Annotated in this window: 58 protein-coding genes and 10 pseudogenes (1 of these 68 only partly in view); 43 read left to right on the top strand and 25 right to left on the bottom strand. The window is 69.1% G+C overall.

Annotated features, from left to right (window positions below):
• The 3 genes and pseudogenes from ACGFZK_RS01620 to ACGFZK_RS01610 all read left to right on the top strand — a co-directional run.
• A protein-coding gene (locus ACGFZK_RS01620) for a barstar family protein (RefSeq protein WP_393846801.1) crosses the window boundary here: on the top strand, positions 1 to 686 show its 3' portion. 406 nt of this gene lie to the left of the window's left edge; 686 of the gene's 1092 nt are visible here — the last part of the coding sequence; its start codon lies off the left edge, out of view; its stop codon occupies positions 684 to 686.
• 369 nt (positions 687 to 1055) lie between these two features.
• A complete protein-coding gene (locus ACGFZK_RS01615; protein WP_393846800.1) occupies positions 1056 to 1367 on the top strand; it encodes a hypothetical protein in 312 nt (103 codons plus the stop codon).
• 102 nt (positions 1368 to 1469) lie between these two features.
• Positions 1470 to 2449 (top strand): annotated as a pseudogene (locus tag ACGFZK_RS01610) (IS5 family transposase).
• A 103-nt stretch (positions 2450 to 2552) separates the two neighbouring features.
• Here the strand turns inward: ACGFZK_RS01610 and ACGFZK_RS01605 are convergent.
• From ACGFZK_RS01605 to ACGFZK_RS01585, 5 genes are all read right to left on the bottom strand, one after another.
• Positions 2553 to 3083 carry an alkaline shock response membrane anchor protein AmaP gene (locus ACGFZK_RS01605; protein ID WP_393846799.1) on the bottom strand — a complete coding sequence of 177 codons (531 nt, stop codon included), beginning with the start codon at positions 3081 to 3083 and terminating at the stop codon, positions 2553 to 2555.
• A 119-nt stretch (positions 3084 to 3202) separates the two neighbouring features.
• Positions 3203 to 3850: a DUF6286 domain-containing protein gene (locus tag ACGFZK_RS01600; RefSeq protein WP_393846798.1), complete on the bottom strand. Its 648-nt coding sequence runs from the start codon at positions 3848 to 3850 to the stop codon at positions 3203 to 3205.
• Positions 3851 to 3885: 35 nt separating this feature from the next.
• Positions 3886 to 4203, bottom strand: a complete 318-nt coding sequence (locus tag ACGFZK_RS01595) for a hypothetical protein (RefSeq protein WP_393846797.1) — start codon at positions 4201 to 4203, stop codon at positions 3886 to 3888.
• Positions 4204 to 4286: 83 nt separating this feature from the next.
• On the bottom strand, positions 4287 to 4466 hold the full coding sequence (locus ACGFZK_RS01590) for a DUF2273 domain-containing protein (RefSeq protein WP_030239695.1): 180 nt from the start codon (positions 4464 to 4466) through the stop codon (positions 4287 to 4289).
• Positions 4467 to 4529: 63 nt separating this feature from the next.
• Positions 4530 to 5009 carry an Asp23/Gls24 family envelope stress response protein gene (locus ACGFZK_RS01585; RefSeq protein ID WP_393846796.1) on the bottom strand — a complete coding sequence of 160 codons (480 nt, stop codon included), beginning with the start codon at positions 5007 to 5009 and terminating at the stop codon, positions 4530 to 4532.
• Between the two features lie 196 nt (positions 5010 to 5205).
• Between ACGFZK_RS01585 and ACGFZK_RS01580 the strand changes: the two genes are divergently transcribed.
• From ACGFZK_RS01580 to ACGFZK_RS01550, 7 genes and pseudogenes are all read left to right on the top strand, one after another.
• Positions 5206 to 5850, top strand: coding sequence for an RNA polymerase sigma factor (locus ACGFZK_RS01580; RefSeq protein ID WP_393846795.1), 645 nt, complete (start codon positions 5206 to 5208; stop codon positions 5848 to 5850).
• Positions 5841 to 6530 (top strand): hypothetical protein, encoded by a 690-nt coding sequence (locus tag ACGFZK_RS01575; protein WP_393846794.1) that lies wholly within the window; start codon positions 5841 to 5843, stop codon positions 6528 to 6530. The genes ACGFZK_RS01580 and ACGFZK_RS01575 overlap by 10 nt, the downstream gene beginning before the upstream one ends.
• On the top strand, positions 6527 to 6898 hold the full coding sequence (locus ACGFZK_RS01570) for a hypothetical protein (RefSeq protein WP_393846793.1): 372 nt from the start codon (positions 6527 to 6529) through the stop codon (positions 6896 to 6898). Before ACGFZK_RS01575 ends, ACGFZK_RS01570 begins: the two co-directional genes overlap by 4 nt.
• 3 nt (positions 6899 to 6901) lie before the next feature.
• Positions 6902 to 7054 (top strand): annotated as a pseudogene (locus ACGFZK_RS01565) (transposase); the annotation flags it as partial.
• A gap of 271 nt (positions 7055 to 7325) precedes the next feature.
• Positions 7326 to 7859 carry a hypothetical protein gene (locus ACGFZK_RS01560; protein ID WP_393846792.1) on the top strand — a complete coding sequence of 178 codons (534 nt, stop codon included), beginning with the start codon at positions 7326 to 7328 and terminating at the stop codon, positions 7857 to 7859.
• Positions 7860 to 7958: 99 nt separating this feature from the next.
• A pseudogene (locus tag ACGFZK_RS01555) lies at positions 7959 to 8230 on the top strand (ectoine synthase); the annotation flags it as partial.
• A complete protein-coding gene (locus ACGFZK_RS01550; protein WP_393846791.1) occupies positions 8227 to 8391 on the top strand; it encodes a hypothetical protein in 165 nt (54 codons plus the stop codon). The pseudogene ACGFZK_RS01555 and the gene ACGFZK_RS01550, both read left to right, overlap by 4 nt.
• A gap of 290 nt (positions 8392 to 8681) precedes the next feature.
• Here the strand turns inward: ACGFZK_RS01550 and ACGFZK_RS01545 are convergent, their stop codons facing one another.
• Positions 8682 to 9140, bottom strand: a complete 459-nt coding sequence (locus ACGFZK_RS01545; RefSeq protein WP_393846790.1) for a phospholipase — start codon at positions 9138 to 9140, stop codon at positions 8682 to 8684.
• A 394-nt stretch (positions 9141 to 9534) separates the two neighbouring features.
• On the opposite strand from ACGFZK_RS01545, the gene ACGFZK_RS01540 reads away from it, so the two are divergent.
• A complete protein-coding gene (locus ACGFZK_RS01540) occupies positions 9535 to 10194 on the top strand; it encodes a hypothetical protein (protein WP_393846789.1) in 660 nt (219 codons plus the stop codon).
• 335 nt (positions 10195 to 10529) lie between these two features.
• Positions 10530 to 11681: a PucR family transcriptional regulator gene (locus ACGFZK_RS01535; protein ID WP_393846788.1), complete on the top strand. Its 1152-nt coding sequence runs from the start codon at positions 10530 to 10532 to the stop codon at positions 11679 to 11681.
• A gap of 9 nt (positions 11682 to 11690) precedes the next feature.
• On the opposite strand, the pseudogene ACGFZK_RS01530 reads toward ACGFZK_RS01535, so the two are convergent.
• A pseudogene (locus ACGFZK_RS01530) lies at positions 11691 to 12488 on the bottom strand (IS5 family transposase).
• A 582-nt stretch (positions 12489 to 13070) separates the two neighbouring features.
• Here ACGFZK_RS01530 and ACGFZK_RS01525 point away from each other — a divergent pair.
• The 4 genes from ACGFZK_RS01525 to ACGFZK_RS01510 all read left to right on the top strand — a co-directional run bounded on the left by ACGFZK_RS01525 (position 13071) and on the right by ACGFZK_RS01510 (position 16016).
• Positions 13071 to 13625: a DUF6531 domain-containing protein gene (locus tag ACGFZK_RS01525; protein ID WP_393846787.1), complete on the top strand. Its 555-nt coding sequence runs from the start codon at positions 13071 to 13073 to the stop codon at positions 13623 to 13625.
• 13 nt (positions 13626 to 13638) lie between these two features.
• On the top strand, positions 13639 to 13917 hold the full coding sequence (locus ACGFZK_RS01520; protein WP_393846786.1) for a hypothetical protein: 279 nt from the start codon (positions 13639 to 13641) through the stop codon (positions 13915 to 13917).
• Between the two features lie 309 nt (positions 13918 to 14226).
• Positions 14227 to 15021 carry an SDR family NAD(P)-dependent oxidoreductase gene (locus tag ACGFZK_RS01515; RefSeq protein ID WP_393846785.1) on the top strand — a complete coding sequence of 265 codons (795 nt, stop codon included), beginning with the start codon at positions 14227 to 14229 and terminating at the stop codon, positions 15019 to 15021.
• 107 nt (positions 15022 to 15128) lie between these two features.
• Positions 15129 to 16016, top strand: coding sequence for a helix-turn-helix transcriptional regulator (locus tag ACGFZK_RS01510; RefSeq protein WP_393846784.1), 888 nt, complete (start codon positions 15129 to 15131; stop codon positions 16014 to 16016).
• A gap of 160 nt (positions 16017 to 16176) precedes the next feature.
• Here the strand turns inward: ACGFZK_RS01510 and ACGFZK_RS01505 are convergent.
• Positions 16177 to 16314, bottom strand: a pseudogene (locus ACGFZK_RS01505) (M23 family metallopeptidase); the annotation flags it as partial.
• Between the two features lie 145 nt (positions 16315 to 16459).
• On the opposite strand from ACGFZK_RS01505, the gene ACGFZK_RS01500 reads away from it, so the two are divergent.
• Positions 16460 to 16693, top strand: a complete 234-nt coding sequence (locus tag ACGFZK_RS01500; RefSeq protein ID WP_393846783.1) for a hypothetical protein — start codon at positions 16460 to 16462, stop codon at positions 16691 to 16693.
• A gap of 851 nt (positions 16694 to 17544) precedes the next feature.
• Here the strand turns inward: ACGFZK_RS01500 and ACGFZK_RS01495 are convergent.
• From ACGFZK_RS01495 to ACGFZK_RS01480, 4 genes are all read right to left on the bottom strand, one after another.
• Positions 17545 to 17694, bottom strand: coding sequence for a hypothetical protein (locus tag ACGFZK_RS01495; protein ID WP_393846782.1), 150 nt, complete (start codon positions 17692 to 17694; stop codon positions 17545 to 17547).
• An 8-nt stretch (positions 17695 to 17702) separates the two neighbouring features.
• The gene (locus tag ACGFZK_RS01490) at positions 17703 to 17861 is read right to left on the bottom strand and encodes a hypothetical protein (RefSeq protein ID WP_393846781.1); all 159 of its coding nucleotides are present in this window, start codon (positions 17859 to 17861) and stop codon (positions 17703 to 17705) included.
• A gap of 11 nt (positions 17862 to 17872) precedes the next feature.
• Positions 17873 to 18313, bottom strand: a complete 441-nt coding sequence (locus ACGFZK_RS01485; protein WP_393846780.1) for a hypothetical protein — start codon at positions 18311 to 18313, stop codon at positions 17873 to 17875.
• A gap of 94 nt (positions 18314 to 18407) precedes the next feature.
• Complete coding sequence (locus ACGFZK_RS01480; protein ID WP_393846779.1) at positions 18408 to 19010, bottom strand: hypothetical protein; 603 nt, start codon at positions 19008 to 19010, stop codon at positions 18408 to 18410.
• A 67-nt stretch (positions 19011 to 19077) separates the two neighbouring features.
• Between ACGFZK_RS01480 and ACGFZK_RS01475 the strand changes: the two genes are divergently transcribed.
• On the top strand, positions 19078 to 19845 hold the full coding sequence (locus ACGFZK_RS01475; RefSeq protein WP_393846778.1) for a transposase: 768 nt from the start codon (positions 19078 to 19080) through the stop codon (positions 19843 to 19845).
• 148 nt (positions 19846 to 19993) lie between these two features.
• Positions 19994 to 20482: a hypothetical protein gene (locus ACGFZK_RS01470; RefSeq protein ID WP_393846777.1), complete on the top strand. Its 489-nt coding sequence runs from the start codon at positions 19994 to 19996 to the stop codon at positions 20480 to 20482.
• An 808-nt stretch (positions 20483 to 21290) separates the two neighbouring features.
• Here the strand turns inward: ACGFZK_RS01470 and ACGFZK_RS01465 are convergent.
• Positions 21291 to 22277, bottom strand: a pseudogene (locus tag ACGFZK_RS01465) (IS701 family transposase); the annotation flags it as partial.
• 17 nt (positions 22278 to 22294) lie between these two features.
• On the opposite strand from ACGFZK_RS01465, the pseudogene ACGFZK_RS01460 reads away from it, so the two are divergent.
• Positions 22295 to 22576: pseudogene (locus ACGFZK_RS01460) on the top strand (transposase); the annotation flags it as partial.
• 93 nt (positions 22577 to 22669) lie between these two features.
• Here the strand turns inward: ACGFZK_RS01460 and ACGFZK_RS01455 are convergent.
• The gene (locus ACGFZK_RS01455; protein ID WP_393846776.1) at positions 22670 to 23194 is read right to left on the bottom strand and encodes a peptidylprolyl isomerase; all 525 of its coding nucleotides are present in this window, start codon (positions 23192 to 23194) and stop codon (positions 22670 to 22672) included.
• Positions 23195 to 23883: 689 nt separating this feature from the next.
• Here ACGFZK_RS01455 and ACGFZK_RS01450 point away from each other — a divergent pair.
• Entirely contained in the window at positions 23884 to 24318 is a 435-nt protein-coding gene (locus ACGFZK_RS01450; RefSeq protein ID WP_393846775.1) for a hypothetical protein, read from the top strand.
• On the opposite strand, the gene ACGFZK_RS01445 is transcribed toward ACGFZK_RS01450, so the two are convergent.
• Complete coding sequence (locus ACGFZK_RS01445; protein WP_393846774.1) at positions 24246 to 24617, bottom strand: DEAD/DEAH box helicase family protein; 372 nt, start codon at positions 24615 to 24617, stop codon at positions 24246 to 24248. The genes ACGFZK_RS01450 and ACGFZK_RS01445 overlap by 73 nt on opposite strands.
• A gap of 76 nt (positions 24618 to 24693) precedes the next feature.
• Here ACGFZK_RS01445 and ACGFZK_RS01440 point away from each other — a divergent pair, with 76 nt between their 5' ends.
• The 4 genes from ACGFZK_RS01440 (at position 24694) to ACGFZK_RS01425 (ending at position 26607) form a co-directional block, all read left to right on the top strand.
• Complete coding sequence (locus ACGFZK_RS01440; protein ID WP_393846773.1) at positions 24694 to 25128, top strand: hypothetical protein; 435 nt, start codon at positions 24694 to 24696, stop codon at positions 25126 to 25128.
• Between the two features lie 77 nt (positions 25129 to 25205).
• A complete protein-coding gene (locus ACGFZK_RS01435) occupies positions 25206 to 26006 on the top strand; it encodes a hypothetical protein (RefSeq protein WP_393846772.1) in 801 nt (266 codons plus the stop codon).
• Positions 25957 to 26268, top strand: coding sequence for a tyrosine-type recombinase/integrase (locus ACGFZK_RS01430; RefSeq protein WP_393847258.1), 312 nt, complete (start codon positions 25957 to 25959; stop codon positions 26266 to 26268). Before ACGFZK_RS01435 ends, ACGFZK_RS01430 begins: the two co-directional genes overlap by 50 nt.
• 18 nt (positions 26269 to 26286) lie before the next feature.
• Positions 26287 to 26607 carry a helix-turn-helix domain-containing protein gene (locus tag ACGFZK_RS01425; RefSeq protein ID WP_393846771.1) on the top strand — a complete coding sequence of 107 codons (321 nt, stop codon included), beginning with the start codon at positions 26287 to 26289 and terminating at the stop codon, positions 26605 to 26607.
• 967 nt (positions 26608 to 27574) lie between these two features.
• On the opposite strand, the gene ACGFZK_RS01420 is transcribed toward ACGFZK_RS01425, so the two are convergent.
• Positions 27575 to 28033 (bottom strand): winged helix-turn-helix transcriptional regulator, encoded by a 459-nt coding sequence (locus tag ACGFZK_RS01420; RefSeq protein ID WP_393846770.1) that lies wholly within the window; start codon positions 28031 to 28033, stop codon positions 27575 to 27577.
• A gap of 92 nt (positions 28034 to 28125) precedes the next feature.
• Here ACGFZK_RS01420 and ACGFZK_RS01415 point away from each other — a divergent pair, with 92 nt between their 5' ends.
• Together ACGFZK_RS01415 and ACGFZK_RS01410 are read left to right on the top strand one after the other, a co-directional pair.
• Complete coding sequence (locus tag ACGFZK_RS01415; RefSeq protein ID WP_393846769.1) at positions 28126 to 28965, top strand: SDR family oxidoreductase; 840 nt, start codon at positions 28126 to 28128, stop codon at positions 28963 to 28965.
• A gap of 1911 nt (positions 28966 to 30876) precedes the next feature.
• Positions 30877 to 31608, top strand: a complete 732-nt coding sequence (locus tag ACGFZK_RS01410; RefSeq protein WP_393846768.1) for a hypothetical protein — start codon at positions 30877 to 30879, stop codon at positions 31606 to 31608.
• Between the two features lie 344 nt (positions 31609 to 31952).
• Here ACGFZK_RS01410 and ACGFZK_RS01405 read toward each other — a convergent pair whose 3' ends face one another.
• On the bottom strand, positions 31953 to 32408 hold the full coding sequence (locus ACGFZK_RS01405) for a hypothetical protein (protein ID WP_393846767.1): 456 nt from the start codon (positions 32406 to 32408) through the stop codon (positions 31953 to 31955).
• A 741-nt stretch (positions 32409 to 33149) separates the two neighbouring features.
• On the opposite strand from ACGFZK_RS01405, the gene ACGFZK_RS01400 reads away from it, so the two are divergent.
• The 5 genes and pseudogenes from ACGFZK_RS01400 to ACGFZK_RS01380 all read left to right on the top strand — a co-directional run bounded on the left by ACGFZK_RS01400 (position 33150) and on the right by ACGFZK_RS01380 (position 37144).
• Complete coding sequence (locus ACGFZK_RS01400) at positions 33150 to 33977, top strand: alpha/beta fold hydrolase (RefSeq protein ID WP_393846766.1); 828 nt, start codon at positions 33150 to 33152, stop codon at positions 33975 to 33977.
• Positions 33978 to 34183: 206 nt separating this feature from the next.
• A complete protein-coding gene (locus ACGFZK_RS01395) occupies positions 34184 to 34675 on the top strand; it encodes a cupin domain-containing protein (protein ID WP_393846765.1) in 492 nt (163 codons plus the stop codon).
• A gap of 488 nt (positions 34676 to 35163) precedes the next feature.
• Complete coding sequence (locus ACGFZK_RS01390; RefSeq protein ID WP_393847257.1) at positions 35164 to 35805, top strand: HAD family hydrolase; 642 nt, start codon at positions 35164 to 35166, stop codon at positions 35803 to 35805.
• A gap of 724 nt (positions 35806 to 36529) precedes the next feature.
• Positions 36530 to 36676 (top strand): annotated as a pseudogene (locus ACGFZK_RS01385) (MerR family transcriptional regulator); the annotation flags it as partial.
• A 90-nt stretch (positions 36677 to 36766) separates the two neighbouring features.
• On the top strand, positions 36767 to 37144 hold the full coding sequence (locus ACGFZK_RS01380) for an STAS domain-containing protein (RefSeq protein WP_393846764.1): 378 nt from the start codon (positions 36767 to 36769) through the stop codon (positions 37142 to 37144).
• 456 nt (positions 37145 to 37600) lie between these two features.
• Here the strand turns inward: ACGFZK_RS01380 and ACGFZK_RS01375 are convergent, their stop codons facing one another.
• Together ACGFZK_RS01375 and ACGFZK_RS01370 are read right to left on the bottom strand one after the other, a co-directional pair.
• A complete protein-coding gene (locus ACGFZK_RS01375; protein WP_393846763.1) occupies positions 37601 to 38719 on the bottom strand; it encodes a fatty acid desaturase family protein in 1119 nt (372 codons plus the stop codon).
• A gap of 7 nt (positions 38720 to 38726) precedes the next feature.
• Positions 38727 to 39803, bottom strand: coding sequence for a ferredoxin reductase (locus ACGFZK_RS01370; RefSeq protein WP_393846762.1), 1077 nt, complete (start codon positions 39801 to 39803; stop codon positions 38727 to 38729).
• A gap of 87 nt (positions 39804 to 39890) precedes the next feature.
• Between ACGFZK_RS01370 and ACGFZK_RS01365 the strand changes: the two genes are divergently transcribed.
• The 3 genes from ACGFZK_RS01365 (at position 39891) to ACGFZK_RS01355 (ending at position 42491) form a co-directional block, all read left to right on the top strand.
• Positions 39891 to 41030 carry a PucR family transcriptional regulator gene (locus ACGFZK_RS01365; RefSeq protein WP_393846761.1) on the top strand — a complete coding sequence of 380 codons (1140 nt, stop codon included), beginning with the start codon at positions 39891 to 39893 and terminating at the stop codon, positions 41028 to 41030.
• Positions 41031 to 41200: 170 nt separating this feature from the next.
• Positions 41201 to 41425: a hypothetical protein gene (locus ACGFZK_RS01360; RefSeq protein WP_393846760.1), complete on the top strand. Its 225-nt coding sequence runs from the start codon at positions 41201 to 41203 to the stop codon at positions 41423 to 41425.
• Between the two features lie 634 nt (positions 41426 to 42059).
• Positions 42060 to 42491, top strand: coding sequence for a helix-turn-helix domain-containing protein (locus ACGFZK_RS01355; RefSeq protein WP_393846759.1), 432 nt, complete (start codon positions 42060 to 42062; stop codon positions 42489 to 42491).
• Between the two features lie 90 nt (positions 42492 to 42581).
• Here the strand turns inward: ACGFZK_RS01355 and ACGFZK_RS01350 are convergent, their stop codons facing one another.
• From ACGFZK_RS01350 to ACGFZK_RS01340, 3 genes are all read right to left on the bottom strand, one after another.
• Entirely contained in the window at positions 42582 to 43184 is a 603-nt protein-coding gene (locus ACGFZK_RS01350; RefSeq protein ID WP_393846758.1) for a ClpP family protease, read from the bottom strand.
• 1 nt (position 43185) lies between these two features.
• Complete coding sequence (locus ACGFZK_RS01345; RefSeq protein WP_393846757.1) at positions 43186 to 43824, bottom strand: ClpP family protease; 639 nt, start codon at positions 43822 to 43824, stop codon at positions 43186 to 43188.
• A 426-nt stretch (positions 43825 to 44250) separates the two neighbouring features.
• A complete protein-coding gene (locus ACGFZK_RS01340) occupies positions 44251 to 44571 on the bottom strand; it encodes a hypothetical protein (protein ID WP_393846756.1) in 321 nt (106 codons plus the stop codon).
• A gap of 287 nt (positions 44572 to 44858) precedes the next feature.
• Here ACGFZK_RS01340 and ACGFZK_RS01335 point away from each other — a divergent pair, with 287 nt between their 5' ends.
• From ACGFZK_RS01335 to ACGFZK_RS01310, 6 genes and pseudogenes are all read left to right on the top strand, one after another.
• Entirely contained in the window at positions 44859 to 45134 is a 276-nt protein-coding gene (locus ACGFZK_RS01335; RefSeq protein ID WP_393846755.1) for a hypothetical protein, read from the top strand.
• Between the two features lie 111 nt (positions 45135 to 45245).
• On the top strand, positions 45246 to 45854 hold the full coding sequence (locus tag ACGFZK_RS01330) for a hypothetical protein (RefSeq protein ID WP_393846754.1): 609 nt from the start codon (positions 45246 to 45248) through the stop codon (positions 45852 to 45854).
• A gap of 357 nt (positions 45855 to 46211) precedes the next feature.
• Positions 46212 to 46381, top strand: a pseudogene (locus ACGFZK_RS01325) (YnfA family protein); the annotation flags it as partial.
• Positions 46382 to 46653: 272 nt separating this feature from the next.
• Positions 46654 to 47295, top strand: coding sequence for a response regulator (locus ACGFZK_RS01320; protein ID WP_393846753.1), 642 nt, complete (start codon positions 46654 to 46656; stop codon positions 47293 to 47295).
• Positions 47296 to 47866: 571 nt separating this feature from the next.
• On the top strand, positions 47867 to 48976 hold the full coding sequence (locus ACGFZK_RS01315; RefSeq protein WP_393847256.1) for an ISL3 family transposase: 1110 nt from the start codon (positions 47867 to 47869) through the stop codon (positions 48974 to 48976).
• A 41-nt stretch (positions 48977 to 49017) separates the two neighbouring features.
• The gene (locus ACGFZK_RS01310) at positions 49018 to 49206 is read left to right on the top strand and encodes a hypothetical protein (protein WP_078624200.1); all 189 of its coding nucleotides are present in this window, start codon (positions 49018 to 49020) and stop codon (positions 49204 to 49206) included.
• A gap of 261 nt (positions 49207 to 49467) precedes the next feature.
• Here ACGFZK_RS01310 and ACGFZK_RS01305 read toward each other — a convergent pair whose 3' ends face one another.
• Positions 49468 to 50115, bottom strand: coding sequence for a TetR/AcrR family transcriptional regulator (locus ACGFZK_RS01305; RefSeq protein WP_393846752.1), 648 nt, complete (start codon positions 50113 to 50115; stop codon positions 49468 to 49470).
• Positions 50116 to 50253: 138 nt separating this feature from the next.
• Between ACGFZK_RS01305 and ACGFZK_RS01300 the strand changes: the two genes are divergently transcribed.
• Positions 50254 to 51204, top strand: a complete 951-nt coding sequence (locus tag ACGFZK_RS01300; protein ID WP_393846751.1) for an alpha/beta fold hydrolase — start codon at positions 50254 to 50256, stop codon at positions 51202 to 51204.
• Positions 51205 to 51813: 609 nt separating this feature from the next.
• On the opposite strand, the gene ACGFZK_RS01295 is transcribed toward ACGFZK_RS01300, so the two are convergent.
• Positions 51814 to 52884 carry a HEAT repeat domain-containing protein gene (locus ACGFZK_RS01295; RefSeq protein WP_393846750.1) on the bottom strand — a complete coding sequence of 357 codons (1071 nt, stop codon included), beginning with the start codon at positions 52882 to 52884 and terminating at the stop codon, positions 51814 to 51816.
• A gap of 287 nt (positions 52885 to 53171) precedes the next feature.
• A pseudogene (locus ACGFZK_RS01290) lies at positions 53172 to 53533 on the bottom strand (prolyl aminopeptidase); the annotation flags it as partial.
• Between the two features lie 132 nt (positions 53534 to 53665).
• On the opposite strand from ACGFZK_RS01290, the gene ACGFZK_RS01285 reads away from it, so the two are divergent.
• A complete protein-coding gene (locus ACGFZK_RS01285) occupies positions 53666 to 54559 on the top strand; it encodes a hypothetical protein (RefSeq protein WP_393846749.1) in 894 nt (297 codons plus the stop codon).
• The last annotated feature ends 13 nt before the right edge of the window (positions 54560 to 54572 follow it).

The raw sequence follows: 54572 nt of genomic DNA, 5'->3' as shown, positions 1-54572 counted from the left end.
AGCCGGCACCCCCGCTCGTCCTGCGTGGGCTCGCCGAGGGTCATCAGCTGCGGGCGGCACTGGCGAAGGGCACGCGGCGGGCGCTGGACCTGGAGCAGGCCGCCCTGGAGATACGAGACGATCAAGGTGAGCCACTCACCGAACGCCTGCTCTGGGCCAGAGTCAGTGCTTGGCGCCCATCTTCACACGGGACGGATCTGATCGATCTGGAGCTCGAAGGGCTCTTCACGCCCGTTCCCGAACACGCCCGGCCCATCTGGGAGCGATGGCTCGTCGGGCCGCCTGCCACGGCGGCTGCCTGGGCCGGCCTTGATACCCGGCGCCGCTGGGCCTGGCACGATCTCGTCCGAGAACGGGCCGCCTACCGTGTCCCCCGTGACCGGCCGGCCGGTCACGCCTACGAACTCGATGGTCGGCATGTCACCGACGAACCGGGCCTCTACCTGGCGCTCGGCGAGGCGGTGAACGGGCCGGGTGGCTACTTCGGCGGCTGCCTCGGCGCCCTCAACGACTGCCTGGGTGGCACCTTCGGCTACACCGCCCCCGCAACTCTGCTCTGGCGGGACGCTGCGACCGCTCGCGAGTACTTGTCCCAAGCCCTGTCAGCGGATGGCCAGCCCTACGACCTGTTCGGTGTGGTCCTCGATCTCCTGGCCGAGTGCGGCATGCACGTCACCCTGGCGTGATCTACGGTCCGTCCGCCGGGCATCGAGCATGTCCTTCAACCAAGGACACCCTGATCGCCCGCAACGCCAAGCTACGGCGCCACAACTGCGGACTCACCGCTGCCCTTGCTCTCGCCACTGCCCAGATCCCGAGAAGGAGTCACTCGGCTGAGCCGCCGATCACGAGCCCGCTGACGCCCCCTCCTGCCCGGGCCAGACAACGGCTCAGGGCGGTCAACGGTCAATCGCAAACCCTGTCCACAACCTTGACCTGGCTCGCTACATGCGACATACCGCCCATTCTTGGGGGAGAAGTCTCCGTCCCGGCACGCTGCGACGGCCGCGGAAGAGCCGCTGCCGGACCCGGCGCACCGCTGGAAGACTTCGGGGATGACCACGCAGCGGCTGCCGTTCCCGGTCCCCGACGAACGCGCCCACTGCTTCGTCGGCCAGTACGCCGACATGCACGACCTCGTGGAGGACCTGGTCGTGCCCGACGGCGTCCCCGAGGCCGCGGCGACCGTCCTGCGCACAGCCCGCGAGCTGCTGCGCCAGTCGTACTACTGCTACGAGTTCTCCACCGTGGCGGTCATGCACTCCCTGATCGCGGTGGAGATCGTGCTGCGCGACCGCATCCCGGACGCGCGGGCAAGAAGCCGCTGCAGCAGCTCATCAAGCAGGGCGCCGACACCGGCTTCCTGACCGCCCGGCAGGCGGAGTACCTCGACTACGGCCTGTGTGATGTCGTGATCAGTTCCTGGCTTCTGTCCTCTTCGCGGGGTGTAACCCGGTAGGACTGTGGTCGTGACACGCAGGCAACTCACCAATGCCCAGTGGAAGTTCATCGAGCCGTACCTGCCGATCGGTAGGTACGGCCCGTACCCGGAGCGGTTGCGGGAGCAGTTCGAGGGTGTGATCTGGCGGTTCCGGTCCAGTGCCCCGTGGCGGGAGATGCCTGCCGAATTCGGCCCCTGGGCCACCGTCTATGGACGCTTCCGCGTCTGGCGGGACACTGGTGTCTTCACCGCCCTGCTGGAAGGCCTGATCGCCGAGGGTGCCCGCGGGGGAAGAACAGACTTGTCGCTGGTCAGCGTGGACTCCACAACGGTCCGTGCCCACCACGACGCCGCAGGGATGCGCGTCAGCAAGCACCTCATGGAGGCCTTGGAAGAAGCCGCGCAGGAGCAGGAAGCGGCCCGACAAAAGGGGGCGGACCGGAGGAACAGAACGGACAGGCCGAGCGCCGGCGCGTCCGACGCAGACGCAAGCTCCGCCGGAAGGAAGCCCTGCTCGGCAGGTCCCGGGGCGGACTGACCAGCAAGATTCATCTCGCCGCGGACCGCAGGTGCCGTCCGCTCGCGTTGGTCCTGACCGCCGGGCAGGCCGGGGGCAGCCCGCAGTTCATCCCCGTGCTCGCGAGGGTGAGAGTCCGTCTGCCTGTCGGCCGGCCCCGCACGACGTCCGGCGCGGTCGCCGCGGATAAGGCCTACTCATCCCGCGGCAACCGCTCCTACCTGCGCAGACGCGGTATCAAGGCAGTCATCCCGGAAAAGCGGGATCAGGCCGCCAACCGCAAGAAGAAGGGCGCACAAGGCGGCCGACCCGTCAGCCACGACGCCAACCTCTACAAGGAACGGAACACGGTCGAACGCCTGATCAACAAGCTGAAGGCCTGGCGAGGCATCGCCACCCGATACGACAAGACCCCGGACAGCTACCTCGCCGGACTCCACCTCCGCGCCGCAATGATCTGGATCGACGACCTACTCAAGACCGCCGAATGATCACGACATCACACAGGCCCTGGGCGCGCCGGTTCCTCTGATGTCCGGTGAGAGCCCAACGCACCCGCTGTCAGCTCGCACTCCCGACCGGCGGGCAGGGTCCCTATTCGGCACGGTGGGGTTTGTGCGGGGTCAACCGCAGGTGCGCCCTTGCAGGCAGGGTCCGGTCCGTGGACTGGCGGGCGCGTTCCAGCGGCCCGTCGCGCAGCGCCTGCAGGACGGGGCCGGGCTCGGCGTCGGGCGTGAGGGTGATGGCGATATGGGCTTCGGGACGGCTCGACGAGCCGTCCATCCGTGCGCGGGCCTGGTGAACACCGGGCAGGTGCCGGGCGTCGGCGGCCAGAGCGTCGCCGAGGGCACCCTCGCGCAGTTCCACTCCGTCAACGGCGTGGGCTCCGCCCACGGACAGGGCGCCGGGGTGGGTGCGGCGCATCTGTGCCAGCAGCCACCACACGGCGAGCAGGGTGACGATGGCCAAGACGGCGATGGCTGCGGGCCACCACCATCCTTCGTCTGCCCAGCGGGTGCGGTCGGCGTCGGCGAGCAGGACATCGTGGGGAGTGGTCAGGGGCCAGCCGTCGGGTGGTGTCAGTGACCGGCGGCCGTACAGGTCGAAGCCGCCCGCCAGGATCATGAGGCCTGTGCCGAGTAGGACAATGCCTGCCAGGGCCAGCAGAACTCGGTTGATTGCGGATTTTCTTTTCATCGGATCCCCTTCTGCCTTCTGCTCGGCGGCGGACATCACAGGCGTAACTATTTGTGACGTGGGCGTACCCGGACGTCGAGCGACGGAGGGCGTACGAGGGCGAGCCGGTCGAGTGCCTCCTGCAGAGCGGCCCGGAGATCGGCCTTGACGTCGGCGGTGGCGCGGAATCGCACATCCGCGCGCGCCTTGATGCGATGCTGGAAGACGCGGACCTTGGCAGCGCTGACCCCGGGGACGCGCATCGCGGCATCCCGCAGCTTCAGTTCCGCGGCCTCGCGGTCCAGTACGGCGCGCATCTCCGCGTCGGGGGTCTCAAGGGGCAGCTGGTGGCGAAGGCCCGGGCTCAGGGCCAGGATGATCAGCCAGAGGCCGATAACGGCGATGATGGCGGCCCCGATCTGTAGCGCCGGGTCATCCAGCGGGCGGGTGGCCAGTTCGTCGGCCAGGCGTATGCGCCAGCCTGCGGCGGCCTGGCCTGCGCGGACCCTGATGACGTCGAACAGGAGGGTGCCGGCCGCGACCGCGATGATCAGGGCTGTGAGCGCGGCGGGTATGCGGCGCGCGGACCATGGGCGCCGAGCAGCCGAGTGTGGTCCGGCCGGAGGCCGCTCGTCCAGCAGCTCCACCGTGCGGGAGGCGGCCTCGTCCGTCTCGGTGGGCTCCTTCTCGGCCAGGGAATCTTGCTCGCGTTCCATGCCGGCTCTCCTTCCCGGAGGGAATGCGGTCCGGTTCACTGCACGCGGCGGTGCTCCAGGCCGTCGGCGGGAATCAGGTGCTCGATGGCAAGGGTGACTTCTGTGACGCGCATACCGGTCAAATGAGCCACCCGCTCACTGACGTAGTCCTGTACCCGGCGGGAGACGCCGGCGAGGTCCGCCGGGTAGGGCAGGTCCAGAGTCAGTCCCAACCGGGCCGTGCCGCTGCCGACGGTGGCCGAGGCGCGCGGACCGGCCAGTTTCGCGTGAGCGCCCGAGGTGTCCGTGTGCGTGGCCAGTGCCTCTTTTGCGGCGCGGGCCGCGATGCGGGCGACCACCTTGTCCGGGATCACCGTGGCCCCCCGTTCGGCCGCCGGTAGCACCGGCGGGGTGGGGGCTGCCGCACCCCCGTGCGGCGCAGCCTCAGGTTGCGGGGTCACTGCCGGTTCCGGGAACGCGTGAAGTCGGACAGCTCCAGGTCACCCTGCAACATGCGGCCGATGATCAGGCCCACCAGGCCCAGGAACGCCACGAGCAGGAACGCCCAGAAGCCGCCGAAGAATGCGGCGAAGCCCAGGGCCATGCCGGCAAGCAGGCCCACGGTTGCTGCGCTCATTTCACTCACCTGAATTTCGCGTCGGTTGTTTCGCGGCCCGCGGAATCCGAGGGCTGCGAGGAGTCACTGCACGCGTCCCTCGCCTTCCTGGTCGTCCTCCTCGTCGGGCAGGTGGACATCGTCGACGGCGATGTTCACCTCGACGACCTCAAGGCCGGTCATGCGTTCGACCGCCGTGATGACGCTGGTACGGACGTCGGCGGCGATGTCCACGATGGCGACGCCGTACTCCACGACGACGTCGAGATCGATGGCAGCCTGCCGTTCGCCCACCTCGACCTTCACGCCGCGGCTCACGCTGGGACGGCCGCCGGGGACCTTGTCGGTCACCGCCCCGAGCGTGCGGGCCATGCCGGAGCCGAGGCTGTGGATGCCCGGCACCTCGCGGGTGGCCATTCCTGCGATCTTCTCGACCACGCTGTCGGCGATGGTCGTCCTGCCCCGCGACTCTGGTGCGGTTCCGGCGCCGGTGGAGCCCGTGAGGGTCTTGCCCGCAGGACGTGACTCGCCTCCGCCTGAGGTGGGGTTGATGGTGTCCGACATGAGGACCTCCCCAGGGTGGATGTCCGGGCGCCGGTGCGGCGCCCTCATGCTTAGGACACCTCGCGTGGACATTCCTCACGTGCTTAGGACACCTCGCGTGGACATTCCTCACGCGGCTCGTGCGGGGCAGCCCGCCTACCATCGAGGAGTACGTACGCAGGCCGCAATAGCGTCTTCGGCAGGAAGCGAGCGGCGGATGTGCAACCGGACCGGCCCCTCCCCCCAGCCGGGCGCAGACCTCCCCCTGCGACCGGCAGCGCTGCCGATCGGCGGCGTCATCACGGAGCAGGACGCTGTCGGCACACTGGACGACAGCGTGCTGGCGATACGAGCCTCGGAAGGGGACGAAGACGCCTTCGCCGTCCTGGTCCGCCGGCACAGCAGCCGCCTGCTCGCCCTCGCCCAGCATCTGCTCGGCAACCGGGCGGACGCAGAGGACGCGGTCCAAGACGCCTTCATCAGCGCTTGGCGGCGGCTGCCGGAATTCCGGCACAGCGCCTCGTTCAGCACCTGGATGTATCGCATCGTGACGAACCGCTGTCTCAACACTCTGCGCCGCCGGCCCCATCCGTTGCCCCTGGACACCGTCCCCGAACCGGCTGCCGTGGATGCGAACAGCTCACCACCCAAAGTGGCCGAGACGGACGCGGCAGCAGCAGCCCTGACCCAAGCGCTTCTGGCACTGGGCCCCGAGCTCCGGGTGTGCTGGGTGCTGCGGGAACTGCACGGCCTGCACTACGAAGAGATCGCCCACGTGGTGGGCAGCAGTGAACAAACGGTGCGCGGCAGACTCTTTCGCGCACGACGCGCTCTGATGGAGGCGATGCGCCCATGGCGCTAGACGACCCACACCCGACCTCCGGCGACGAGCCCGCAGGCGTGCACGCCGTAGGGGCCGAAGCGTCGCTACATCCCGACGCGGAACTGCTGGCGGGTGCGGAACTCCTGCCCTGCGGACGCCCCCTCGGCCGTGCCTGGCAACAGGCCCGCAGCGCGGCCGGCGCAGCAGACCCGCACAGCAGCCGCTGTCCCCACTGCCGCGAGGCCATCGAAGGGCTGACAGCCCTGGACCGGGCAACCCGTGCTCTGCGCGCCCAGGAACAACCCGACGGTCACAGCCTCGCCAGCCGGGTCATCAACGCGGTCCGCAGCGAGGTGCGGCTCGGCACCAAACTGCTGCTCGACGACCCCGATCACGACCTGCGCATCGCCGAGAGCGCGGCCGCGAAAGTGCTGCGCCGGGCCGCCGACACCGTCCCCGGCATCCGCGCCGCCAGCTGCCGCGTGGCCGCGGCGAAGGACGACCACGCCGTCCATGTCCTCCATGTCGTCGTCATCACGGTGGCAGCCACGCTCGACCAGCCGCTGCGAGGGCGGGCCGAGGCAGTACGCCAAGCCGTCCTCCACGCGGCCGAACACGTCCTCGGCCTCGCCGTCACCACCGTCGACGTGGAAGTCAACGCCGTCCTGGGAGCCTCCCGCGTGCATGGTGACGAGCGGTGCGAACTGAGCGAACGATGAACGCCTCCCACCGCGAGAACATCCACCGAGCGGCAGCCCGGGCCGCCCTCGACGTGCCCGGCGTACTCGCTCTCCAGCCCGCGCTCGCCGACCGGCTGGCACTCGCAGCCTCCCGCGTGCACGAAGCCGTGGCCGCAGGTGCCACCGGGCACCACGAGGCGGCCGGCGTCCGCTGCGAGCTCACCCCGGTCGGCGCTTGGCACGTGGAGGTGCGCTGCATCCTGGACAAGGACCACCGCGTCGTCGACGTCGCCCGACGGGTCCGCGAAAGCGTGCGGACGGTCGTCACCTCCTACCTGGCCCAACAGGGCAGGGCGGCACCCGTCACCGTCGTGGTCACCGTCACCCGCCGTGTCTGCAGCCCGTAGGGACTGTGCGTCGATGATCGCGGCCGTCGGTTCAGCCTGACGGCCGCGATCGTCGACTCACAGTCCCTGCAGGCTGCAGACACGGTCGGCGCCGGATCACGTGGCTGGGACGCAGGCAAGAAGGTAGGCGGACGCAAACGCCACCTGGCGATCGACGGCGGTGGCCACCGCCCCGACCGGCCGCCGTTCTCCGCTCGCGCCCTCACCCCGGTCGTTGCGGGCGAGGACTGGGTGCTGCTGGCGGAGGTGGGGCGAACCGCCGGGGTGGGCCGGGCCGCGGCGGCGAACTGGCGCCGCCGGCACGACGACTTCCCGGCGCCGGTGGGCGGAACGGAGACGAGCCCGGAGTTCGACCGCGCCAAGGTTGTCTCCTGGCTCCTCGCACACGCAAGATCGCCGTCCCCACAGAGGCACCGCGTCCGCCGCCATGGTCGTCGCCGGAGCAGGCGGCGGTACACGCCGGCTCCGGCTCGAGGACCCCCACCTGCTCCTGGCCGACAACACCGAAGACGAGGGCCGCATGTCCGGCTGGTCCACCGACGAAGACGCTGACGCTCTCGCCGCCCTGTCTGCCGGCACGTTCGGCCTGACCGTCAAGCACCTGGCCGTGCCCGGGACGCCGCCCCCGGCCGTCCTCGGCGAGGCACCCGTGAACGACCGGTTCCGATCGGGTACGGGCCGCCTCGGCTTGACGCTGGTTTGGCCGGCCGGCCTGCGCGGCACCGCCGCCTCAGGGGCGGCTGGCGGGCTGGTGCGCCACGGTGTCGCTTATGCCGGGCCGGGCGAGGGCTGCGTGTGCAAGCGCCATGACTGCGGCGGCGTGGCCCCTGTCTCCTGGTGCGCCGAGCACGGCGACGCCGTGGGGCCGGTGCTGGAGTGGCACCCCGAAGGCGGGATCCGCTGCAGTGGCCTCGCCTCCCACTCCGAGCGCATCGCCCGGGACGGTGCTGCACCGGCCTGAGCTATCGGGGTGCAGGATCCATTCGACTGCGTTCGGCGTGACCCTGCTCCGTCGGGCATGGCGTGGAGATGGAGCAGCTGCCGTTCGGGATGCGGACTCGCCGGGACGGAGACCTCGATGTGGTACGCCAGCCATGTCGAAGCGGTCGTCTGCCTGGAGGGGGAGGCCGAGCTCACCGACGAGGAGACCGGTGAGCAGTGCTGGATCCGGCCCGGAACCATGTACCTCCTGAGGGGGCACGTGAAGCACACCGTGCGTCCCAAGAGCGACTTTCGCTGCTTGTGCGTGTTCACCCGCCCGTGGTGGGCCCGGAGGACCACGACGCGGACGGCGTCTACCCACTGATGGCGCTGGAGGAGGAGCCGGCATGACGACGATCACCGACCTCTACCCCAGCCGCGGCACTTGCGAGACGCTCACCGAACGCTGCGACCCCGTCAGCGGTGGCTTTGATCGCGGCCAGCACGGCCGCCATCCCCGGGTCGACGTCCTTGTGGTGCTCCATGGTGGATGCTCGCGGTCAGGACGGTGACGGCGAACCTGGCACAGCACGTCCACGGCCACGCGCCTCTTGTGGCCCGGCGTCCCGGCCGGTCGGCCGTCACCCCCAGACGGCGGGCTGCCATGTCCCCGGACCGGCGACTGCTGACTCATCCGGCCTGTTCCTGAAGTCGGGCACAGACGTGGGGCGCCGTTCATGGCGCGCCCTTTCAGGGTGAGTGAGGAGCGCGCGGCGCGCCGCGGGGCGCATCGGCCGCTCTCTGCTCACTTTGCCGACCCGCTGATTACGGCTCCTGGTGTAACGCGGGTCGGCCCGGCGGGTCAGCCGAACTGCTTGACCGTCTTGTAGTACGTCCAGGCAAGGCTGTTACAGGTCGCCTTCTTCGAGGTGCTGTAGCCGTGCGAACCGCACACCCGCTGGAGGTCCTCGTGGAACATGCTGTCCAAGCGGGGCTTGTTGGCGCTGAACTGTCCGGCGGCTTTGTAGTTGCGGTAGCCGAAGTCGTGCCGGGCGCAGGAAAGGTTGAACGGGAAGCCCAGCGGGTTGTCGGGCGACGAGGAGCAGTAGTCCGTGGACCAGTTGAAGTCGTAGGTCGACCAGGAGCCCTGGTTGTTGCGCGCCGAGATGAAGGTGTTGTAACTGGAGGCGCTGGTCTGGGTCCAGCTGGACAGAACATGCGATTTGTCGGCGGGAGCTGCCGAAGCCGGTGCTGCGGCCCCGGCCCAGACGAGCAGGGTTGCGGCCGAAATGGCCAGGATTGCGGACATGCGACGTATCACGCGCTACCTCCGGGAGTTGGCGGCCCCGCGATTCGGCGGCCACATATCGGCAGGAGTGCATCACGTGCAGCGGCGTTGGCCTATGCGCAAGCAGGAAAACCTGACCGTCCGGCAATTTCCCGTTTGTGCAGAACACTTTCTCGTTCCCTGTAGCCCTTGCTTGTCGCGACCGGTGTGATGAATGCTTGCCTCGCCTGTCAGGTGTACGGCGCGTGTCGTGGTGGAAGAGGGCGCACCGCCTCTTGCTTCTTCCTCGGCAGGAGGAATGTGCACCCGGTCGCTGCGGGCGTTGGCAGGATTGACGCCTCTATTGCTTCGCCGTGATTCCGGCATGCGCAACCGTGCTCTCGGGCCGTCACCAGGTATCCACTTCATGCCAAGGAAGGGCATTTCCATGTCGAAACGAGTTCGTGCGTCGCTCGTCGGGTTGTCGTTGGCGGCAGCGGCGGGTGTGGCTGCGCCCCTGCTGGTGCAGGGGCCCGCCGCCGAGGCCGCGGTCCGTAAGCATGTGTCGGCGGATTACACGCTGTTGCGGCGAGCTCCGCACTCGTACGTTTTGGGCACGGCGTACCGTAATTGGACGGTCGACGTGCAGGGCGAGCAGAGCGGCGGGTACCGGTGGGGCCGGGTGTACGGGGACCTCAACGTGTGCCTGTGGACCTTCTCGGGAGCGGTCGCCGGCAGTGCGTCCGCCGCCGACGGTTGTGGCGCTGCGGCCACGTTGCCGACCTCCGTGTTCACCAACGGTCAGATCGGGGGCTCGGCCGATGACGGAGCTACCGTGGCCACGGTCGCCCGGGCCGGGTGTAGCACCTGGGACGGATCGCACATCAGGGGTTACGGCAACGTGCAGCCCTGGAAGGTTCCCGCGGTGGCCAGTTCGCCGCTGAACGGACGGATAGCCGTCGGTCAGACCGTCCTGTGGCGCTACGTCTCGCGCGATGGCAAGTGGGTGATGATCCGCGACCCGCGGGCCGACAGCACCGATGGCGTCGGACAGCAGGGGTGGTACTTCATTCCCCGCAACTGCCTTCCCGCCACCCTTCCCGGATAGGCCGTCAGGCGGCTAACATCGCCGTCGAAATGACGCGGAACCACGGTTCGTAGTACCTGCATGTCCGGGGCCTTCCGGGAGCGGTGTGGACCGTCACGTCCGCGCCAAGGCCGGAAGGTCCTTGCGCTTCTCCCGCCAAGCCGGCGATTTCATCCCATCGACGGCGAATTTGGCATCCATGCGCTGGAAATGACCGACCAAAAGCTCGTACCGCGCCATCCCGTTGCGATTCGGGCATTCCTTCGCGGTCGATGGAGGTGTGTCACATAAATGACTCCGCGCTAGTCAGGCAGCTGAAGGCCCGACGCGACATCACTGTCTCAAAAATTCTCGACATGACGACGAGCGAAATTCCCAAAGTGGCGCAGCTGCATGCGAAACGCCCCAAAGAGATCCCGGATGAACTGAATTTCGTGACGGTCCGTATGCTCGACATGTTCGACAACGGCCAAGCTCCCTTTGTCGACTCCGATCTCGAGGTCTTCCGGAACATGGGGTCGCACCGGTGCTTGTTTGACTCGTTCTCCGCGTCCGACCTTCGAGATGGATTCGAGGTGGGGCATTTGGCCGGCCTGCGAGACATTCTTTCGGTGGCAAATTCCGCGAACTATGCAGAATTCGCCAAGCTGATCACGTACGGGGCTCAGGAGAACGCCCGGATGATCGCGGCCGCCATGGCGGGCTACCACGACACGGCGCGCGTCGAGCGGGGAGAGACCCTCCAGGCTCGCCGGCAGTTGCTTGGCGAATTGCTACACGCATCGACCGAGTCGGCGTCCATGGCCGCGGCCGCGGGCATCCTCCTCCCCGAGAGCTATCTCATCCTCGTCTGCAGGTTCTTGCAGGAGGAAGGCGCCCTTGAGCGGGCGCTGGACGAGAGCCGGAGCCTGCTCCGGTCGTCGCCGGGGATCCTCTGGTCTACCCAGGCGCGGCGAGACGAAATGATGGTGTTGCTACCGGTGAACGGTGACGAGGACGTGGTGGAAGCCCTGTCCGCAGAGCTGGTGGCCACAGCATCTCGACAGGTTCGATCCGTACGTGCCGCCCACGCCCTGGCAGCCACCGTGGGATCGGTCCCCGACACGCTCCGAGAGCTGCAGCAGACCATGTCCGTGGTGGTGGCGATGCCCGATGCCCAGGCGCGTCCCTACAAGGCGACCGAACTGGTGATAGAGCTTGCGATCTCCCGGCAGCCGGCACTGCAGAACCGGCTCGTCGAGCTCCTGGGGCCGCTCGAACAGGGGACCGATCTGCGCCTCACCCTCGACGAACTGTTCTTCCACGAGCTCGACAGGGAAAAAGCCGCCAAAGCGCTGAACATCCACCGAAGGACACTGACTTACCGCCTTCAGAGAATTCGGGAGTTCAGCGGCCTCGATCCCAGCAGCCCACACGGCATCCAACTCCTCCGCGCGGCGATGACGGCCGCCAACCTTTCCTCTTCCAGTATTGCCGACTCCCACGCTCATCTACCTCCCGTGGGCTAAGACGTCATCTCATTTGGTGAGTCTGCGGTAGCAGATGAGGGTGCAGGCGATGCTGGTGAAGGCGAGGAAGTGTTCGGCTTTGCGTTCGTAGCGGCGGTGGAGCCGGCGGCAGCCGGCGAGCCAGGCCATGGTGCGTTCGATGGTCCAGCGGTGGCGGCCCAGTCGCTGCGAGGACTCGATGCCCCTACGGGCTATGCGGTGCTTTATGCCGCGTCCGCGTAACCATCGTCGCAGGTGGGCGTAGTCGTAGCCCTTGTCCGCGTGAAGCTTGCCGGGTTTGCGTCGTCGACGTCCGCGGCGCGAGCGGATGGGCGGTATGCCGCGGACGAGGGGCTCGAGGGCCTGGCTGTCGTGAAGGTTTGCCCCCGAGATTCCGACGGACAGGGGCAGACCGGTCCGCTCCGTGATCAAGTGGACCTTCGACCCGAACTTGCCCCTGTCGACAGGATTCTGACCTGTCAGGTCCCCCTTTTCAGGGCCCGCATGTTCACCGAGTCGATCGCGCAGCGGGACCAGTCCAGCTCACCGCGAGCGCCGAGTTCGTCGAGGACCAGGCGGTGCAGCTTGGCCCACACCCGCGCCTTGCTCCACTCGGTGAACCGCCTATGGGCTGTTGCCCCGACGGCCCGAACGACGCTGTGGGCAGTTGCTGCCAGGTGCAACCCGAGGTGGCAACGAAGACGATCGCGGCCAGCACCTCCCGGTCGCCATGCCGACGCCGGCCACCGCCCGAGGTCGCGAAGGCGCCTCCGGCACCGCCCGCTGGAACAACACCCACAATTCATCCGGCACCAGCCGCTCAACAATCCCCGCCACGACCGACGGTCTACCCAACCACCCAAATGAGTTGGCCTCTTAACCTCCCGGCTTCTCCAGCAGAGAAGCCGAGCACACCGCTGAAGGCAGGGCCCGCCGCCAAGTCGGCAGCCGATCGGAACAGCACGTCAGGGCTCGCGGTGGCGGGAGTTCCGAATCCTTCACTGGGTATCGGCGTACGCGACTGCCTACCCGGCCACGCTGTCGATCGGCGGGCAGACGAAGTTCTCCTCGGTCCGGCCTCGTTCGTCTCGGGTCTGTGGCTGTACGTCATGGACGAACAGAAGAACCTGGTTCTCCAACAGGAGGTCAAGCGGGCCACCGACGATCCGTCCGGCAAGTATGTGGAGAACGGAGCGTGGTGCTACGGCTGGTGGCCGTCCAACTCCTACCCCGTCGACCAGGGCTTCTGGTGGAGCTCCAGCCTGCTCGGCGGTCATCTCCAGGACGGTAGAAGTACTACGCCTGGATCTTCCTCACGGGAGCCGATGGCCTATCAAGCCCTGGTGGGACCACCTCGCCGCTCGTCGAGGCCTTCTACACCCCTGACATTCCGGGCACCCAAGCCGGGCTGTGCACCCGCTACGGGCAGTCGTACCGAGCGGACCCGGTCAACACCGCGACCGGCATGTTCTACGACCGGACACCGATGCAGCGCTCCCGGGCGTCGGCACACCCTTCTCTCTGGACCGTACCTACCGCTCCGACTCGACCACCGTCGGGCTCCTGGGCAGGGGCTGGTCGACTCCCTTCGTCTCCAAGCTGACGATCGCCGCAGGCACCAGCGCGACGCTTCTGACAGCCGACGGCGCGCAGGCGGTCTTCAAGGAGCAAGCGGGTGGCACCTACACAACCCCGGCCGGCTCCACCCTGAAGCTGGCCAAGACTGGAACGACCTACGCGGTCACCACCGCCGACCACACCCGGCACATGTGCAGCGCCTCGGGCCAGCTCGCCTCCCTGACCGATCGCGGTGGTCAGGGCCTCACCCTCACCTACTCTTCGGGCCGCCTCGCTTCGGTCAAGGACGCGGCGGGCCGGAGCATTTCGTTCACGCTCGATTCCTTGGCTTCCAGACCGGGAAGCCGAGGCCGTTCTCGGAGCGATACAACGAGTGGTACACCATGAGGATGAACTGACTATGCTCAACATCGAAGAAGCCCTGGCGGCGGCGTCGGACTACCTGACCAAAGACAGCCAATCCTGGGACTCCGCAGACGTGCGGATCATCCCTGAAGCATGCTTCGTCGAGCAGGGGCGGTTCATCGCCCCATACGACCACGCGGACTACCTGGACCGCGGGAAGGACGACATGCGCCTCGCAGGAAACCTGCCGATCGCCGTCGACCTGAGCACGGGTGCATGTTCGTTCATCACGTGGGATGAAGTCGACGACTTCGCGGAGCGCAACCTGCTGTAGTGCGACAGCCACTTAGCGCCGAATGTCGCCCACACCTGGCTCGAAGGGTGTGGGGCGACGTCTCTTCCCATCAGGGCACATCCGGGACGGTGATCGCCTCAACATCAAGGGCCGGTCAGCGGTGGACGGCTGGACCCACCTCCACCATTACAAGATCCAGTAAAGAGGAAGGCCTACCACAACCGCCTTCACCTGACCGCGATTTCGCCAGGGTGAACAATGCCTGACGCGGCACTGGGCGGGTGGCTCTGGGCGACCCAGGTTGGTTCGGGTCTGGTTGTCCCCGATGCCAGTGACCAGGCTGGTGCCATGACCAACAGCAACACGGACCCGACCTCTTTTCATGACCGCGTCGTTCTGATCACCGGCGGAACCAGCGGCATGGGCCTGGCCACCGCACGTCTCCTCCTCCACCGCGGCGCCCACGTCGTCATCACCGGCCGCGACGAGGCCCGCCTCGCCGCCGCTGCCAAGCAGCTCGACGCGTTCTCCGACGGCGGCGCCCGACTTCTGGCGGTACGTGCGGACGCCGCCAGCCTGGCCGATCTCGACGACCTGGCCGACCGCATCGGGGAGCGCCACGGGCGCCTGGACGGGGTGTTCGCCAACGCCGGAGTCGGCGTCTTCCAGCACACCAGCGCGGTCACCGAGCGGGAGTTCGACCACACGGTCGACGTCAATTTCAAGGGCACCTTCTTCACCATCCACAAGGCCCTGCCGCTGCTCGACGCGGCCGGCGGCGGCTCGGTGGTCATCAACGCGTCGTGGACGCTGCACCGCGGCCTTGCCGTCGCCCCGGTGTACGCGGCCACCAAGGCAGCCGTCCACAACCTGGCCCGCACGATGGGCACCGACCTCGCCGGGCGCGGTATCCGGGTCAACTCGATCAGCCCGGGCTACATCGCCACCGAGATGTTCCACACCGCCAACCCCGACCCGGCCACCCACGGAGCCATCCGCTCCCAGATACCGCTCAAGCGCCTGGGCCAGTCCGAAGACATCGCCGAGACGGTGGCCTTCCTGCTCTCCCCACGCTCCGCCTACATCACCGCCCAGGACATCGCCGTCGACGGCGGCCTGGTCACCGCCATCCCGACCCCCTGACCCCGTCCGGGGGGGGGGGGGGGGGGGGGGGGGGGGGGGGGGGGCGCGCCGCCCCCCCCCCCCCCCCCCCCCCCCCCCCCACCCCCACGAGCAGGCACAATGTCCGCATGAGCACAACGCTTGGCCTGGGCGAGTTCCTGCGCACCCGCCGCTCCCATCTGCGACCCGAGGACCTCGCGCTCCCGGACTTCGGCGGACGACGCCGGGTGGCCGGACTACGCCGCGAGGAGATCGCCCAGCTCGCCGGCGTGAGCGTCGACTACTACACCCGGATGGAACAGGGCCGCGTGCCCAATCCCTCACCGGCAGTCCTGGACGCCCTCGCCCACGCCCTCCGCCTCGACCGGGACGAGACCGCGCACCTCCACCGCCTTACCCAGGCACAGTCCACCGCCGCACGCACGGCCACCCGTCGTCCGGCCCCGTCGCAGCGCGTGCGCCCCATGCTCCAGCGCCTGCTCGACGAACTGACGGATCTACCCGCGATGGTGATGGGCCGTCGCATGGACATCCTGGCCTGGAACCAGGGCGCATCCGCACTGTTCGGAGACTACGCAGCCCTGCCCCAGGCAGAGCGCAACATCGCCCGGATCACCTTCCTGGACCCCTCCTCCCGAAACCTCTACGCGGACTGGACCGCCTGCGCCCGCGAGAACGTCGCCTACCTGCGCCTGGCAGCGGGACGACACCCCGACGACCCCGAGCTGGCGAACCTCATCGGCGAACTGTCCATGAAGAGCGAGGACTTCCGCCGCTGGTGGGCCGAACATTCCGTCCAGGACAAAACCGCCGGCACCAAGCAGTTCCACCACCCCGTCGTCGGCGACCTGGAACTCTCCTACGAGACCCTGCGCAGCGCCGAAGACCCCGATCAGGCGCTGATCACCTACGCTGCCGAGCCCAACACCCCTTCGCGCGATGCCCTGCACATGCTGCTCGCCTGGACCACGACTACTCCCGCACGACGAGCAGACCCACGCCCTGCCACACGGTGACCATGCCATCCACGCGGCCCTCCGGCGCCCCAGGGTGAGCACCCACACTCGAACTTGCGCTCACCCTGATCGATAGAGCAACAGCTTCTAAGGCCGAGAGGTGGCCAGTCGCGGTTGTCCCAGCTGCCCCAGTTACGGGACCGCCGGAGCTGCACAGCGGTTAGACGTTGACGCCCTTCGAGCGAAGGTAGGCCAGAGGGTCGAAGTCCGAGCCGTAGTCCTGCATGGTGCGGATCTCGAAGTGCAGGTGTGGGCCGGTGGAGTTTCCGGTGGAGCCGACGAGGCCCGACCCGGAGCCCTTCAGGCGCCCGCTGATCTGCGACCTCTGCAATACCGGAGCCCTCCCCGTCCGCGCCTACAAGACCGTGCCCAGCCTTCCGGCTCGGGTCCGAGCTCCAGCACGAGGCCGCCGCGACCTCAACCCGACCGAGGTCATCGACTCCATGGCCCGCGACTCCCACGGCCTGGCCCACGTCGACCAGGGCATCCTCCGCCTGGAACTCCCCTCGGACCTCTCCGGAGCACCCGGCCCAGACGAACCGACGGGCACCGGACCCGACAGCGTCGTCCGCACCCGGAACATCACCACGGTCCGCCCCAAGCTGCCGCCCGCGATCACCAGCGCAGCGAAGATCGCCCGGTTCCTGCAGATGCACGCTTCGACCCCAAGATCGTGACGAAGTTCAAAGTCCGGCCACACGGCCACACCCCGGTCCCTTGGGGCGATTTCTGCTACGGCTCCGACCACGACTCCCTGGCCGCCCTCTACGTCCGGCAGCTCAGTGCGACGCCCGCCTCCCACCCCGTCGCGGTCCACGGCACCGTCCAGCGGTCCGTACCGACAACGGAGGCCGCCAGTACGTCACCTTCGCCACCGACGTCTCCGCCCCGCATCGGCTATCGAGCTGCTCACGCAGCTGGTCGGTCTGGGCCCGAGGCCAGTCGATGCTTCCCGGCCCGGAGGAGCACGCCGACGGCCAGCCGGCGCCGCTCGACACGGGCGTCCAGCAGCGGCGCCGAGAGTTCGCCGCCACGGACACCGCGGCCCTGCACCGGGGCCGAGCCGAACGCGCCCAGCGAGCCGGGGCCGCGGTCATTCTGCCGCGAGCCGTCCCGCTGCGGACCTCAGCATGCCTGGGCCGTGGCCTGGGCGGCCCGTCCCGGAAGCCCCTTGCCCCCGGACCGGTCACTGTGCCGCCGTACGGACTCTTCCCCGCGCGCGACGGACGCGGGGAACGACCACGCGTGCCGCCGGCGTCAGGAGAAGTGCGGGCGGGTCTCGAGCGTGCGCACCGTGAACTCGCCGTCGCGGTACTCCACGACGAGCTCGGGTTCCCCGCCGGGCGCGGCGACGGCCTGGTGGTGCAGATCGGAGCGCGCCCGACCGGTCAGAGGTTCGCTCTGCCAGTGAGGGTGGGCGCCGATGAGGCAGAAGAGCCTGGTCAGCTCGCCCCGGAGCTCGGCCGTTCACGAGAAAGGCTGAGGGCACATGCCCCGGCCGACGTGGTGGCCGGGACCTTGGAGTGGCTCAGTCGGCCTGGCTGTTCGCCTGCTTGGGCAGGCAGAACATCAGGGCCCACATCAGGGCGAGGAGGCTGCCGACCCACCACAGCACGGTGATGAATGCGTCGCGGTTGAGTCCGGCGTCGGGTGAGCCGGCGGTGGTGGCGAAGAACACCAGGGCGGTCAGCGCGGTACCGAGGGCGATGCCAGGTGAATCGCGGTGTTGAACAGGCCCGAGGCGGCTCCGGCATCCTCGTGCGGGACCCGCGCCAGCGACAAGTTGGCGAGCGGGCCGCCGACCGTGCCGAGACCGAAGCCGATCAGTACCACCGGAGCGGTCATCGCCAGCAGGGTCAGGTCCTCCTCGCCTGCGGCGGCCTGGAAACCGTAGGTGCCATCGCAGCGATGGCGATGAGTGCTCCGGCCTGAGGCAGACGGCGGGCGAAGCGCCCGGCGCTCTTTGCCGCGAGCGTTGCACCGGCCAGCTCTCCCAGGGAAAGCAGCACGAAGGCCAGGGCTGCCTGGAAGGGGCTCATGCCCAGGCCGCGCTGGAGGTAGAGGGTCCAGGTCATGAAGAACAGCCCGCACAGCAGGCCGTGCATCAGCTGCGCGGCCATACCGCCGGAGAACTGTCGCCCCCGGAAGAGGGACAGGGGCACGAGCGGGGCGTTGTTCTGCTTGCGCTGCTGGTGGCGCAGGAAGACGCCCAGCGTGAGGAGACTGGCGGTGAGCAGGGCGAAGCACCACAGCGGCCAGTGATGCAGGTGCCCCTCGGAGAGGGGGAAGACGATCAATCAGTGGGCACAGTAACGAGACCCTGAACTTTTGATCTGAGTGAGGTGCAGCCCAATGGCTCGAAACAAGTGGACACTAAGGGTTGTCCCGTAACTACTGATCGGGCCGGGCGCCTCGCACGTGTGCGATCACATCTGGTTGGCCCAGGCTGGCACGGTTGCTACGGCCTCGGCCTCGGATCACGCCGTCAGCCGCCAGTCTCTTCCTCAGTGCGTCGGGTGCTAGGGGTGTCTCGAAGCCCTCGCTGAGGCCTCGCCCCGTGTCTGCGTACTCGTAGCGGACCGCGTACATCCTTCCCTCGTGATGCCATTCGCAGCGAACCAGTGGTCGCGCGAGGACTGCTTCGAACCACTCTGCCGCTCTGTTCGCCAGCTCCGTAGGGCTGCCTGCGGCTTCGAAGGTGAACTCGCTCGCGGTCTGCTGGATAGTGAAGTCCTGGTTGTGGAGTTCGCCGCCACGGATGACGGAGCCGTCGAAGTGGGCGCCCACGGTCAGAACTCCCCGATTGCGTTGCGGGTCACTGATGTCCAGATAGACGATGAGCTGGCCGTCGGAGGTGTGTGCCGAGGGCAGAACGACAGTGTCGAGTGGGTCCACTAGCCAGGATCCCGCGCGTTCGGCCAGAACGTCCACGAACGTGCGCTGCGCGCCGTCCAGATCGTTCTCGTCATACTCGAACCAGGGGATCTCATCCATGAGCGCACTCTACGGGCGGCACAGATGCTGTCCAGGAGCTGCCGGTCGCAGGTGAGATGATCTTGGTGTGGCTGGTGTGATCACGGCGTCGGAGACCTCCTGGATAGCCCCGTTCACCGGGCTGAGCCCGCGAGCCTTCGCGAAGCTGGTGAACGTGCTGCGGCGCGAGGGTGCGGCTTCGATCCGTAAGGGCCGACCCTGGAGCCTTCCGTTGGAGGACCGGGCGCTGCTGGTCGCGGCGTACTGGCGCACCAACTTGACGATGCGACAGCTCGCCCCGCTCTTCGGGGTCTCCAAGTCGGCCGCGGACCGCATCATCGACCACCTCGGGCCGATGCTTGCGCTCCAGCCCCGCAAGCGGTTCGCCCAGGACACCGTGCTCATCGTGGACGGCACGCTCGTGCCTACCCGCGATCACACCGTCGCCGCGCAGTCGAAAAACTACAGGTACTCCACCAATCACCAGGTCGTCGTTGACGCCGACACCCGCCTGATCGCCGTGGTGGGCCGGCCCCTGCCCGGGAACCGCAACGACTGCAAGGCGTGGGAGGAGTCCGGTGCCAAAGCCGCCGTCGGCAGGACCATGACGATCGCCGACGGCGGCTATCCCGGCACCGGGCTCGTCATCCCCCACCGACGGCGCAAAGGCCAAGACCTGCCCGACTGGAAAGAGGCGGACAACAAGTCCCACAAGCAGGTCCGCGCCCGTGTCGAGCACGTCTTCGCCCGCATGAAGACCTGGAAGATTCTCCGCGACTGCCGTCTCAGAGGCGACGGAGTGCACCACGCGATGCTCGGCATCGCCCGCATGCACAACCTCACCCTCGCCGGATAGACGAGCGGCCCGCGCCACGGCCACCACGCCCGAGCCGACTCGGAGATCATTTACGGGACAACCCTTAGCCATAGGGGCTGCCCTCATTTTGTTACTCGCAGGGTGCGATGGTAACGGCAGCCCTGATCCAGAATCACCCTCCCCCAGTATGCGCTTCACTCCGCTGACTGAATTGGATTCAATTTCGGTTGCCGGCGACCCGCTGGCCGAGGTCCAGGGTGCCGTGAAAATCCTTGCCGAGTTTCAGTACAATCAGAGCCGCCTCGTCGCCTACGCGAACAGCGACTCCTGCGGAATTCTCGCCGTGACAGACAGCGAACCCAAGGGAAATCGAATCCATCTGGTGACCAAATGGCCCACGGAGAGCGAGGGGAGCAACACCTACCCCGCCGGCCCCTACAACAGCGCCTCCGGTGCTGGGGGCACCAAGACCTGGGCATTCGTGCTGTGCAGCAAAAGCGCCATGGTGATCGAGTACACCCCGGGCGAAAATGGCGGCCCCAAACAGAGCCGTGGGCAAGCCACCGTCACGGCGGTCCCCAATACCCCGGACACCTCGCGAATCATCATTGGAGATCCCGGCGCGCGCAGGCAGATCGAGGACCAGACCCACCGTTCGGCGCCCCCCACCCCATAGCGCAGGCCGTACACAGTCCGAGAACCAACAGCCTGGTGGGGACCAGCACCTCCAATAGGTCCAGCGCGTCATCAACCGCCCGGTCCCTCTTTTCCGGCAGTGCCGTCGAGTTTGACCAGACGGGCGGGCTCGGCGGGCAGCTGAGCGTGTACGCGCGCTCCTGTCAGCCCTGCGGCGCCCTCCCGTCGGACTCCGCTCGCAACGGCGGGCCTGGATCCGGAGTTCGGTACAGAAGCTGCTGCTCGCAGCCGAGCAGGCCGACGGCGCCCTCAGCGCCCGCGAACGGGAGCATGTGGAGGCGTGGAAGACGCGGACCGGTCTCGACGGGGTGCCGGCACAACCCGCCTACCCCGCCGCCGACGGGCGGCAGGTTCATGAAGTGGCGTGCCCCGCCTGCGGTGCTGGGCCCGGAGTGCGTTGCGAGACGCCCCGCGGCTATCACCCGTCCCGGGCCGCCAGGCTGAGGCGCTCACGCTGATCCAAGCGCCGCCCGCTGTGCACGACTGCGGGCACAAAGATCTGCTCCCGCCCTGACCTCGACCACAAGAATCCTGAGACAACGGCGGCACCGGCCGCCGCCCACGGCGGCTGTGCCCGGCCCACCCGGCCTACCCGGCACAGCGGGCAGGCGTCCACGACCTGACTGCCGCTGCTAATACTGCAACGGTCTTTGCTCTGACTGGTTGGCAGTCTCTGGTGGTGTGTGGCCGCGTCGTTTGTAGTGGCTGATGCGTGCCTGGAACTGTCGTCTGCGGCGCCAGTGTGACCAGTGCAGGATGTGCTGGTTGGCGGTGGGTGAGGCGGGTGATCAGGCGTCGGAGTTCGGGGAGGGTGAGGGGTATGAGCTGGGAGGATCCGTTTCTGCTTTCCCCGTGTCCGCTTTGCGGGCCTTCAGGACGGTGAGGCAGGCGTGGGCGGCCATGGCGAGGGTGATGTGGCGGTGCCAGCCGGGGTAGCGGCGGACCTGGTAGGCGTCCAGGCCGCATTCCTGTTTCGCGGTCTGGAAGCATTCCTCGACCGCCCACCGGCTGCCCGCGACGTGGATGAGTTCGTCGAGGGTGGTCTCGGCGGGGCAGTAGGCGATGTAGTAGGAGATCTGGTCGGGCCGGCTGACGCTTCGGCGGGCGATGACCCAGTGCCGGCGGTCTTCGCGGTGCCAGGGCCTGACCTCCACGCGTGCCCAGTCGTAAACCCGTGGGCCGTGGGCGCCCATCCCGCAGGAACGGCGCTTCCACTTCTGCCTTGCGAGGCCGTTGAACAGGTCGTGGACCGGGTGGTCCATGGCCCATCGGGAGACGACGGTGTCGTGGCGGGTGGTGGCCATGACGTGGAAGACATCGGCCCGTTCCAGCTCGGTGCGCCAGCCCTTGGAGAAGCCGTAGGCGGCGTCCGCGGTCACCCACCGGAACGGAATCCTCTCCGTGATCGCCCGGCGGACCATGGCTTTGGCGATGACCACTTTCGCCTCGAAGGCGATGGTGTCTTCGATGCCCGCGGCCCGGCACCGGTCCCGGTCATCGGTCCATGACGTGGGCAGATACAAGCGGCGGTCGATCAATGTGCGGCCATGAGCGCCGGCATAGGCGAGGAAGACACCGACCTGGCAATTCTCCGTGCGGCCCGCCGTTCCCGAGTATTGGCGCTGGACGCCGGCCGAGCGGATGCCCTTCTTCAGGAAGCCGGTGTCGTCCACGATCAGGACCGCCTCAGGGTCACCGAGATGCTCGACGACGTAGTCACGGACGTCGTTGAGGACCTCGTCGGCGTCCCAGTCGCACCGGTTCAACAGCCTCTTGGCGGAAGAGCTGCTGGATTCGTTCGCTGCCCCTCGTCGAAGACGCCATGGGAAAGCAGGCACGAGCCCTGCTACTGCAGCTCGATGCCGCCTGCGAGGCGGTCGACGACCTGGCGCGTGCCACCGAGGAGGCCTTTCGGTTGCACCCGGACGCGGCGATCATGCTGAGTTTCCCCGGGATCGGTCCCGAGGTCGGTGCCCGCATTCTGGGCGAGATCGGCTACGACAGGAGCCGGTTCGCCACGGCCGGTGGGCTGAAGGCGTATGCCGGATCCGCCCCGATCACACGGGCCTCGGGCGGGCCCGCTCCCGCTCCACCACCACCCCCACCTGGCCCCCGGACAGACACCACCGCAGCGGCCGCGGCTTCGGCGCGGGCCGGCCGCGGGGAGTCAATGCCAGCAGGCCGGCCGGACGCGGAGCAGCTCGGTCCGCAGCACGGGTGTGCCGTCGACCGGTGCCGGATCCTCCGCGGTCGGCTCGATTCCTCCGGCGGCGGTTTTGTCGAGTGTTGCCAGGCCGTCGGAGCCGACCGTGCCGAACACCGTGTAGTTCGGACGCAGTGCGGAGTCGCCGTAGACGACGAAGAACTGTGAGCCGTTCGTGTCCGGACCGGCGTTGGCCATCGCCAGCAGGCCGCGCCCGTACAGACGGCGCACGCCGGTCGGATCGGTCGGTGCGGGTGGCAAATCCACCGGCAGCTCGTCCTTGTACTTGTACCCGGGCCCTCCCTCACCGGTCCCGGTCGGGTCGCCGCACTGCAGGACCTTCAGCGTCGGATACGCCGTCAGACGGTGGCACACCGTCCGGTCGTAGAACCCATGCCGTGCCAGGTGCAGGAAACTCTGGACTGTGCACGGCGCCTTGGCCTGGTCCAAACGCAGCGGGAGCGGACCCTGGCTGGTCGGAACAGCCATGTCAACCGTGCCACGGCTAGGGGTGCGCCGCGGGTCAGGCGGCAGCGGAACATGACGCGCGGGCGGCTCGTCCGGGGTCTGTGTGTACTGGCAAGGGCCGTGCGTGGTGCGCGGCGGAGCGCCGTCGGAAGCGGTGGCGGCACTTCCCCCTGACACAACTAACGTCACGGCCGCAAATGTGCTGATCAGTGCTCGGTGCATCTTGCGCGCCCTCCTGATGATCGCCAGGTTTTGGAGCGGTCGCAGTCTAGGACGTGGTGCGGTCGGCGGGAAGGGGCAACGACAGGAGGCCCGCGAGGGGCCGCTGGTCCAGGACCGCGGTGGTCGGACCTGGTGGCGGCCGCCGGGCAGCGCCCCGGCGGCCTGGTCCTCGACGGCGAGCTCGTCGTCTGGGACACCGCGGTCGGCCGGCTGTCGTTGCAGGCGTTGCAGCGCCGCCGCCCGCGCCCGCAGCGCCCCGGCCCTGGCCGCCCGGTGGCCGACCCACTTCATCTCCTGCGACCTGTTGGAGCTCGAGGCGAGCAGCTTCTACGGCGGCCCTGCACCGCGGTCAGGCAGACTGCCACCACGACGGACGATGAGAGACCGCCCTGCACACGGCGGCGGCCAGCCCAGCGGCCGGGAGCGGGCCGGGGCACCCCGCCCCGCGCTGGGCCCGTATGGGTGCCGAGAGGAAGGGAATGCAGCTGGTGGGGGACATCGATGACGCCCTGGACCGTGCGGACCGGCCGACCGTACAAAGCATCCGCATCGACGGCGGCGTCGTCCACCCCCACCGGCGGTCCTTCCGGTCCGACGCGCACGGCGACCTCGTGCGCGACGAGCACGGCGTCCCCGTCTGGTGGGACCGGCAGGGCGACGGCACCGTCTACCGCGACGCGGCGAGCAACGGCGCCACCCAACCCGTCCCCGTGCCGCTGCAACACGGTGCCCCGGCCAAGGACCCGCACGCCCTCGCGTACGTCCTCGGTGTCCTCACCGAGCACGAACCGCAGGTCAGCCCGCCGATGGCACGGTCAGCTCGGCGGGCCTGGGTGTGGCTTTACAGCGCTCATGCCGTACGTGTGGCTTTGACTGATTGGCCGCCCAGTGCCCCGCGACGACACGGCCAGTCATTGGGATAAGCGAACAGAGATCGCTTCGTAAGGACACGTCGGCGTGGTCGTCTGTCCCGCCAGGCGCGCGCGGTCTGGTCAAGCAGGTCCAGGGAGGGGACCAGGACGCGGTCACCGCCGACCTGGTCGGCAGCGCGCACAGCCACGAGGGTCTTGCCGCTTCCCGTGGCCATGATGCCCTGGGTCCGCATGCCGGCCGCGGGCAGCTCGGCGGGGGAGCGGGGCGTGAGTTCCTCGATTGCGCGGGCCAGGGCCTCGCTCTGGTGCGGGCGTAGCAGGGGAGGAGTGTTGGTGTCGGTTTCGGTCACGGGCTCGCCTTACGCTCGGCCGCACGGCCCTGGGGCCGTGCGGCGGTCGGGGCCCGAGAGAACGAAGGATATGCCTATGAACCGCGAGCACCACCACCGCGACCTTCAGGCCGCCGGCCTCATCGCGGCCGCTGCCCCCGCCACATCCGAGCAGCTGCTCAACGCGTCCGACACCTCCACCGACCGGCCCACGGTCGTCACCCTCTGCGGCTCCACCAGCTTCTGGAGCGAGCTTGCCGAGGCCAACCTCCGTGAGACGGCCGCCGGCCGCGCAGTCCTCGCGCCCGGCTGCAACCTGAAGAACGCCCACGAGCTGTGGGCGGAGCCCGCGGCCGCCGCAGAGCTCAAGCCCGCGCTGGATGCGCTGCACCGCTGGAAGATCAGGGCCTGCGACGAGGTCCTGATCGTCAATGTGAATCTGCGCCTGGGTTTCCCCGCCAACCGGCCCACGGCGGCACCTCCCTCGCGGACCTTGGACTGCGTAGACAGGGTCACATCACCCCAAGAGTGAAGAGTGAGAGAACCTCGGAAATCGCGAACCTTCTTCTACCAGCATGAGATTTCGTAGGGTTTCGCGAAGGGGGCCGGATGACGCTCGCAGTCGTTGCACCGATCCGATCAAAACCGCTGCTGCAGTCCCCGCAGGACATCGCGGACTTCGAGCAGGACCTGCTGTCGGAGTTCGTGCTCGCACGGGCGGCGGCCGGCCTCGCCGACGAAACCATCTCCGGCGACGTGGACGTCCTGATGGAGGTGCGAGGATGGTTCGGCGGGCCGCTGTGGGAGCTGGCTCCCAGCGACCTCGACCGGTTCTTCGGCCAGGACCAGCGTCGACTGGCCACGCTGACGAAGGTGCGCAAGGCACAGTCCTTGGCGACGTACTTCGAATTCATGGAGGTGCGCCACCAGGCCGACATCCACGCCGCGATCGGCGTACTGGTGCAATGCCCGGTCGATGAGATCAATCGTCCACGCGGCAGCACCAACATGCAGGTGCGGATCCCTCCGCCGGCCGCGGACGTCGACCGGCTCTCCGCCGGGTGGCGCGACGACCTGCACGCAGCTCGGAAGTACGCGCCGACGGTCCGCAACTACACCGCATGTCGTCTGGCCAGCCTCATCGGCCCCCGGGTGTCGGAGCTGAGCCTCCTCGAAGTGAACGACATCCGTTGGGACCTGGGCACCTTCGGCAAGGTGCTGCTGCGCGGCAAGGGAAGCCGCGCGCAGAAGAAGGAACGCCTGGTCCCCCTCATCAACGGCTCTCGTGAACGTCTCGAAATGGTGGCTCCAGGGCCCGCGGTGGGAGTTCGACCACCACCTCGACGACCCTGGCGCGCCGCTGTTTCCTTCCGAACGCCGCGATCCCGGGCGGGCGCTGCAAGCGCGTGAGTACCAGCGCGATCCGGGGGCGATGGCAGAGGCAGTGCAGCGCCATCTTCCCCGTTGGGCCGGCCGGGCCACCCCGCACGCACTGCGGCACTTCGCCGCGTCGGACCTGTACGCGCAGGGCATGAACGTCGTCGCCATTCAGGAACTGCTCGGTCATCGCTGGATCAACACCACGATGATCTACGTCCACGTCAACAAGACCCACATCGAGGACGCCTGGACTTCCGCCGGCCAGCGGGTCGCGTCCCGGTTCACCGGATAGCCCAGGACAGGAGCCGTCATGAAGTGGAACTTGCGGCTGGTCGCCGCGCAGCGCGACATCTGGAAGTCTTCACAGCTGCAGTCGATGCTCGCTGACGCAGGCCTGACAATCAGCGCCGGGAAGATGTCCAGTCTGTGGTCCGGGCAGCCGGTCACGGTCCGCCTGGACGACCTCGACGTCATCTGCGAGGTCCTGGGCTGCCAGCCCAACGACCTTCTGGCGCCGGAGCCAGAGAAGGCCCGCGCTCGGCGTCCCGCAAGCACTCCCGCCCTGGCGGCGGTCGCGGGCGAGCGCCCCAGGATCGAACGTCGGGCCGGTCGGACGGAACCACCGCTGTGAGCAACCTGCGGCCTCGGCCGTGCAAGCAATGCGGCAACAAGATCGCGGAGCACGGTCGGCTCCGCTGCTTCAGCTGCCTGCACCTCCTTACGCAACCGCGGCCACCAGATCGGCACCTGCGCGACCTGCCGCCGCACCGTGCCGCTCGCCTTTGCCTCTCGTATAGGTCATCGTTTCAGGTGGTTTGACGGAGGTTTAGGCATTGTCTGATGGGCAGTCACTGAGGTTGCACTCGCGATGTTCCGGGCTGCACCCTGACCGGGAGTCAACTCCCCGCTTCTGCGTCGGCCTCTTGCTCAGGAACTGCTTCGCCGCCTCGACTGCTTCCCTGTTGAGCTCCTCGACGGAGACTCCCCAGCTCTCCTTCCATTCGTCCAGGTTGAGAGCACGAGACGAGAGATTGCAGTTCTTCGGGGTAGCCGAGGTCGTAGGCGACGTCTGCCCAGATGAGGTGGGTTCCGGCGGCGGGATCCAGGGTTCCGTCGGCTATCTGACCGGCGACCCAGTAGGCCATTGCCCATTTTGCGGCCCGAGGGTCGGCGGGCGGATGGAAGAAAAGTCCCAGCTCCTCCAGTACCTGGTCGAAAAGCGCTGGCGCTTCGGGTTCCTCGCTCCGGAGGAGGCCAGCCAGCATGGCGAGCAAGGGACTCTCAACCTCGGCAATGAGGGCGTCAAGCCCTGCCTGGATGAGCCGGTCGGACCCGACATGTCTACCGAATGCCCGCTCGCGCCCGATGTGGCTGAGTCGTTTGAGGGCATCATCGCGCGCGGGTCATCAGAGTCTTCTCGGTCGGCGTCTGGGGAGCAGAAGGCTCGCACATCCGCCGGCGCTGCTGCATCGCCTTCTCTTCGGCCCAACCATGCTGACAGACGATCTTCTCCGCGGGCTCCCGCCCACGACCAGCACGAGCACTTCGAGAGCCGGTCATACCAGCCCTTTGACCTGCGCCTTCAAGTTGGCGGAGGCTCAGTGTTCGTCGTCGAGATGATGAAGCTGTTGAGGGCCTGGGGTGGTCAGCTGCTTCGCTTTACCTGTTGCGCTCAGCGGCTCCGTGGCGGATGCCCCGCTGGCTGCCAGCCGCTGTGTGATCCGGTCGAACAAGTCCGTCAGCGGCGCACCGACGTCCTGGCCGAACTCAGTCAGCCCGTAGGTGACTTGGGGTGGCGTCGTCGGCTCGACCTTCCGCCAGACGAGATCGTCCTGGACCAGTGCGCGCAGTGTCTGAGCGAGCATCTTCTCGCTGATGCCCTGGATGCTGTCGCGCAGCTCGTAAAACCGAAGGTCGGTGCTCCGCAAGGAGATCAGCACCCAGATACCCCACCTGCTGGTCACGTGGTCGACCACGTCGCGCGCAGGGCAGTCGGTGTGAAACACCTCATACCGATGGCCCGCCTCGGCCTGCGCCAGCTGCGCACCTTCCCTCATGTCCGGAGCTTACCTCTGGGTATGTCCTTACGAAAAGTAAGGCTGCCTCCTAGCGTCAATTGCCGCAGTGCACAACGGACTAGGAGCTGAACATGATCGTGGTGACCGGGGCTACCGGGAATGTGGGCCGGCCTTTGACGCAGGCCCTGGCCAAGGCGGGCGAGCGGGTGACGGCGGTGTCACGGCACGCGGCGGCAATGCCGGACGGGGTCCGGCACGTGTCGGCTGACTTGGCCGAGCCGCAGGGCCTCACCCCCGCTTTGGACGGGGCGAAGGCGCTGTTCCTCCTGCTGTCCGGCGACCTGCACGCCCCCGAAGCCAGGCCGACCGACATCATCGACCTGGCTGCTGCCAGCGGGGTCCGCCGAGTCGTCCTGCTGTCTTCGCAGGGCGTGGCGACCAGGCCGCTCGGCCCGTCGCGGATCGCGATGCGCGCGGTGGAGGACGCGTTGAGAGAGTCCGGCCTGGACTGGGCCGTCCTGCGACCGGGCGGCTTCGCCTCCAACGCCTTGGCGTGGGCGGAGTCCGTCCGCACACAAGGGACGGTCGCCGCACCCTTCGGCGATGTCGGGGTTCCGATCGTCGACCCGGCGGACATCGCCGAGGTCGCGGCGGCCTGCCTGCTGGACGACCGGCACACCGGCGGAATCTTCGAGCTGACCGGGCCCGAGGTGATCACGCCCCGTCAGCAGACAGAAGCCATCGCCGCCGCGCTCGGCTCGCCGGTGCGATTCCACGAACTCACCCGCGAGGAGGCCAAGGCTGCGATGACCCAGTTCGTGCCGCCGGAACTCGCCGACGACACCCTGGACATCATCTCCGCACCGAATCCCGCCGAACTGCGGATCAGCTCGGACGTGGAACGAGTCCTCGGTCGCGCTCCGCGCCCCTTCAACAACTGGGTCGCCCGTAGCATCGCCGCTTTTCGCTGAGGCACAACGCAGCTGAAGCGCCCGGGCAGCCTCGTGCGACTACGGCCGCACGGGGTTGCCCCGTAGCGTCACCGCCCACCCCCACTACTATGCGGGCGTGAAGGATAACCCTGCAGCGTATGCGACTGAGTATGTCACCGGCTTCGGTGGCGAAGAATTCGTAAGGAATATGTGAAATAACCAGACCGTAGATTGGACTCGCATGAGAATGCATGAAGCCGTTGCGGCTGTTATGTCGCTTCGTTCCCGGGAGAGTGCTGAAGCCCCCTGGCTTGATCGGGCTCCTGGCGCTTTCGCCCCAGCTGCAGAAGCTGATGTGGCTGAGCTGGAGCGAATCTGCGGGCAGCCCATGGATGCCTCGTATCGAGAATTCCTCATGGTCGCAAATGGTATGGAATTCTTCTATATTTATCTTTCCGTGTTCGGTTCGCATGACTGCCGGCTAGCGAGAGGGTCGCCGAGGCCCTGAAGTTCGGTGATACTTTGAGGGATATTGGAACCCCTCGGGATGTTGGATTACCGCAGGATGTTGCTATGTTTCCTGTGGCAATCGACGAGGACTTCGACGTCGGTATCTTCATGATTCACGCTGCAGGGTTGCCGAGAGATTCTGGTGGGTCGGCGGTGGCGACAGCATGTTCTTCAAAGGCTTCGCGGATATCCTTGCCTATGCTCTCAACCCCGCCGCGAGCACGCCCCGGACGGAAGTCTGATGACCTCGCTCATGGCCGCTTGAGTGGGCCGTTCGCCTCCGCGTCGGGAGCGGTTCGGACGTGTCGTGGAGCATGGACTGCTCGGCCTCGACGGCCGGGGTGGCAGCCCGCGCGCGGAGGCGTTCTGAGTGCTGTGCGCGGGCGGATGGCGCAGCACCGCCGAGTACCTGCTGGGCTGGGCGACGGTCGGCGACCGGCCCCTGCACGAGGCGGACGTTGACTTCACAGGACCGGTCGCGGACTGAACCGCGCACCTGTCCGTCGTCCGCGACGTCGCCGTGCCGCTGCCCGAGCAGCTGGCCCTTCCGTACCGGGCGCGGAGGTCCGCGATCGACGGTGGCCGGGCCGGGTCGGTGGCGCAGCGGGAGTACGGGATGATGTCGGCCGGGCATGAGCGATCGTCCGCGACCTGGGCCGACTGCGGCGGGCCCGCCGGGCAGAGGCGGACGGTCCCAGCCGACGGACAGGTCCCCGGCCTCGGACTTCAGTAGGGCCGCTGGCAGCGGGAGCCCGTCCGACTCCCGGGAGAACACGCCTTGTTGCCGGTGATACATCACCGCGTAGTCCAGGGATCCGCCCAAGGCGCTCCCGGAGCCGTTGACGTTCTCCGACCAAGTGGTGATGCCCGAGGCGCCGATCGTGGAGTTCACTCCAGCAGCGTAGGACGGCGTGCAGGATCGGATGAGGGTCGCCCCGACCGTAGAGGGGTGGCGGCCCTTCTGCGTGCTCCGGCCCGGTTGACCGGGCCTCCCGACGGCGTTGTCGGTGGTGGCGGTGCCATGGGTAGATGAGCGCCGCGATCGCGCCCGGGGGCACGCATGCGGGTACCGGCGGGTTGTGCGAGGACATCCGGGGTGCCCTCGAAGAGTGAGTGCCCGGGATGCTCGGCGTTGATGTCCACCGGTCGGTGTCCGGGCCTGCCGAGGTGGCGCGGCTGGTCGGCGCGGCGGCCCTTTCTGTCACTCCACGCGGCAGCGTCTCTGGCACCGCACGGTGCCGTACAGCCGATGGTGCCCTCCGGCTACAGGTGCTGCGCCGGCGAGCCGTCTCCCCGCCGGGCGCCACAGCTCATTGGATGCGGGTGCCGACGAGGACGGCGAGAAGTGCGAGATACCTCGCCGGACTCCACCTCGCCGCCCCGCGGTCTCTCACGTACGGCATCTGGTCAGTCACCCGGCGTCAGTTCTATCGTGAGGCAATGACGGCACACAGCCCGGGAACGCCCGGCAGCGTGGAGCGGGGCGAGTCGGGGACGACGGACGTGGTGCTGCGGGAGGGCGGCGCCTCCTGGCTCACCGTGCCGCGCTCGCTGGGGAGCGCCGCGCTGACCGCGCTCGGTACGGGCCTTCTCGGGCTCGCCCTCGTCCTGCCGGTGGCGGTGATCGTGCTCTTCTCCGGCGCCGGCTGGGCCACGGTGGGCGTGGTGGCCCTCTGGATGGTGTCCGCAGCCGTCGCGGCGGGCTTCGCGGGCGCACTGGCCGTTGCCTGCTTTCGGGTGCACCGGATCAGGTTCTCCGCCCTCGGCGATCCCCCTCGGGTGCGCCTGGTGCGCGGCCTGAGGAGCGGTCCGTGGCGGCCGATGGAGGAGCCGGACCGCCTGCGCCTGGAGCAGGAGATCGAGGAGCCGTACGCCGCGGACCCCCTCCCCGCCACCCGCGTCCTCACGCTGCGCCTGATCCGGGACGACTCCGACGTCTGCCGGGCTGTTCTGCTGCCGGACACCGACGCCCGACAGCTCCTCGCGGCTTTGGAGCAGGCCCTGGGGTCGGCCGTCCTGCTCGAACTCCAGGTCAAGCGAACCACCCGCCCCGCGCCCCGGCGTCGCCCCGGCCCCCGGAACCGCGGCCGGGGCGGGCCCTCCGGCATCGGCATCAGTGGCGCCGGGGGCTACGGCTGCGGCAGCGGATGCGGCGGAGGCGGGGGCGGTTAGCTGGCAGGTGTTCCCTCCAGCGTCGTGATGGAGTGCCCGAGGCCGAGGCCGAGGCCGAGTTCGGTGAGAGCGACGACAGTCCAGGAGTCCCGGATGAGCGAGCAGCCGGCCACCGTGCCCGTGCCCGAACGTCTGCCCCTCGACGAGCCGTATCTGCGCGAGCGGCTACACGGGGGCTTTGGTCGCTGCTCCGCTAGTCATGCGACCACTCGTTCCTACCGGTTGTCAGCCGGCTCCACCGCTGCTAGCAACGCACGTCTGAGCACTTCGTCACCTTCGTCACCTTCGTCGGCACAGCCGCCGCCTTCATCTGCCGCTGCCGTCTCGCCGAATGAAACGGCGTTCTAGAGGGCCCGCCACCAGAACCCGAGGACGGTCAGCATCGCCGTTACCAGGAGAACTCCGGCCCCGGCCAGCGCGACCGCGGTGCGGGGCCTGCGGCGCGGGTCGGCCAGGGCCGCGAGCCACAGCAGCGGGACTGAGAGGAAGAAGGCCCCCATCCCGCCGAGAGCGCCGATCACCGACCACGGCACCAGTACGGCGCCGGCGGCGACGGCGACGCGCACGAAGGAGGCCCGGCGGCGGCCAAGGAAGAGGGGCAGCGCGACGAGGGCGTCCGTCACAGCGCAGATCATCAGGTAGCCGGGTCCGTCCACGAACGGGCCGAAGGAGAGCACTTGCGGCACGGGGGCCACGACGGCGCACAGGGCGAGGGCGTACTGCCATGGATGCGCCCACTCGCGGCTCCCGGCGCCCGATCCCACATGCGCTCCCCTGCCCGTCACCACTTCGGCCTTCACGGCCGCCCCCTTCTCGCCCGAACCCGCGGCCTGGCTTTCAGGAGCGGACTTTTGAACACAGTGGACTGAACGCGTTCAAGACATCGCACGGGCATCGAAGTCTCCACGCGCAGGGGGAGCGCTTTGGCAGGCGGTCCTGGGGGGTGCGGCGCCCTCGGCCGGCCTGGCACGGCTGAGCCGCCCGAACGACGGGCTGCTGTTTGGGTCCATACGGCCCCCCGGCACCCCGACCTCGCGGCAGTGCGACCCGCGGTGACCTGCACCTGGTGCGGCGGTCACGGCGACAGCCACAGGGAACTTCGGGGCGCGTCCCGGGGCCCGGGGCGCCGCGCGAGGTGTACGGGCGCGTGGCGAGCCGGAGGCCCTGCGGGGCCGGCCGGGCCAGTCAAGCGCCGTAGCGAGCGGCCTATGGCAGTCGCTCTTCGGCGTCAGGCCCGCCGGTCCCGGTAGGCCGTGGGCTGCCGCCGCCGAGACGCCTGGTCATGCCCGGCGCCGCGTAAGTCGTGGACTCCTCGAAGGCCCAAGGGGCTGGGTGCGACACGCCGGCGTGAACGAGGCGCCGCCGCCCCAACGACCATCTATACAAACGTATTGAACGCTCGTCATATACATGTGTATGGTTCTGGTGTGGGCGGGCAACAGACGGTCAACCGGCTGGCGGTGCCCTCGCACGATCCCATCACTCGGTCAACTGCCGAACATCCCAAGCGCGTTGAACCGCAAGGCCAAGAGGAGCCGATCATGACCCCCGTCCCCGCTAACAGCATCGCCCCCATGCGAGGCAGCGTCCGCCCTGTCCGCGCCGCCCTGGACATCGATGGACGCAGCCTGTCCTACCTGGATTTCGGCGGCGTCGGCCGCCCGCTGCTCGCCCTCCACGGCCATCTCTCCGAGGGGGCTTCCTTCGCCGCTCTCGCTGACGCCCTCGGCCCTGGATGGCGTGTCATCGCACCCGACCAGCGTGGCCATGGCGACTCCGACCGGGCCGACGGCTACACCCGGGCCGGCTACGTGGCCGATCTCCGCGCTCTGGTCGACCACCTCGGCCTCGACCGGTTCACCGTCCTCGGCCACTCCCTCGGCGCCATCAACGCCAGCCACCTGGCAGCCGAACTCCCCGAGCGCGTCGACGCCCTGATCAACCTCGACACCGCGGCCTTCATCCCCGCCCAGGACGCCAGCCCCCTCGCCTTCGTCCTTGCCCTCCCCTACTCCGCCGCCACCCGTGAGGAACTGCTCCACGCTCTCGGCCCAGCCGCCCCCATGCTCGGAGGCGCCCTACGCCCGCTGCCCCAAGGCGGCTGGCGGCTGCCGTTCCACCCGCAAGACACGGTTGCTTCCGAAACCGCCGTCCACGGCGACCACTGGAAGCAGTGGCTCGCCACGTCCTGCCCCGCCCTGCTGCTGCACGGCACCTCGAGCCAGGTACTCACCGCCGAACACGCCGCCGAGATGACCACCCGCCGACACCGCACCACATACGCCCCCTTGGACGCCGACCACTTCCTCCAGCTGCGCGACCCCGAAGGCGTCCACGCCGCCGTCCAAACCTTCCTCGCCGGGATCTGAAAAGCAGCTGCAACCTCCCCCTCCACCTGAGCACTCACCTGCCGTCCACTGTCCCTGGGCGCCGCCCGATCACGAACGACCGCAAAGTCCCGCGCGTCGTCCTGGTCAAGAAGCCAGCACCGTGCGGAGACGCAGGCCCGCGGCCTGCGCCCCTCTTCCCGTTACGCGTAGCCGTCCCGAACCACCGACCACACCTGAGGAGACCCGTGCACACCGACGCTAACCCCGTCATCGTCCGCGCCCGTTCCGCCGAAACCCTGCAAGACGGTGCCACCAGCCTCATCACCCTCCTCGCTGACGCCCACCACACTCAAGGGGCACTCACCGCCAACCGCGCCACCCTGCACAAGGGCTCTCCCGGCGCTCCCGCGCATTTCCACACCAAAGCGACCGAAATGTTCTTCGTCCTCGACGGCAGTCTGCGGGTGCTACTCGGCGACAAGGTCGTCACCCTGGAAAAGGGTGACTTCGTGACCGTCCCGCCGCAGCTGCCGCACGCCTTCGCCCCGGCCCCGGGGGAGGCGGCCGATCTGCTGGTCGCCTTCACCCCTGGAATGGACCGCTTCGACTACTACCGCCTGCTCGAGCGCGTCTTCCAGGGTGAGGCCACCATCGACGACATCAAGGCCAGCTCCACGCAGTACGACAACCACTACTACGAAAGCCCGGCCTGGCAGGCAGAGCTCCGCAACGGCTAACCGCCGCCGCCCGGGAAGGTCAGCGGAATAGTCCTGAAGTCGCCCACGGACCCCGTTGCCGCCGGCGACCCACGAGTCCCACCGGCTGATCACGGCGTCAGGCAGTACCGCTCATCCGTATCGCCCAAGGGCCGCGCGCAGCGCCGTGGCACCGAGACGAATTGGGCGCGCCCGGCTTGCAGGATGCCCCCCGGCCCAGCCGAGGCCCGAGGACTGCCACGCACAGGAACCGCCTTGCTGGGCCACTCACGGCCGGCCCCAAGCAGCCTTGGGCGAATGCCGGCATCCAAGTCGTCCAGCCGGCTGCAAAACCCACGACACATCAACAGCTGAGTCAGTCCTGGCCGGGGTCCGCCCCGCGCGCAAGTCCCGGGCCCGGCCGAGGGCGCAGCCGCGACGCAACGCGACGCAACGCCCCTTGGCCTGTCACACGGCGTGTCTGTCCCGCCGTCTTGTTGCTGGAGCGCTGGTGGCATGATCTAGCCGTGATCAACAAAGTGCCCCGGCCGGAACCCGCCAAGTACGTCCTGTTTGATGTCGACGGTACGTTGATCAATGCGGTGGAGAACCAGCGCCTGGTCTGGCGGACATGGGCGAAGCAGTACGGTCTGGACCCGGAGGAGGTCTACCGGACGGCGCTGCGGACGAGACCTCTGGAGACCTTCGCCCGCGTCGCTCCCCACTGCGACCCGGCGGAGTGCCTGGCGGCTTTGCACGAGTTGGAGGACGAAGACGTCCGATCCGGGATCTACGTGGCTTTCGATGGCGCTGCGGAACTGCTGGGCGCTCTGCCGAGGGGCTCCTGGGCTCTGGTGACCTCGAACTACGAACACCGGGTACGCGGCCGCTTCGCCCGGACCGGACTGCCGGTCCCCGAAATTCTTGTCGACGCGGCCGCCGTCCCAGAAGGCAAGCCCTCGCCCGCGCCGTATCTGCAGGCCGCCTCGCGGCTGGGTGCCGAACCGCGGAACTGCCTGGTCATCGAAGACGCCCCTTCCGGCGTCCAATCGGGGCTGAGCGCGGGAATGACGGTATGGGGGGTCAACGCACCCGTGGCAGTCGACCGCGTGCATCGCCACTTCGCAAGCTTGCGTGAAGCAGCCGTAGACATAATTGCCTTCGTCTCATAACAGAGCCCCTGTCTGCCCTGGACATCTGTGCCCGCGCTCGAGGCTCCGTCGCCTCCAGCACACCGAAGCAGGCCACTCGAGGCTCCTCGCGGCCCGATACCACGCCCCTGGACGGCTTCTGACGTACGGGTCCTCGGGCGAGAATCTCGTTCGGCGGCGGGCGACATGTCAGGATGCCGCGCATGACGACCGCTGCCCGAAAGGGCCATGCCGCGTAGGCGGCCGGGTGTTCTGCGCCCCCCTCATCCCCAGCTCTTCGCGATGCGCCGGCCCCACGGCATCGACCGTCTGTCACTGCGAACGTCCGCCGCGATACATCGGATCGAGCGCGAAACGGTCAACGAGCAGGTGTGGCCCGGCGCTACCGAGACAGCCTTGCGATGGTGTCGCCGGTTTCTGGCCCAGCCGGGCCGTCACCTAGAGATCAGCTTCGCTGTCCGTCCTTGCCGCTCAGACAGGCTCGAAGACGTGACGGAGGCCCGGGACATGCTGGAACAAGCAACGAGGCTGCTCCCCGCGCCGGCCCGCCTCGAGTTCGAGGCACTGCTGACCGTGCTCGATGGCGAGTTGCGGCGCAGGACTCTTCCCGATCCGTTCGCGTTCCGTGATCCGCGGCGCCGGGGAGGCTGGTGGCACTACAGGCTTCGCGGAGACCGGCCCTTCGGTTAAGGGTCAGTGACTGCGCCTGGTCTGGCGACATCGGCGAAGCAGTACGGTCTGGACCGGCCACCGCCGCTACTCCCGCTACCAGCTGCGCATCGCCGCCCGCGCCCGCGAGCTCGTCGACCAGGGCATGCCCGTCAAGGCGGCCTGCCGGATCGTCATCCTCGTAGACCAGCTCGTAGAAGCCCAGCGCACCAACGCCGAGTGACGCCGCACCGCCGGATCGGTGAACCCACCGGCCGCGGCCTGAAGGAGAGGGCGGATGCGTCGTGAGTCAGCCGGCCGGCGGGAGCCGGGCGTGATCCCACCCCATCGCCGGGCCGCCCGCACCGTGGTCGTTGCCGGCCGCTACGGCCTGATCCACCTCACCGGCGAACTCGACGTGGCGACCGCGCCGGCCGTACGTGGCGCGGTCCGCGAGTCTCTCACCAGCCGTCCCGCCCTGCTGCGCATCGACATCAGGGGGGTCTCGTTCTGCGACTGCTCCGGCCTGGGCGCCCTGCTGTGGGCGAAGGCCGAAGCGGCCGAGCGGGAGCCGGCTTCCATCTGTGCGGCCCGCTCCGGCCCGCCGTTGCCCGCGTCCTGGACGCCACCGGCACCACCGTCCATCTGGGCCTGTCACCCCAACCGGCCGAGCGGTGCCGCGGGCAGGGGGAAGAGCGCGGATGCGCCGTAGCCTCCGAAAGTATCTGTTGGTCCGTAGTGCGGTACCGGCCGGGTGGTTGCGCGTTAAACGGGATATGGCCACGAGGGTGCGGCCGGCCCCGGCCCCGGCCATCGGCGGACGGCGGGAACGTGGAGAAAGGGTTCTCCGCCCCGGCCTGCCGCCGATCTACGCCGCTTTCGTCCGGGAGTGGCGGGCCGCCGGTCGGCTCCTCCCGGGCCGGAATGACGAACGGGCCGCCCGACCACCGGCCCGACCACGGCAGGTCAGTGCACTACAACACCTCGCCGGGGCTGTGTGCTGAGCTCCTGGCGCACGTCCAGGCAGCGCAGCCGACACCGGGCTGCCCGGATCCCGTGCCGTACAGTCTGATGTCGCGGCCGCCCACCGTCCCACCGTCCGCAACGGATCTCACCGAAACCGGCGGTGCCGCCGGTACGGCGGAAAAATCTGACCCAATACCGGGAATCAAGCCGCGACGAGCTCCTGCTCGCGGTCCGGCGTTTTGACCTTGGGCTTCTTGTTCGGCAGCGAGAGCCGGAAGACCTTGCGCCACGCGGAGAACACCTGCTTGGGCAGCGGCCCGGTGACGTACTCCAGCTCGTACTTCTCGAACAGCGCGCGCACCTTCACCGCGACCTCGGCGTACCGGTTGCTCGGCAGGTCCGGGAACAGGTGGTGCTCGATCTGGTGCGACAGGTTGCCGGTCATGAAGTGCATGGCCCTGCTGCCGCTGATGTTCGCCGAGCCCATCATCTGGCGCAGGTACCACTGGCCGCGCGTCTCGCCCTTGATCGACCGGCGCTCGAAGACCTGTACGCCCTCGGGGAAGTGCCCGCACATGATCACCGAGTGGGACCAGATGTTGCGGACCAGGTTCGCGGTGAACGTGGCGGCGAGCGTGGGGAGGAACGACGGGCCCGACAGCAGCGGGTGGATCACGTAGTCCTTGAGCACCTGCTTGCGGATCTTGCGGCCCACGGCCTTGGCCCGCGCGCGGAACTCCGGGTTCTTGCGGCGGCGCTTGTGCAGGTTACTGCCGAGCTCCAGGTCGTACGCTGCGATGCCGTACTCGAAGAAGCAGGCGTTGATGAAGTTCCACAGTGGCTGGCCGAGGTGGAACGGGTGCCACTTCTGGTCCTCGTCGACGCGCATGATGCCGTAGCCGAGGTCGTTGTCCTTGCCGATCACGTTGGTGTACGTGTGGTGCAGCTCGTTGTGCGAGTGCTTCCACTGCTCGGCCGGCGAGACGTGATCCCAGTCCCAGGTGGTGGAGTGGATCTTCGGGTCTCGCATCCAGTCCCACTGGCCGTGCAGGACGTTGTGGCCGATCTCCATGTTGTCCATGATCTTCGCCACGGACAGACCGGCGGTGCCGATCAGCCACGCGGGCGGGAAGATCGAGAACAGCAGGACGCCCCTGCTGACCAGCTCGAGCTTGCGCTGCGCCGAGATGACCTTACGGATGTAGGCGGCGTCCTTCTCGCCGCGCCCGGCGATCACCTCGTCGCGGATCGCGTCCAGCTCGCGGCCAAGCTCCTCGATCTGTTCCGCGGTCAGGTGGGCGGTGGGGTCGATGGCGGTCAAGGTGCTCCTACCGTTCGATGTCGCAGGGGCCCGCCGCGGCGGACACGCAGGTCTGGATGAGGACGCCCGGCTCGGCCTCGGTGATCTCGCCGGTGCGCAGGTCCCGGACGGCGCCCGCCTTGAGCGGCGTGACGCAGCCGAAGCAGATGCCCATGCGGCACCCGGAGGGCATGAGTACGCCGGCCTCCTCGCCGATGTCCAGCAACGGCGTGGCGCCGTCCGCGTCGACGGTCTTGCCGCTGGCGCTGAACGTGACCTCGCCGCCGCCGCCGCCGCCGCCGTCGCCGTCGCCGGCGACGACGATGCCGGGGCGGAAGCGTTCGGTGTGCAGGCGCTCTTGTACGCCGTGCTCGGTCCAGTGCTCTTCGGCGGCGTCGAGCAGGCCCGCGGGCCCGCAAGCCCAGGTCTCGCGCTCGGCCCAGTCGGGCACGAGTTCGTCGAGACGGGCGATGTCGAGCATGCCGTCTGTGTCGGTGTGCACCTCGGTGAGCCGCAGCTTCTTGTCCGCGACCAGGTCGTGCAGTTCGCTGCGGAAGATCACGTCTTGCGGCCGTGACGCGCAGTGGACCATGACGACGTCGTCGAACTCGGTGTCGCGCAGCATGCCCATCACGGGCGTGATGCCGCTGCCGGCCGTCAGGTAGAGCACCTTGGCGGGCTTGGCCTGCGGCAGCACGAAGTCACCGGTCGGCTGGTCGAGCTGGACCAGCGTGCCCGGTTTCGCCCTGCGGACCAGGTGGTTGCTGACCTTGCCGTCCGGGATCGCCTTCACGGTGATCGTGATGCGGCCGTCCTGGCGGTTTGTCGGCGAGGTGATGGAGTAGGCACGCCACAGGCGCACCCCGTCGACGTCGACCCCGATCCGCACGTACTGACCGGCTGTGTGGCCGCGCCAGCCCCGTCCCGGCCTGATCACGACAGTCGCGGCGTCACCCGTCTCGGGGTGCACGGCCTCGATGCGCCCGCGCAGGTCAGCGCCCGCACGCAGCGGGCTGACCAGGTCGAGGTAGTCCGACGGCAGCAGCGGCGTCGTGACCATCTCCAGCAGTTTCCACGCCCCGCTGCGGAGGGCTGCACTCGTCATGACTCCAGCTTGCTGCGCCTCAAGGCGTAAAGTCCTGACCGCAGGACGTAAATCTGGTCGGCTGAATTGTTCGTAGGGAACAAAACCGTGAACCATGCAATCCGGAGGGCCAGCGAACTGGCCCTGAATGAGACGACGGTCACCGCACTTCGGGCAGCGCTGAAGACCACCGCCGACGAGGTCGTCCAGGCGATCATCGACGAGGTCCCTCCCTACGCCAACGCCCTTTCGGGCCGCATGGGCGCCACCATCCGCCGAGCCGTCCGTACTGCCCTGGGGCACTACTTGGACCTCGCGAGCGGGAACGCCACAGGCGGCGACGCCGGTGACGCAGCCTACGAGCTGGGCCGCGGCGAGGTGCGCGACGGCCGTTCGATGGACGCCCTGCTCAGCGCCTACCGCGTCGGCGCCCGCGTGGCCTGGCGATGCCTGGCAGCGGGTGCCGTACCCGTAGGTCTGCCCGCCGCCGAGGTCGCCAAGTTCGCCGAGCTCACCTTCGCCTACATCGACGAGCTCTCTGCCGCGAGCGCCGCGGGCCACGCCGACGAACTGGCCGCCCGGGGCAGGGCCCACGAGCGCCACCTGGAACACCTGGCCCGCGACCTCCTCGCCGGCGCGAGCCCGGACGTGCTGCTGGCCTCTGTGCAACGGGCCGCGTGGCAGCCTCCGGTTTCGCTGACCGCAGTCCTGCTGCCCGCCGCCCAGGCCCGGCCTGCCTACCGCGCGCTCGACCCGAGCACCCTCGTCCTCGACGATCTGCCGGACGCCACCGGTGTGCTGCTCGTCCCCGATGCCGACCGATCACATCTCTTGCGGCAGCTGACCGACCGCACCGCCGTGGTCGGCCCGGCCCGGCCATGGACTCGTGCGTCCGCCTCGTACGCACGAGCCGTACGCGCGCGCTCCCTCTCCTCTGACATTCGCGACACGGAGGACCACCTGCCCGAGCTGGTGCTGAGCGCGGACGCGGACGCGTTCGCAGACCTGCGTGCCCGAGCCCTCGCACCGTTGCGGACCTTGCCTGTCGCGACCGCACGGCGGTTGGAGGAGACGTTGCGGGCGTGGCTGCTGCACCAGGGCAGGCGGGACGAGGCGGCGGCGGCGTTGTTCGTCCATCCCCAGACGGTCCGGTACCGGATGTCGCAGCTGCGGGAGCTGTTTCCGGATCTCGCATCGCCACACCGGGTCCTCGAACTGACGCTGGCGGTCGGTCTTCGGGTCAGCTGACGCGTACTTCGCCCGTCCACGACCGCGTCCGCGCCACGCGGACGGCGGGTGAATCTGTCGTTCAGCGACGCGGAGCCGGAGGTCGTACGGCTGGCCGCTGGGTGGGAGGGGATGGCGTCGGCGGCGTGGGCGGGACGGCAGGTGATGGCGGTCGCGCAGCACGGGTGCTGGTGCCGGTCTCCCGTGACGCCGGGGATGTGCTGCGGGAGTTGGTCCAGGCCCGGGTGCACCGGCGGGAGACCGTCGCCGCGCTTCGCGCCCTGACCGCTGCCGACCCGCCTGTGGCCGGCGTCCCGGAGTCGGCCGCCACCGTCCTGGAAGAGGCCCTCTACGCGGTGGCCCGGGTGGATGAGGCGACGGTCCAGGTGATGCGGGAGAGGCGCCCACGGTCGTGATGCCGAAGAAGGCGGAGACCGGTTCGACGACCGCGGATCTGCTGGCCCATCCCTTCGGTCCGGGCGAGCGCGACGAGCACGTCGATGCCCACCTCGTCGCCGGTTGGGGCCCGGATCTGCCGTGCCCGGCCCGCGCCCCCGGGCGCATGTCGCTGGCCGATCGGCACTGCTTCTGGGCCCCCCGTGGAAGCGCTGCGCGGGCCGAAGCCGGAAGCGCATGTGCGGCACGTCTCGGTCCGCAACGAGCCCGGCGACCGGATCCTGTCGGACGCGGAATGGAGCGAGGTGGCCGCCGAGATGGTGCACGCCGCGGGCTTCGCCGGGCACGGTGACGAGCAGGCCTGCCGGTGGATCGCGGTCGGCCTCACCGTCCCCGGCGGATCGTTCCACGGCTCTGGCCGCCCTGACCGTGCTGTCCGCGACAGAAGGACTGACCGGCACCATGCCGGGAGGGAGCCGTATGCTCGGTCGGCTGTCTGGTTCCTTCCGGTTCCTTCTGGTTCCTTCCGGTTCCTTCCGGCGTTGCGGACACGCTCTAGCGTTGGACCCGCGTCGCCCCGGGCACCTGCGCGGCTTCACCCAGGGCAGAAGGCCACTTACTTCCCCCCGCGCCCCGGATCCCTAGGGTGAGGGGGTGAGCACTCATGCGCCGAACGAGTCCCGCGTCATCTCTCTGCGCCCGAAGGCCCCGTCGCCCGGTTCCGGCGGGGCGGCCGGCGCCCCGCGGCGACCCGTGGGGGGTCCACAGCCACGCGCGCCGAGGGAGCCCCTGTGGCGTGACCTCGTCGGCGACGTGCTGCGGCGCGAGCGGCTCGCCCAGGAGCGCACGCTGAAGGACGTCTCGGAGGCGGCCCGGATCTCGATGCCGTACCTGTCGGAGGTGGAGCGCGGACGCAAGGAGGCATCCTCCGAGGTGCTCGCGGCCGCCGCCCATGCCCTCGGGCTCGGCCTCGCCGACCTGCTCCTGCTCGCTGGTGACGAGCTGGCCCGGCACGCCCGGAGCCGGGGGGTCCGGGGCCGCACGTCACCCACGGCGCAGTACGACGGCTTCTGCCTCGCCGCCTGACCGGACCGGACCGGGCCGACGGCCGGTACGACGGGGCGCGCCCCCGCCGTACCGGCCGGCTCGCCGGCCCCCGGCCACGGCCGCGCGGGCTCAGACGAACGCGAACCGTTGGCTCAGCACCTCGTCGGCGAGCCCGTAGGCCACGGCCTCCTCGGCGGTGAACACCTTCTCCCGGTCCATGTCCGCGCGCAGCGTCGCCACGTCGTGGTGCGTGTGCCGGGACAGGACCTCCTCCACCTGCGAGCGGATACGGACCATCTCCTTGGCCGCGAGGCTGAGGTCGGAGACCGTCCCCTGCCGGCCGCCGCTGGCCGGCTGGCCGAGCAGCACCCGCGCGTGCCGGAGCACGAACCGTCGCCCGGGATCTCCGCCCGCCAGCAGCACCGCCGCCGTCGACGCCGCCTGACCGACGCAGAAGGTGGAGATCGGCGCCTGCACGAACGTCATCGTGTCGTAGATCGCCATCAGCGAAGTGAACGATCCGCCGGGCGAGTTGAGGTAGATCGAGATCTCCTGCTCCGGGCTCGCCGACTCCAGGTGCAGGAGCTGCGCTATGACCACGTTGGCGACCCCGTCGTCGATCTCGGTGCCGAGGAAGATGATCCGCTCGTTCAGCAGCCGGCTGAAGACGTCGTAGGACCGCTCGCCCTGCGCGGTCCGCTCGATCACGTAGGGAACCGTGTACGACCCCATGTCACAGCCCCGTCCGTCGGCGCGGCGTGGCCGGGCGGATGTCGGCGAGCGACTCCACCACCTGGTCCACCATCCCGTACTCCCTGGCCTGTTCGGCCGTGAACCAGCGGTCCCGGTCGCCGTCCCGCGCGATCGTCTCCTCGCTCTGCCCGGTGTGCTGGGCGGTGATCCGCTCGACGGCCTTCTTGGTGAACTGGAGGTTCTCCGCCTGGATCTCGATGTCCGCGGCGGTGCCGCCGATGCCCGCCGAGGGCTGGTGCATCATGATCCGCGCGTTCGGCAGCGCGAACCGCTTGCCGGGCGTCCCCACGGTGAGCAGGAACTGGCCCATGCTGGCGGCGAAGCCCATCGCCAGCGTCGAGACGTCGTTCGGGATGAGCCGCATCGTGTCGTAGATGGCGAGACCCGCGGTGACCGACCCGCCGGGGCTGTTGACGTACAGGCTGATGTCGGAGCGCGGGTCCTGCGCCGACAGCAGCAGGAGCTGCGCGCACACCCGGTTGGCCGACACCTCGTCGACCTGGGTGCCGAGGAGGACGATCCGCTGGTCGAGCAGCCTTGCCGCGAGGTGGTCGTCGAAGTGGCCGGGCGGTGTGTCGCCCTCCTCCGCGCGGGGCGCGAGCATGGTGAGGGGAGTCATCTCTTCTCCTTGTCGAGGCGGGATGCCGTCGACTCCACTCTTGACCTCGGGAACCCCCCGAACGCCGTTCCTCTGCCCCCGGCAGATCCGCCACGGGCGGACACGACGTCACGGCACTGGCAGTCGAACCTGATCAGCTCCTCACCCACGCTGGAGTCGAACGGTCTGCTCCACGTCTTCGGCACCAGATCAACGGCGGGTAGGGGAGCGCGGCCCAGCGCTTCTTGACCCGATTCGGTCCACCCACCCCATCGCGCTGGGGCTGTTCACCGATTCGGCGTTCCTGGACGACCTGGTCCGGGTACGCAGCTCCCGGCCGGTTGTGCTGGCCGGGAGCTGCCCGGTCGCCAGCCTGACGGTGCACTTGTTCGAGGGCTGTGACGGCAGCACCGGGCAAAGGACACAGCGACTGGGGCTGCGGTGCTCTCACGCTGGTGGTGGGGGCAGTACGAGGATGTGGTCGTCCGGGGTCTGCGTGGTGAACCCTGCGGCACGGAGCGCCGCGGCCAGGGCGGGACCGGTGGCGCGGTGCAGTCCGGCCAGCTCCGTGCCGCCCGCGTCCGGCGGGTGCGGGCCGCTGGTGCGGGCGTGCAACTCGTCGACTTCTTCGGGCATCCAGCCCACCATCATGCCGCGGGCGTGGCGCACCAGATGCGCGCCCTCCCGGCCCACAGCGCCCGGGTCGAACCCCGCTTCGCGCAGAGCGGTGCGCACCGGGTCCAGGAGCTCCGTCTCGTGATCATCCACAGCCGCACTGTAGAGGGACGGCCAGGGCGTGCGGGGTGTCCGTGGCGCCGTCCGGGTCCGTGGCGGGACCCGGACGGGGCCGCTTCAACCGGCCGGATCCCGCGCGTGGGGACCTTCTCATCGCCCTGCCACCCTGACAGGCCGGGACCCGCGCTGCGCGCCCGGCACGGGGAGAGGGATGTGCCAGGCGGGTGACAAGCTCACGCATGCGGCTGCACCGGGGCGCGGCGGGCATGGGGGCGGTTGACTATGGGGTTCCCGTTGTGCCCCGTCGAATGGAGCCCTTCATGTTGGAGCGCAGGTCGCGCAAGGACGGTATCGAGGTCACGTTCGTCCTGCCTCGGGAGGATCCGCCGGGGCCGGTAAGCGTGGTGGGGGACTTCAACGACTGGCAGCCCGGCATCCACACGCTCCAGCCGCGCAAGGACGGTAAGCGGGCGGTCACGGTCGCTCTGCCCGCCGAGACGACCCAGTTCTTCCGCTACCTGGCGGCGGGCGACTACTGGTTCAACGACGAGAGCACCGAGGACCGAGACGGCGCCAACAACCGCCTCCACACCTGACCTGACGCCCCCCCGAGAGCCAGGGCCTGCCCGCGAACTGGTGTGTCGGCAGCGCCGGCACCGCGCTGCGGTCCTACGGTGCGCTCATGCCCGACAAGTTGGCCGGCGCTCGTGCCGGCCGGCGCAGACCCGGAGAGCGCCGAAGCGGTGGGCATCGTCGGCCGCGCAGAGTACCTGCGCCTGCTGGCCCTGGGCGCGTCTCCCAGTCTGGCGTCCCAGATCCTGTTCGACGGCTCGGGGCAGGCCAACACGTGGCGCAGCGAGCAGCCGGCGTTCGCCGCCGCATGCGACGCAGTAGCCGCCGCGACCGTGCGGCGGGCGGAGCGCCGTCCCTCCCGGTTCACGCCGGAGCGGCGCCGGCAGTTCCTCGGGTATCTGCGGGCCGGGATGGCCACGACCAAGGCCGCGGCCGCGGTCGGCATCATCAGCACGACGGTCTACCAGCGCCGCCGCCGCGATCCCGACTTCGCCGAAGCCATGGACCAGGCCACGGCCATCCGAAGCACCCCGGAACCTGGTGCCGCTGCCGCTGCCGCTGCCGCTGCCGCTGCCGCTGCCGCTGCCGCTGACGCGCAGTGGAGCGCCTTCTACCAGCACCTCGCCGCTCATGGCGTGCTCCGCCAGGCGGCCCTCGCCGCGGGGATCCGGCCGGAGACGGTCTACGACCGGCGTAGATCAGACACGGATTTCGCGGAGCAGACCGACCACCTGCGTCTTTGAGACGAGGCTGCGCCCTAGACGAGCACGGCTTGGTGCCGGGGGGCAGACGAGGCGGGAGCCGATCCGGAACCGCATCTCGCCCGCGGCCCGGCGGATGTCCTTGCTCTGGGGGTGTCATCGAGCTGCCCCAGCGGCCCCATCAACGCCCGCGCCTCGTCTGCGCTGATCAGTTTCGGTCGGGGTTCGGTGAGGCCGTCGAGGAGGGTGTCCAGCAGGTCCAGTGTCTCGTCCATGCCAGGCCCAACGCCGTACGCGTGGGCACGTCACGTCTTTCCTGGCGCACCGCACGGTCCGGGCCGCTGCAATGCCGTGTCCGGCTGTGTGAGGCAGCCGGAGGTCAGGCCTTCTGGCGTGTCCGACGACAACTTCGGCCGCATCCTCGCCGCGTACGGCGGGATCTTCGTCGCGGGATCGATCGCCTGGGGCATGGTCGCCGGCGGCTACCGACCGACCGCTACGACGTTGTCGGCGCCCTGGTCTGCCTCGCAGGCATGGCCGTGATCATGTACGCCCCTCGCCCTCACTGACTCCGTTCCAGTCCCGAAGTGTCAGCTCAGGCGGCCCCGGACACCCGGGACGAGTCGCGCCGAAGGCGTATCGAAACCTGATGGGCACAGTAGGCCAGAGGGGCCGGCTGCGGCTGGGCCGTTCAGTCACACCCGGTCGCCGGGCTGAGCAAGCTCGGTTGGGCCGGGGGCGTTGTAGTCGGTCCAGGCCCGGTATGCCGGGTGCCGCGGGGGGTACTGGTCACGGCGCCAACTCGCAGCGGCGTCGCAACGCCGGAATGAAAGGAAAGCGCGTGAGTCGCGTCTTGATCGTCGAAAGTCATGACCGGTCCGGCCTGCGGCCGGTACTGGAGGCCGTCGATACGATGGTGGTGGTGGGTGAAGCGGCTGATGCTGTGCAGGCCGTCAAAGCCGCCAAGGAGTATCGGCCCGATGTCGTAATCATGGATGTGTCCCTTCCCGGCCAGGGTGCGGTCGAGGCCACCCGTCAGCTGTTGGGGCTCGGCTTCCCTCCGAGGGTGCTCGCGGTGACCACCTCCGGCCCGGACGGGAGGGTTCTTGACGTGCTCCGTGCCGGAGCCTCGGGCTTCGTCATGCAGGACTGCAGTCCTGACGAGCTGGCTCACGCGGTGCGGATCGTGGCTGCCGGCGGCAACGTCCTCGACTCGAAGGTCATGCAGACGCTGACTCGAGGCCGTCCTTCCGCGGGCTCCCGTGATCTGCTGGAGACGATCGGCAACCTCACGGACACGGAGCGGCAGATGCTGGCGCTCATCGGTGGCGGGCACACCAATCAGCGGATCGCCGATGAGTGCCGTCTGTCCATCACCAGGGTGAAGACACACGTCTCGCGCCTGGTCCAACGACTTGGACTGGAGCATCGGGTCCAGGCCGCGGTCCTCGCCTGGGAAGCCGGGATCGTCGGGCGGGACTGATTGCCGCAGGCGGCCGGACTGGCCCCTGCGACGCTCGCAGACACCCGGCCGCCGCTCAGCCGTCCGGCGTCCCGCGGTGACGGCCGGCCCCTGCCCGGTCTGCGTGGCGGCGAGGGCGGAGGCGACTCGGGGATGCAACCGTCCGGCGCCCGGGCCTACATCGACCGGCTTGGCCAGAGACTCGCCCCCCACTACACGCAGCCACATCAGCTGGCCACCCTGAACGAGAAAGCCCTCGCAGATCTCTACCTCTCGCTCGCCCACCATGTAGCACCAGAGACATTGGACCCGCCCCTGCGCTCTGGCTGGAGCGGTGATGACCACTTTGGCGAGTTGATCCGGTTCCATACCGCCACTTCTGGAGGCCAAGAACACACTGCAGGCAGCCCACCAGCTGCAACGTCTGGCCACCCACACTGGCCTGTGGCGTCTGCGTCACCCAGCCACGCGGACCGCCCTGGCAGCCGCCCAGTCCCTGCACACCCCCGTATCGCCCTCACAGCTACGTGTGCTCGCGGAGCAGTCCCGGCAGCGGCGCTGGGTCACGGACGAAGGTCACCTCCTGGCGCTCGTGCTGGAAGCCCTGGGCCGCTTCCAACAGGCCCATACCTACTCCACGGTCTTGATCAGCGCCGAAGACCATCGTGTGGTCGATGTGCTCCCAACCCGTGAAGCCGGACCGCTGGCCGCCTGGCTGGCCCGTCACCCCGGCGTGGAGATCATCTGCCGGGACCGGGCGAGCGCCTACGCCGAAGGAGCTCGCCTCGGCGCCCCCGACGCCGTGCAGGTCGCTGACCGGTTCCATCTGTGGCAGGGCCTCGGCCGGGCCGTGGAGACCTGCGTCGCCGCCCACCGCGACTGCCTGCGCCATCCGTCACCCAGCGGCATGCTGCCGAGGGCGATCCAGGATCCTGGCTGGCCGCAGGACGGCTCGGAGCCCGTCGGCCGGCGAGCCGAGCGGAAGAAGGCAGCGCACGCCTTGGTCCACGACCTCTTTGCCCAAGGCCAGTCGCGCCGGGCGATCGCCCGGCACCTGGGCTGGGGTCTCAACACCGTCCTCCGGTACGCGAACGCCCCAAGCTGGCAGGACACCTTCCGCGAGAACCGGCCCCGTCCCAGCAGGCTGGACCCCTACAAGCCCTACCTGGAGCGACGCTTCGCCGCGGGATGCACCAGCGTCACCCACCTCCACAACGAACTCCTCGCCAACAACGCGCCCGTCACCTACCAGATGGCCCGCGCCCACATCGCCACCCTCCGCGGGACGCCTGCCGGCACGCCGACGAGGCCTCCGACGGTGCGGCAGGTGGCCGGCTGGCTCACCCGGCACCCCACCACGCTGAGCGAGGACGACCAGGCCGCTCTGAAGGACGTCCTGGCACGCTGCCCCGAACTGGACACGGCCGCCGGACATATCCGCGGCTTCGGCGAAATACTCATCGCCCGGCTCGGGGCCACACTCCCCACCTGGATCGACGCAGTCGACGCCAGCCAACTACCCGGCCTCACCAACTTCGCACTCCACATGCTCCGAGACCTCGACGCCGTGACCGCCGGACTCACCCTCCACTGGAGCTCCGGCAGCATCGAAGGCGCGGTCAACCGCATCAAAAGGATCAAGAGGCAGCTCTACGGACGAGCCGGCTTCCACCTGCTCCGGAAGATGATCCTGCTCCAATAGCAGCTTGTAGTGTGGGGAGACTTTCATGAGGGGTGATCGATATAAGCAGGCGACGGTACGTTGCCAGGGGGGTACCCGGCGGGTATCGCATTTGGGACAACAAGGGGCAGCGGTGGTGGGGTGACCACTACGAGCTCTGCCCTGACGCTCTTCTGACGGAGTTGAACGGCGCTGCCGAACCCGCGAAGCTCACCGCTCTCCTCAAGCAGTACCGAGCACAGAAACGCTGACGGAACGAGCGACCGGTTTGGAGCATGGTCGGGTGGGCGTTGCCGAACTGGCCTCGGCCGACTTGTTTGACTGCTCGATGAGTGGCGGCAGCGTCCAGCTCAGCACTTCGCCCCTTGGACGGCCGACCCGCTCACCTGATGCCCAGGAAGCACCTCCTCGAACATCGAGGTGACGCTCCGCGACGGCTCCCCAAGATCTGTGCCAGAGCCCAGTTTTTAAGAGCACGCGGGCTGGCCAGGAGGTCACAGCGCGTGCCGACCTCACGTGGCGTCTGTCCGTTGTCCGGCGTCCGGGGTGGTGTGGCCGCCGGCGGTGAAGATGCGGTCGAGGTGGTGGCGGAGTACGGCGATGGCTGACTCTGGTGTCCGTTGGGCGACGAGGATGCTGGTGCCCATGGTCGCGGTCATGGCGAGCAGGCTGATGGCCTCGGTGCGTGCGTCGGCGCCGGGATCGGCCAGGCCCGCCGCCTGGGCTCCTTTGATCAGGCCGGTGAGGGCGTTCTCGGCCGCGTCGGGGTTGTCGATGAAGGGCTGGGCGGCGAGTGCTCCGTCGGTCACGGACAGGATCGAGTAGGAGCTGTACAGGAGGTGGAAGGTCCGGCTCTCCGCGTCGGTCGGCAGGGAGGCCAGCAGCAGCGCCTCGATCGTCGCGCGTGGGCCCGGGTCCGGGCCGGCGGCGGCCAGGCGGGCGCCCACGCGGGCGGTGAAGCGGTCGGTCAGGTGCTGGAGGCCGTAGAAGAGCAGCTTCTCTTTCGTCTCGAAGTAGTACTGCACGAGCCGGAGGGACACGCCGGCCTCGGCGGCCACGTCGCGCATGCCGACGGCGTGCAGCCCTCGCCGCCCCGCGACTTGGATGAGCGCTTCGGCGATCTGGGTGCGCCGTTCCTCGTGGTCCACGCGTTTTGGCATCAGTGCTGTCTCCGGCCGCGGGTGGGTGGGTGGTTCAGGGCTCACAGTCCGGCTCAGTCCGAACATCTTCATGGTACCGCCGTATCAACAATGTGGTACGTTCGTATCACGAAGAACGGATCTTCCTGGAGGTGCCCCGTGCCCGAGAACACGACCCGAGTGCGACGAGACATCGGCCGCTACGTGAGCGACGAGCTGCGCGACCTCTACTTCGCCACCTGCGACGTCCTCTACGCGAAGGGAGCGCCCGCTCGCTCCGAGACGGACGTCGAGACGAGCTTCGGCACCACCCACGTCTACCGGTACGGCCCCGCCGACCCGGCAGCCGAGTCACGCACGCCCGTGGTCCTGATACACGGTTCGGGCGGCTGCTCCGCGCAGTGGTACCCCAACACCCGCGCGCTGAGCGCCGAGCGCCCCGTCTACGCCCTCGACACTCCCGGCGACCCCGGCCGCAGCGTCCAGCGCGAGCCCATGTGGCAGCCGGAGCGCGCGGCGCAGTGGATGGACGAGGCCCTGGACGCGCTGGGCCTCGACAAGGTCCACCTCGTCGGCTCCTCGTACGGCGGCTGGCTCGTCATCAACCAGGCCCACCTTCGGCCCGAACGCCTCGCCTCGGTCACCGCCCTCGATCCAGGCGGTCTGGAGAAAGTGGGGCTGCGCTTTTTCGTATGGATCTTCGCCAGCCTCTTCGCCACCTACGCCCCCAAGGCGTGGCGACCGCGCCTCGCCAAGTGGCTGGAGCAGCCGGTGATCGTCGTCCCCGAGCTGCGCGCGATGATCCAGGCCAGCGTGCGGGCCTTCCGGATCCGCCGACCCGCGCCGCTGCCGCTGTCGGACGCGGAACTGGGTTCCATCCGGACGCCGTTCTACCTGGCCATGGGCAAGCGCAGCCTGCTCGTACACCCCAAGCGGCAGCTGGAACGCGTACCGCGCCTGCTTCACGGCGCCCGCGCCGAGATCATCGCCGCGACCGGCCACGGGCCGCAGATTGACCACCCCGACCTGGTCAACGCCCGGATGCTGAGCTTCATGGAGGACGTCGACTCCCTCGATCCGGCGGCTACACAGGGCGCCACGGACGCGTAGCCGCGAGGGCCGCAGACGCGGACCGTCCAACAGTGCAGAACCCAAGTTCGACGGGCATCGTACTTCGATTCGCCGCACCACCGACTCCGTCGTTCTGTACGCGCGCTCGGGCCGGGTGGTGACCTGGTCGTGGATGGACCTGGCCGTCGCCGCCCAGCACGCGCTGCGCCCGGGGACGGTACTGGACGGCGACGCGGTGATCGGGCGGGACGGTGCGATCGACTTCTCTGCGGTCCAGGCCCGGCCGCCTTGTCCCTGGCCCGGTCCCGGAAGCTCGCCGCGGCCCCTCCTGCTTCGTACGCGGCGTTCTATCTCCTGCCATCCCTACCTCGGCGGCGTTGTCGGCCGCCCGTACATCGAGCGCCGCCAGCTCCTCCTTGAACTCTTGGAGGACATCGGGCCGCCCATCCAGCCGGTGCCCGCGACGGATGACCGGGATGCGGCCCTGGTCTGGTACGACGTGCTCCAGGAACAGGGAATCGAGGGGATTTTGCAGCCAGGGTTTGGCATTGACCGATTGACCGCTATGTTGCCGTGTCGACGGTCGGTCAATTCCCCATATCAAACGTCAGGCAATTCCCCACCGTCTCACGCCCAGCCGCTGTACGGTCAGGTCGACCGACGGGGTTCAGAGTGAACGTCAGTCGAGACGAGCGTCGAGCTCAGGTCGATGCGGCGCGCGCGAATGCGGTGCGCGGTCCGCAGTCCCTGCTTGGCGGCGGTTGCCACGAGGCCGCCGAGGGTGGTTCTGGCGAGGTCGTGGGCGGCGAGGCGTTCCAGTGCTGGCAGGGCCCGGTCGTCGGCGGTGGAGCCGAGAGCGCGGCAGGCCAGTGCTCGGAGGTCCGGGTCGGGATCGGTGGTGAGGGCGATCAGGTCGTCCACCACCGGCGGGCCGAAGGCAGCGATCGCTGAGGCGAGATGACTGGCCTTCGGGTTCCGGCGTTCCATCAGGGCCTGCCAGAGCACAGCGAGTGCCCGGTCGCCGCCGATTCGGCCGAGCGCCAGAGCGGCCCTGCTGCGTACCCAGTTGGTCTCGTCGTTCAGCCGGGCTGTCAGGGCGGGCACGGCGGCGCGTTCCTCAAGGAGGCCGAGCGCCTCGCAGGCACCCTCGCGGACCATCGGATCGGGATGCTCCAGCAGGGCGGTGATCAGCGGAACGGCCCGGCGGAAGCCGAGTTCGGCACAGGCGAGCGCCGACCACCGCACCCCGCGGTGCCCGGTGTCGGCGAGTGCGCGCAGTAGGCCCGGTTCGACGCTCGCGTCGCCGAACTGGGCGATCCGGTCGAGTGCCTTGGTCCAGACGGTGACATCCTGCGTCCGGTGGTCGGAGGTGACCTCGGACAGGGCCGCCCGGGCCTGCGGATGGCCGAGCTCGGCCCACTCCAGCAGGGCGTCGATCGCCCGCAGCCGGATCGTGCGGTTCATCCTCAACTCGGCGGCGTGGACGGTGACGAGGGATGTCGGCCCGTCCGGCGGGTGGCCGAGTGCGTCCCCGAGCGGGCCGGCGAGCGGTGGTTCGAGCTCGCCCAACCACAGGGCCAGTGGGCCGATTCGGGTGCCGACGTCCGCGTCGTAGCGGCCGTCGCCCCGCAGGTTCGCGGCCAGCTTGGCGACCGTACGGAACAGCAGCCATGCGCGGTCCGATGGGGAATCAGCGAGGGCGTCGAGTCGGCCGGACACCGCCGCGGTGACGGCGGTCGGCGGGCGACCGGTGGCCTCCAGGACCGCCTCCGCCCAGGCGAGTGGCTCGCCCTGACGCTCGTAGAGCGCTCCGCGGCGACCGCGAGAGCTTCATCCAGCGTCTGATCCCGAAGCGTCCGAGCAGCACGGACACGGCTGACACCGAGATAGCCGACCACAGGCAAGCCTTCGCCAGCCGGCGTCCGTCCAGCCGGTCCGGTTCGATGTCGGCGTCTGCCGGGATCTCGGAGTCGGGAAGGATGTGCATGAACTGGTCGGCGGGGGGCGCGGGTCGCGTCGCTGCCCAGATGGCCTGCGTTGCCGACGACGGTCAGCTCGACATCGGCCAGGCGCGGACGAGTTCCCATGCGGTATCGAGTGGGCCGGCCAGGTCGAGCCTGCCATGGACCAGCCCGCCCGGGGTACCGGCCAGGCGGTGCGCATCGCGCAGGAGTGCGCCTTCCTCCAGCCAAGCGCCGTGGGAGAATTAGTGCGAGCAGACGCGGACCAGGGCCAGTTGCGCGACCGGCGGGTGGTCGCCGTACGGGTTGGAGGCGCCGTTCGGGTCCCCGGACAGGACCGCGTCCTCCCAGGCGCACCACTCGGCAGTGGCCTTCTCCCGTACCGCAGGGTCCGGATGTTCCACTAGGTGCAACGCCACCTCCCCGCAGGGCAGTCGCCTTCGCCCGATGAAGACCGTGCCTCATGAGGCAACCATGCCTACGGCGCCGTAGGCTTCCCCCGTTGGGCCGGGAAGCGACCGACTTCGGGGGAACGTGGGATGACGTACAGCAGAGCGCACGAACCGGGCACCGTACGGCAGTTGTGGCAGTTGCTCGAACCGGTCCATGCCGTCGTCTACTTCGCGCCCGAGGCCTACGAGGAGGCCGGCGGGCTCGGGTACGCCACCGACGACCGGTGGCCGATGTACTTCGCCTACCGGGCCGCCCCGCTCGGCCCGGCCGGAACGGGCCTCGTCAACGCCCTCTTCTACAGCTTCAGCCCGCGCATGGTGGAGCACTACCTCGCCCGGTCCTGGCACACCGCCGAGCCCGCCCGGGTGCTCGAGGCCCGGGCCGCGGCCTCCGACCGCTCGCTCCGGGCCCTGCTCGGCGAGCGCACCGCCTCCCCGGACCTGGCCGAGGCCGCCACGCTCGCCCGGCGCGCCGCCGAGGCCGTCACCACCGGCGGGCGCCCGCTCGCCGCCGCCAACGCCGCCCTGCCCTGGCCCTCCGCACCGCACACCGTGCTCTGGCACGCCGCGACGATCCTGCGCGAGCACCGCGGGGACGGCCACCTCGCCGCCCTCCAGGCCCACCACCTCGACCCGGTCGAGTCCCTGGTCCTGCACGCCGGTGTGGGAGCCGCCCCGGTGGAGGCGTTCGAGGGCCGCCGGTGGTCCACCGACGAGTGGAACGCCGCCCGCGAGCGGCTCGCCGCTCGGGACCTGCTGGCCGAGGACGGCGCGGCCACCGGAGCCGGACTCGCTCTGCGCACCGCGGTCGAGAAGCTCACCGACGAACTCGCCTCGGGCCCGTGGGCGGCGCTGACCCCGCAGGAGGCGGCCCGGCTCGCGGAACTCCTCCTGCCGCCGGTCATCGACATCATCGGCGCCGGGATCCTCCCGACCCAGGGCACCCTGGGCATCGGGATGAAGTACGACTACGACAGCTGATCCGCCGCGGGGA

The sequence above is a fragment of the Streptomyces sp. NPDC048257 genome, from assembly GCF_043201855.1.
Classification (GTDB): Bacteria; Actinomycetota; Actinomycetes; order Streptomycetales; family Streptomycetaceae; genus Streptomyces.
Note: the sequence above shows the minus strand (reverse complement) of the source record. Positions and strands in the feature narration are given on the sequence as shown.

Coding starts and splice junctions, on each gene's coding strand:
- ACGFZK_RS01615 (WP_393846800.1), top strand. CDS start 1,056: ATGACCACGCAGCGGCTGCCGTTCCCGGTCCCCGACGAACGCGCCCAC.
- ACGFZK_RS01605 (WP_393846799.1), bottom strand. CDS start 3,083: ATGATCCTGGCGGGCGGCTTCGACCTGTACGGCCGCCGGTCACTGACA.
- ACGFZK_RS01600 (WP_393846798.1), bottom strand. CDS start 3,850: ATGGAACGCGAGCAAGATTCCCTGGCCGAGAAGGAGCCCACCGAGACG.
- ACGFZK_RS01590 (WP_030239695.1), bottom strand. CDS start 4,466: ATGAGCGCAGCAACCGTGGGCCTGCTTGCCGGCATGGCCCTGGGCTTC.
- ACGFZK_RS01585 (WP_393846796.1), bottom strand. CDS start 5,009: ATGTCGGACACCATCAACCCCACCTCAGGCGGAGGCGAGTCACGTCCT.
- ACGFZK_RS01580 (WP_393846795.1), top strand. CDS start 5,206: ATGTGCAACCGGACCGGCCCCTCCCCCCAGCCGGGCGCAGACCTCCCC.
- ACGFZK_RS01575 (WP_393846794.1), top strand. CDS start 5,841: ATGGCGCTAGACGACCCACACCCGACCTCCGGCGACGAGCCCGCAGGC.
- ACGFZK_RS01570 (WP_393846793.1), top strand. CDS start 6,527: ATGAACGCCTCCCACCGCGAGAACATCCACCGAGCGGCAGCCCGGGCC.
- ACGFZK_RS01560 (WP_393846792.1), top strand. CDS start 7,326: ATGGTCGTCGCCGGAGCAGGCGGCGGTACACGCCGGCTCCGGCTCGAG.
- ACGFZK_RS01550 (WP_393846791.1), top strand. CDS start 8,227: ATGACGACGATCACCGACCTCTACCCCAGCCGCGGCACTTGCGAGACG.
- ACGFZK_RS01540 (WP_393846789.1), top strand. CDS start 9,535: ATGTCGAAACGAGTTCGTGCGTCGCTCGTCGGGTTGTCGTTGGCGGCA.
- ACGFZK_RS01535 (WP_393846788.1), top strand. CDS start 10,530: ATGACGACGAGCGAAATTCCCAAAGTGGCGCAGCTGCATGCGAAACGC.
- ACGFZK_RS01520 (WP_393846786.1), top strand. CDS start 13,639: ATGCTCAACATCGAAGAAGCCCTGGCGGCGGCGTCGGACTACCTGACC.
- ACGFZK_RS01515 (WP_393846785.1), top strand. CDS start 14,227: ATGACCAACAGCAACACGGACCCGACCTCTTTTCATGACCGCGTCGTT.
- ACGFZK_RS01510 (WP_393846784.1), top strand. CDS start 15,129: ATGAGCACAACGCTTGGCCTGGGCGAGTTCCTGCGCACCCGCCGCTCC.
- ACGFZK_RS01500 (WP_393846783.1), top strand. CDS start 16,460: ATGGCCCGCGACTCCCACGGCCTGGCCCACGTCGACCAGGGCATCCTC.
- ACGFZK_RS01490 (WP_393846781.1), bottom strand. CDS start 17,861: ATGACCGCTCCGGTGGTACTGATCGGCTTCGGTCTCGGCACGGTCGGC.
- ACGFZK_RS01480 (WP_393846779.1), bottom strand. CDS start 19,010: ATGGATGAGATCCCCTGGTTCGAGTATGACGAGAACGATCTGGACGGC.
- ACGFZK_RS01470 (WP_393846777.1), top strand. CDS start 19,994: ATGCGCTTCACTCCGCTGACTGAATTGGATTCAATTTCGGTTGCCGGC.
- ACGFZK_RS01455 (WP_393846776.1), bottom strand. CDS start 23,194: ATGGCTGTTCCGACCAGCCAGGGTCCGCTCCCGCTGCGTTTGGACCAG.
- ACGFZK_RS01440 (WP_393846773.1), top strand. CDS start 24,694: ATGAACCGCGAGCACCACCACCGCGACCTTCAGGCCGCCGGCCTCATC.
- ACGFZK_RS01435 (WP_393846772.1), top strand. CDS start 25,206: ATGACGCTCGCAGTCGTTGCACCGATCCGATCAAAACCGCTGCTGCAG.
- ACGFZK_RS01425 (WP_393846771.1), top strand. CDS start 26,287: ATGAAGTGGAACTTGCGGCTGGTCGCCGCGCAGCGCGACATCTGGAAG.
- ACGFZK_RS01420 (WP_393846770.1), bottom strand. CDS start 28,033: ATGAGGGAAGGTGCGCAGCTGGCGCAGGCCGAGGCGGGCCATCGGTAT.
- ACGFZK_RS01415 (WP_393846769.1), top strand. CDS start 28,126: ATGATCGTGGTGACCGGGGCTACCGGGAATGTGGGCCGGCCTTTGACG.
- ACGFZK_RS01410 (WP_393846768.1), top strand. CDS start 30,877: ATGACGGCACACAGCCCGGGAACGCCCGGCAGCGTGGAGCGGGGCGAG.
- ACGFZK_RS01400 (WP_393846766.1), top strand. CDS start 33,150: ATGACCCCCGTCCCCGCTAACAGCATCGCCCCCATGCGAGGCAGCGTC.
- ACGFZK_RS01370 (WP_393846762.1), bottom strand. CDS start 39,803: ATGACGAGTGCAGCCCTCCGCAGCGGGGCGTGGAAACTGCTGGAGATG.
- ACGFZK_RS01350 (WP_393846758.1), bottom strand. CDS start 43,184: ATGGGGTCGTACACGGTTCCCTACGTGATCGAGCGGACCGCGCAGGGC.
- ACGFZK_RS01345 (WP_393846757.1), bottom strand. CDS start 43,824: ATGACTCCCCTCACCATGCTCGCGCCCCGCGCGGAGGAGGGCGACACA.
- ACGFZK_RS01335 (WP_393846755.1), top strand. CDS start 44,859: ATGTTGGAGCGCAGGTCGCGCAAGGACGGTATCGAGGTCACGTTCGTC.
- ACGFZK_RS01305 (WP_393846752.1), bottom strand. CDS start 50,115: ATGCCAAAACGCGTGGACCACGAGGAACGGCGCACCCAGATCGCCGAA.
- ACGFZK_RS01285 (WP_393846749.1), top strand. CDS start 53,666: ATGACGTACAGCAGAGCGCACGAACCGGGCACCGTACGGCAGTTGTGG.